Here is a 41,606-nt window from a genome sequence, read left to right as displayed (position 1 = left end):
CTCTTATTGGTATCGACCAAAATCTTCGTCACGTTGTTATACATATCGCGCATAGTATCGATATACATTCTGTCGCGTGTAACTTGTGGCGCCTTGGAGTATTCAACCAAAATCTGTTTAAAGCGCGCTGCATCGCCCTCAGCGGTAGCAACGACACGCGCCTTATAACCTTCGGCCTCCTGGATTAAACGTGCTGCAGTACCTTTTGCTCGAGGAATAATATCGTTAGCATAGGCCTGCCCTTCGCTCTTTAAGCGCTCTTGGTCCTGGCCTGCTTTTACTGCATCATCAAATGCAGCTTGCACTTGTTCTGGCGGCTGCACGTTTTGTACGGTGACGCTAGTAACGTAGATGCCAGCCTTATAACTATCCAAAATTTTCTGAATGGAATTCGCAAGATCAATGCCGATTTTTTCACGACCTTCATAAAGGACTGTATCCATCTTGCTGCGAGCCACAATCTCCCGCACTGCTGTTTCGGCTGCCTGAATCACAGCAGCATCTGGATCACGGTTATTGAATAAATAATCGGTAGGATCTTTTAAGCGATATTGGACGGCGAAACGAACATCAATAATGTTTTCATCTTCGGTCAACATCGAAGAGTCTTTTTGGTTGGTCGCTTTAATTAAGACAGGTCGCCCCACCTCTACAGAGCGAACTCCCGAGAGGTTGACCGTTTCTTCCGACTGAATCGGCCATGGCATGCGCCAGTTAATACCTGGCTTAGCGGTGTAGTCGTACTTACCAAAAGTGAGCACCACACCTGCCTGACCTTCTTGAATGATGAAAAAACCACTGCAAATCCAAATAAATACAAAAATCCCAAGCGCAACTAACGGGCCACTCTTTGAGCTAAAGGGATTAGTGAAATTCAAATTGGGTCCAGTTGGCCCACCTCCATTACCGCGTTGAGATGGCGGAGGAATATCAGTGCCACTAGGTTTATTGGCGGTAGAGCCAAAATTGGATCCGGGCTTTTTCTTGCCGCCGAAAATACCTGCTATACGATCATTGAAATCACGCCACAACTCATCCAAATCAGGCGGACCATCTGGCTGCTTGTTGGGTTGCTTGCTGGGTTCTTGTTGCGATGGATTATTAGATGGATTTTGTTCAGGATCAACTTTTGGAGTCTGATCGTTTCCCTGCCCATCCTTGGCATCTTTTGAACCATTGTTGTGGCTATTACCCCAACCTGGGTCATTCACCGAAAACAGCTCTAAAAATTTACGCATCGTTTGCAAGGTAACTACGGTTAGAAAGCGGGTTAAATTCGGATGACTCTGGTCGCTCTGGTAAGGGCGCCAAAAACTCGTCCGGAGCCAATTGGGTTTTGGCTCGATTTTGTTCGTTTCTCATTTTATCAGTCATTTGAGAGCATTCGGCTAGGGTCTGCCTGAGCAAATCAAGGCCTAAGCCAGTCTGGGCAGAAAGGAAAATTTGACTCGGAAAACCTAGGCTATCCCGCTCCAAAACAGCCCCTTTTGTAAAGGTTTGAGGCATCAAATCGATCTTATTCATCACCTCAATACGGGGTATATCGTCAGCCCCTATCTCCTCCAATACCGCCTCCACTTCAGCCTTTTGTTCCCGAGCAACAGGACTGCAGGCATCGATAACATGCAAGATCAGATCCGCATGAATGGTTTCGTCTAAGGTTGCCCTAAAGGCCTCGACCAACTGGTGAGGAAGCTCGCGAATAAATCCTACTGTGTCAGACACCACAATGGAGCCGACTCCATCTAAATGCACTTTTCTTGAGGTGGTATCTAAAGTGGCAAACAACTGATCGGCCGCATAAGTTCCTGCCTTGGTCAGTGCATTAAATAAAGTGGATTTTCCCGCATTCGTATATCCAACTAAAGATACAGAAAAAACATCTTTACGATTGCGCGCCCTTCTTTGCGTCCTTTGCTGTCGCTGCAATTTTTCTAACTCATTTTCAAGACGCTTTGCCTTGGTCGCCAACATCCGGCGATCCAACTCCATCTGCGTCTCGCCAGGACCACCACGTACACCAATACCACCACGTTGACGCTCTAAGTGACTCCAGGCGCGCACCAAGCGAGACATACGGTAACGTACTTGTGCTAACTCAACCTGAGTCTTACCAATATGACTTTGAGCTCTTTGGCTAAAGATATCCAAGATCAAACCCGTGCGGTCCATCACGTGGCGCCCTATATGGCGCTCTAGATTGCGCTGTTGGGTGGGCGATAAAGGGTGATTAAAAATCGCTAATTCAGCATCATGCTCTTCCATCACCCGCTTGAGTTCATTTGCTTTGCCTGAACCAATGAATAAAGCGGGATCTGTTCTTCCCTTACGGGCTATCACGCTGGCGGCAGGTATGGATCCAGCACTGTCAGCCAAAAGACTGAGCTCAGCCATACTATCTGCGAAATCTTCGCGCCCTGTATCTACACCAACTAAGACAGCGCGCGCCGCATCGATACCCGTTTTATACAGAGCTACCTTCTTCTATTCGGAAATCAATTGCGCGCGCCGGCACAATTGTAGAAATCGCATGTTTGTAGACCATCTGTGTCACGGTATTGCGCAACAAAACAACGTATTGATCAAATGATTCAATATTGCCTTGCAACTTAATTCCATTGACAAGATAAATGGAAACAGGAATATGCTCTTTGCGCAGCGCATTGAGAAATGGATCCTGTAGTAATTGAATTTTGTTGTTAGCGCTCATACTGCTCCTTCATTTTTTTACTTATTTATTGTTGTACTTATTTACTTTTTGGAGTCTTGCTTTTCACTAAATATAGCTTAAAAAAACCGTGTTTACAGCGTTCTATATTGGGATTTCCTCGATAAAATCAAGTCCTTACAAAACCCTGCAGCTAAAGCTTAGCGCAATCTAGCGCTTTTTGCCCTTTTTCCCTTTATCTGCATCCACATAGGGGTTTTTGGCTGTATTCATTTGAATACGCAACGGTGTGCCACGCAACTTGAAAACATCTCTAAAACGGCCTTCTAGGTAGCGCTTATAGCTATCCGTTACGCCACTTAAAGAGGTGCCATGGATCACAACGATAGGAGGATTCATGCCCCCTTGGTGGGCATAACGCAATTTCGGACGGCCCATGCCGACGCGTTTTGGCTGCTGATGCTCTACTGCTTCTTGCAAAATACGCGTCAAACGTGGCGTCGGCAGTTTCGCCATTGCAGCAGCATAGGCTGCATCAACATCCTTAAATAATTCTTTTAAGCCAGTACCTTTTTTTGCAGAGATAGGGTGAACGTTGGCAAAATCTAAAAAACGGAGTTTTTGCGCAATCTCTAAACGAGCTCGCTCTTTGACATAGGCATCAATACCATCCCACTTATTCACAGCAACAACAAGGGCACGTCCCGCTTCCACAATAAACCCTGCGATGTGCGCATCTTGCTCAGAAATATCTTGCTGCGCATCGAGCATCAGAATGACCACATTGCAATCGGCAATGGCTTGCAAAGTTTTGACGACTGAGAATTTCTCAATTGCTTCGAATACTTTTCCACGTCGGCGAAGACCCGCAGTATCGACCAAGATGTACGGCTTGCCATTGCGCTCAAAAGGTACCTCGATAGCATCACGTGTAGTGCCCGGCATATCAAACGCAATCACGCGCTCTTCACCAATTAATTTATTAATTAAAGTGGACTTACCTACGTTTGGTCGCCCTACTACCGCAATTTTCATTGGGCGATTTGGATCGTTAGCCAACTCCTCTTCATCTGGCTCTGCAATACCCAACGAATCTAAAGCATCGTCAATCAGTCCGCGTACACCATCACCATGCGCTGACGAGATCGGAAATGGCTCCCCTAAACCGAGCTCATGAAAATCCGCGGTCACTACACCCGCTTGCATCCCCTCAGTTTTGTTGACCGCCAAAATGACTGGCCTGCCAGATTTGCGCAAGAAATCCGCGATCACTCGATCCTGAGGTGCCAGACCAAGACGACCATCTACTAAAAAGATCACAATGTCTGATTCAGCGACAGCTTGTTTTGTTTGCTTAGCCATTTCGGCAACGATGCCGGTTTTGGCAACAGGTTCAAAACCACCGGTATCGACACAAATAAACGCGCGCTCTCCAATACGGCCTTTGCCGTAGTGCCGGTCCCGCGTTAAACCAGAGAAATCGGCCACCAAAGCATCACGAGAACGTGTGAGGCGGTTAAATAAGGTGGACTTCCCTACGTTAGGGCGTCCGACGATAGTGATGACTGGATTCATTTTGGCCTATAAGCGGCGACTTTTCCACCTTGAGATTGAATCAAGATGAGACCATCGGTAGCAATCGGAGCAGCAGAGATGCGACTACTGTCATGACGAATACGGGCAACTAATTCACCATTCGCTTGCGAGAATGCGTGTACATAGCCTTCTGCATCACCCATCAGCAATACTCTTCCAATGGCAAGAGGTTCACCCACATCACGAAAGAGCAGTTGCGTATTTTCCCAGACCTGACTGCCATCCTTTGTTGCAAATGCTGTGACATATGAGCGTTCATTGGCAGAGAAAACCAAATCTTTACTTTGAGAAGTGCCGGTATAACTTGAGTAATCCTTGAACCACAAAAGGTTACCCGTGCGAGCCTGTCCGCAACCAATGCGACCTTGGTATGAAACGGCACACAAAATATCACCTTCCATACTAGGTTTAGCAGTCACATCATTTAGACGTTCAATCTCAGAAAACCCTTTTGGGAAGGACACGGGTGTTTCCCAAATTAATCCACCATTGGCAATGGCAATCATGCCAAAACGACCACCCGCAAAACCTGTCACGATGACTTCATTATTAATGGGTAACATGCCATAACCTACTCGCAAAGACAGAGCAGATTGCTGACGTTGGTAAGTCCATTTGCGCGCTCCAGTTTGAGCATCCAAACCTATAAAGCGATTATCTAAAGCACGAATGACTACTACTCCAGCAGCAACCACTGGTTCACTTAAGACTTCACTACCAACACTGACATTCCAAATGGGTTTCCCGGTATCGTCAAACGCATACACCATACCTTTGGTGCTCACAGCAACCGTTGTTCGACCATCAGATCCGGGGCCAATGGCCAAACGCTCTGGCACTGACACTTCCCACAAGGTCTTGCCAGACATGAGATCAATTTTTACTAGGTTGCCACGATGGGATGCGGCATAAACTGCGTCACCAGCAACTACAGGATGAAAATTAAAGGATTCTGATGCGCCAACATTGACAGTCCAAACAGGTTGCAAATCAAATTGATTGGCTACTGGAGTCAATTCAGCAGGTTTGCGTACACGCGAGCTCCCTGAGCAGGCAACCAAGGCAATAGTCGCAACTCCTAAGATGAATACATGAGAAAGTCGGCGCATTACGCAACTCACTGAATCAATCACTGGGTGGTACCTCCTACAGCATCTAACTTCACTTTCAAGAGACGGCGCGCCTCATCTGGCAACTCTTTTACTTGTGATAATTTTTTCCAGGCATTTTGGTAGCTCACACGCGCTTGTTCGATGTTCTTTTGCGCCAAGTACCAATCACCACGACGCTCAAGCCAGAGGGCCTCGTAACCCGTAATGGGTTTTTCTTTCAATATCTGATCGGCCTCAGCAAAATCTTTCTCCGCTCCTTGCTCTATTAATTGAGAGATGAGGCGGACCTTTGCCAAACCAAGATAACCATCATTAGAAGCATTCTTTGCGGCCCAACGCAAGTAATCTAATGCTTTAGCACTATTACCTGCATCCGATGCTATACGAGCAGCAATTAAACTTGACATCGGCGCATACGCAGTACGAGCAAAGTTTTTTTGCAAATCATCGGCAGCGCGAAGCGTTTGGTCTCTATCACCCTTAGCAATGGCACTCACCATCGTTTCATACAGTTTGGCAGCTTCTTGCGCCTGATTATTGAGCCACCATTGATAACCACTGTAGGCGGCATATGCAAACAAAGCAGCAGTCACAACACCAGTAATGAGGTTGCGGTATTTTTGCCAAAACGCTTTGAGTTGGTCTAATTGTTCTTGTTCTTCTAAATCTAAAGGCATTTCAATCCAAGCTTTTTATCTATTCAATATATGCTGGTTATCTACAATACCCAGCGCAACACTTCTGTATTCTATTCGGTGGCGCCCACCATCGCATCAATTACCGCTTCCACCACCCCATCTACTGGTATGGACTTTTGCTCACCAGTATCCCTGAGATCTTTCAAGCCAGCCTCATTTTTAGCCAATTCATCGGGGCCAATAATCACAGCAAAGGCTGCACCACTGGCATCGGCCTTCTTCATTTGTGACTTAAAGCTCGCAGATTGACCATCTGGAGGGCAAAAAAGGATGGTGTCTAAGCCGGCGCTACGTAGACGCTCAGCAATAATCGTCGCGGCCGTCAGAGTTTCGCCGCCCTGATGTAAAACAAATACATCACAAAGTGCTTGAGCCTGCGGTAAGGATCCAGAAACCTTCATGAGCTCTAGCACGCGCTCCATACCCATAGCCCAACCACAAGCTGGCGCAGCTTTACCGCCCATCCGCTCAATCAATGGATCGTAACGACCACCGCCTGCAATCGTGCCTTGCGCACCAAGTTCATCGGTTACCCATTCAAATACCGTCAAGTTGTAGTAATCCAAACCTCGTACTAATCGCGGATTGATTTTGCAAGGAATATTGTTTGCTTTTAATAAATTCATTACTGCATTGAAATGCCCTAAGGATTCTTCGCCAAGAAAATCTAATAACTTAGGTGCCCCTTCAATCAATGCTTGCATCTGTGGATTCTTAGAATCCAAAATGCGCAATGGATTGGTCAGTAAGCGACGCTGCGAATCTTCATCCAACTGCGCTTGATGATTCTCAAAGTAAGCCACCAAGGCAGCACGATGCTCTGCGCGCTCATGCGCTTGTCCTAAGGAATTGATTTCCAGTCGCACGCCTTTTAAACCTAACTCATCCCATAAACGCTGACCCATCAAAATGATTTCGGCGTCAATATCAGGCCCTGCAAACCCAAGGGCCTCAATACCAAATTGGTGAAATTGGCGATAGCGGCCTCGCTGAGGACGCTCATGACGAAACATAGGGCCGGTGTACCAAAGACGCTTAGGACCTTCGTAGAGCAAATTATTTTCTATGACGGAGCGCACCAATGCTGCAGTTCCTTCAGGGCGCAAAGTGAGCTGCTCACCGTTTAAGCGATCCTCAAAAGAATACATTTCTTTTTCGACAATATCGGTAACCTCACCTATGCCCCGCTGAAAGACTGCTGTTGCCTCCACAATAGGCGTTCTCAAAAATTCATAGCCATAAGCACGTGTTAAATCGCGCAGAACATGCTCAAGATGGGCCCACTGATAAGCATCTGCTGGCAGCAAATCATTCATACCTCGGATGCCATTGATCTTTTGGACTTTGTTTTGAGATTTTTGCTCTTTGCTTTGTTCGGTCATGATGAATTGGTTGTTTTACTTATAAGGTTCGGCTAGATCTTGGGCGCGTAATGTTGTTGCACGTACTCATCCACAATGACCTGAAACTCCTGCGCAATATTGTCGCCACGCAAGGTCTTCACTTTAACGCCATCTACAAACACAGGGGCTGCAGGAGTCTCGCCAGTTCCTGGCAACGAAATACCGATATTGGCATGCTTACTTTCGCCTGGACCATTAACAATGCACCCCATTACTGCCACATTCATATTCTCAACCCCAGGGTGCGTTTTCTTCCAAATGGGCATCTGTTGACGCAAATATGACTGAATATTGGCAGCCAGCTCTTGAAAAGTCGTGCTCGTAGTTCTGCCACAACCAGGACATGCAATCACCATAGGCGTGAAGTTACGTAATCCCATGGTCTGCAATATTTCTTGCGCCACAATCACTTCATTTTCGCGCGGCGCACCTGGATCTGGCGTTAATGAGACGCGGATCGTATCTCCAATACCTTCTTGGAGCAAGATACCCATCGCCGCAGTAGAGGAAACAATCCCTTTACTACCCATTCCAGCTTCTGTTAACCCTAAGTGCAAGGGAAAATCTGCGCGACGCGATAGGTCACGATATACCGCGATCAAATCTTGCACATTACTGACCTTGCATGAGAGCACAATCTGATTTGGATTCATGCCAAGCTCAATCGCTTTTTCAGCGGATTGCAATGCTGACTGAATCAAAGCCTCAATCATGACTTCTTGTGCTGTTTTTGGAATTGGTAATGCCGCGTTGCTATCCATGATGGATGCCAAAAGATCTTGATCGAGACTGCCCCAATTCACACCAATCCGAATAGGCTTGTCATATTTACAGGCAGCTTCAATCATCTGCGCAAATTGTGGATCGCGCTTGGCGCCCTTTCCCACATTACCTGGATTGATGCGGTACTTAGAGAGCGCTTTTGCACACTCTGGATAATCATTTAATAAGGTGTGGCCGTTGTAATGAAAGTCGCCGATCAATGGCACCAACACATCCATCTTGTCTAATTGCTCGCGAATATAAGGAACCGCAGCAGCTGCCTCAGGTGTATTGACAGTAATGCGCACCATTTCTGAACCAGCACGAGCAAGCTCTTTTACTTGTATAGCGGTGCCCACAGCATCAGCAGTATCCGTGTTTGTCATAGATTGGACACGCACCGGAGCATCGCCACCCACAGTAATGATGTTCGATTGCCAAACAACTCGTGCTTGCCGAGTTGCTCGCTTAGGAGCTGGGCCTAATGGTAACGGTGGTAAAGATGAATGAGAGTTCATGAGACAAATAGTTAATTTAACTTTTTCAGCCACTCTACTGGCTGCTCGGCAGTTGTGGTTTCAATTTCCGCTTTATGAACAGCGCGCTCACGCACCCTTGTGCGATCAACCACATCACCTGCTAACTGACCGCAGGCCGCAGCAATATCATCACCGCGTGTTTTGCGCACTGTCGCAACCATGCCTGCATCTAGCAAAATGCTGGCAAAAGCATTGACTCTTTGAGGGGGTGAACGCTTCAGACCAGATTCTGGGAAGGGATTAAACGGAATCAAATTGATTTTGCATTTGATATTTTTAAGAAGACGTACTAATTCTTTCGCTTGAATATCCGAATCATTAACGCCATCAAGCATGCAGTATTCAAAGGTCAAAAAGTCTCTTGGCGCAAAAGGAAGATAGCGCTCACAAGCGTCGAGCAATTCACGCAAGGGGTATTTTTGATTTAACGGCACCAATTGATCGCGCAAGGCATCGTTTGGCGCATGCAAAGATACTGCAAGCGCCACTGGGCAGTCTTGCGCTAAGCGATCCATCATGGGGACTACACCTGATGTTGATACTGTGACACGACGACGGGACAAACCATACGCCCTGTCATCAAGCATGAGGCGCAACGCCGAAACGACATTGTCATAGTTAAGCAATGGCTCACCCATGCCCATCATCACTACGTTAGAAATCACTCGACCTGTATGCTCCCAGCCAGGCGTTGGATATTTTTCAATACGGCGCACCGCTTCAGGGTCATTGCGCAAAAGATGCTCAGCAAACCACAACTGGCCAATGATTTCACCGGAGGTGAGGTTGCGCGAGAAACCTTGATGCCCTGTGGAACAAAAACGGCAATTGACAGCGCATCCTGCTTGAGAAGAAATACACAAGGTGCCACGATCATCCTCTGGAATGTAGACCGATTCCACGGCATTGCCTGCCCCCACGTCCAATAGCCACTTGCGTGTGCCGTCTTGAGCGTGCTCATCTTTAATCACAGGGAGGGTGAGCACTTGGGCTTTATCGAGCAATGTCGCTCGAAAGCTCTTGGCTAAATCACTCATGTCGTTGATATTGGATACACCGCGTTGGTGTATCCACTGCATGAGTTGTTTTGCCCTAAAGGGCTTTTCATTTAACCCCGCGACATACGCCGCCATCTGGTCAGCGTCAAAATCTAAGAGATTTACGCGCGGGGATGTCAATGCGCCTACTTACAAATCAATAGGTTTAATTAACGATTGAAAACATTCATGCCTGGGAAGAAGAAAGCAACTTCCACAGCAGCTGTTTCAGGAGCATCAGACCCATGCACAGCATTTGCGTCAATGCTGTCAGCAAAATCAGCACGAATCGTACCTTTTTCTGCTTTCTTAGGATCAGTTGCACCCATCAAATCGCGGTTTTTTGCAATAGCGCCTTCGCCTTGCAAAACTTGAATCATGACTGGACCAGAAATCATGAAGCTCACCAAATCTTTAAAGAAAGGGCGTTCTTTATGAACAGCGTAGAACTGCTCTGCTTCAGATTGTGAAAGATGCGCCATTTTGGACGCGACAATCTTCAAACCAGCAGATTCAAAACGGTCATAGATTTTGCCGATGACGTTTTTAGCGACAGCATCAGGTTTGATAATAGAGAGGGTGCGTTCAATTGCCATTCAAGACTCCAAAAGTGATTTCAAAGGTATTGGTTGAGCCAGGCAAAACCAACCCCCGCTCAACGACCCCCGAATTATACATTGCCTGACCGTATTTACCCCTATATCTGTAGGGCTAAGCCCTTGAATTTACAAGGCATAGACCCCGGTTTTGTAGGACTTTGGGTGGGGCACTTGAAATTCACACGATTTGTCTATACTTAAAAGCATCAGCCCTATATGGGCTCATAACAATACTGAAAAAGGAGTCAATATGAGTGATCTGAACTCTTACGGCTTTGGCCAAACCGGCTCAATTAGTACCATCCAAGTACGCAACCGCGTGCTGCGTAACACCTATGCACTGCTAGCACTCTCCATGGTGCCTACAGTAATCGGTGCTTGGTTAGGCGTTGCAATGGGCCTGAACCTCTTTGCAGAGAGTCCATTCATGGGCTTTATTGTCTTTATGGCAGTAGCCTTTGGTTTCTTCTGGGCCATCGAAAAAAATAAAGAGACTGGCGTTGGCGTTCTTCTGCTACTCGGTTTTACTTTCTTCATGGGCATTATGTTGTCCCGTTTAGTAGGTTTTACACTCAATAGCTACAGTAACGGCGCTGCTCTGATCATGCTGTCCTTCGGCGGTACGGCTGCTATCTTTGCCACCATGGCTACGATTGCAACAGTGAGCAAGAGTGATTTTGCTGGAATGGGCAAATGGTTGATGGTGGGCGTCTTGCTTCTCATCGTTGCCTCTCTCGCAAACATCTGGCTCCAATTGCCAGCCTTGATGTTGACTGTGATGGTTCTAGCAATTGCCATCTTCTCAGCCTTCATTTTGGTTGATGTGCAAAGAGTTGTTCACGGCGGTGAGACCAACTACATCATGGCTACATTGGCAATTTACTTAGATGTCTATAACGTCTTCACCAATTTGCTCGCCCTCTTGGGTATCTTTGGTGGTAACCGTGACTAACTGAGTCAAAGACCTTGCGCAAATATTTGTGCGATGTCCTCTTCAGGCGCCTGCGGGCGCCTTTTTCTTTGCTGCCGTTTTCACTACGTGATTAAACCGCAACGAACATGCTAACTGCATAAGACAGTGCAATCAGAATCAACACGATTGCAAAACTATCTGAGGCTTTCATGATGTACTCCTGTTAGTGAATTGGGTTGTAGTGGGTAAGTCATTTACCCCTACGATTCCAATCTACTATTGAGCACCAGCTTCTAAGAGGGCACCTGCACCGTATTTAAGCCATCTGCACCCATCAATGCACCAGATTGGCGCAAAATCAACGCACAAAGACAGCCATAGACTCTACATGCGAGGTGTGAGGAAACATGTTCACGATGCCAGCTCCCTCAAGGGTGTAGCCCGCTTGATGACATAGGATGTCAGCGTCTCTGGCTAAGGTTTTGGGATTGCACGAGACATACACAATGCGCTCAGGCAACAAATCGCTCTTTTGTAAATCCAGCTGCGCTAATGCTTTGCAGATCTCCATTGCCCCTTCACGAGGTGGATCCATTAACCAACGCTGTGCCCTTCCCCAGGATGCAATCGTTTCAGGAGTGACCTCAAATAGATTGCTTTGCATAAAACTCACCTTGTTAGAGAGTCCATTGTGCTTCGCATTAGCTTTGGCTCTTTCAGTCAGGGTGGCTAATCCTTCGATCCCCAATACTTGGGCAGCCTTACGCGCTAAAGGTAAAGTGAAATTGCCAATACCGCAAAATAAATCTAGCACACGGTCTGTTGGGCGAACTTCTAATAAGCGTACCGCCCTACTAACCAAAGAACGATTCATCAAATGGTTGACCTGCGTGAAATCAGCAGGTTTGAATGGCATCTCAATTTCAAATTCTGGCAAACGGTAGCAAAGCTTGCCAGTCTCTGGATAAAAAGGCGCAACACTCTCAATCCCTTTTGGTTGTAGCCATATCCACACTCGATGTTGATCCGCAAATGCACGCATCACATTCTCGTCAGCCGCCGTTAGTGGTTGCAAGTTACGAAACACTAGCGCAGTCACCGGTGTATTTTTCTGTGGATCATCTGAGCCAGGCTCCTCCGGCTCGCCCACGGCTATTTCAATTTGCGGCATGCGATCAACAATGGATAAACCCATCACCAACTTACGCAGCTCTGGTAACAGATCGGAGACATGTTTAGGCAATATCTCGCAGGCCAACATATCAGCAACATACCCGCTCTTGCCCTCATGAAAACCAATGAGGACGGTGCCTTTTTTAATGGAACGATTTACTGCACTCAGGCGCGCTCGATGTCGATACTCCCAAGTGGGCCCACCCATGGGTCGTAAAATTTCCTGAGGCTGTACTTTAGCGATGTGCTGTAAATCATCCTCTAAGACGCGCTGCTTCATTGCTACTTGCGCCCGAATATCGAGATGCTGCATAGAGCATCCACCACAAACTCCAAAAGCTGCGCATTTTGGCTCCGCTCTAAAGACTGCTGGTTTTAGAATCTCGCGCACCTTGGCTTTGCTAAAGCGGGCCTTATCACTCGTGATGGTGTAAGTCACTTGTTCTGTTGGCAAAGCCCCTTTGATAAAAATCACTTTGCCGCTTTGACCTTCAGATATCTCCTCTTCACTCGGAGCTAAGCGGGCAATCCCTTGGGCATCTAGATCCAGCGCTTGCACTTCTATAGGCTCAGTCACTTCAATGTTGACTGGCTTATCCCCTCTACGCATCCTCAGAAAAACCTTGCAGATATTCTTGCCATTGACTGCCGTTCGGCTCTTTTGCTTCTTTGGCCAAATAGGCTTTCACGAAACGGATTTCTTCTTGATATTCCTCCAAGGAAAATCCACCACGTAGTAACTGAAAACGGCAATACATGAGGTAGGTATTTACCACATCGGTTTCACAATAGCGCCGGATATCATTAATCTTGCCATCGAGATAAGCGGGCCATACTTGACTGCCATCCATACCCATCTTGCCAGGAAAGCCACACAATTTGGCCAATCCATCTAAGGGAGCATTTGCCCTGCCGTTGTATTTTGCCAATAGATCCATCAAATCGAGGTGGCGCATATGGTAACGGCCAATGTAGTTATTCCATTTAAAGTCACGACTGTCGGCTTCTTTACTCTCACCCATCTCCCAGTAACGCGGCGCCTGAATATGATTGGCAAGAGCGCGATAGTGAAGCACAGGAAGATCAAAACCGCTACCATTCCAAGAGACTAGTTGTGGCGTGTACTTCTCAATCAAATCAAAAAACGCCTGAATGAGCACTTTCTCATCATCCTCTGGCGTTCCTAAGGTTCCTACTTTAATTTGTGGCAAACCTTCTTTTGTTGTTCTGCGAATCACACAGGAAATCGCACAGATTTTTTGCAGATAGAGTGGTAAAAATTCGCTGCCCGTTTTCTCAGCGCGCTCTGCCATCGCCTTAGCGGCCACTTCAGCATCCGACATGGAGCTTGGATAATCTTCTAAGCGACGCAGACCCGCCACATCGGGAATGGTTTCAATATCAAAAACAAGAACGGTGGCCATGCCCATACCCTATGGTGGGTTTTACTGCAGATACGGCGTTGGATTTACTGGCTTGCCATTCACGCGCAGCTCAAAATGCAGTTTTGGTGAATTGGTGTCGGTATCACCCATCTCAGCAATTCTTTGACCCTTGCGCACGCTGTCACCCTCTTTTACCAAGAGTTTGCTGTTATGTGCATATGCTGTCAGATAGGTATTGTCATGCTTGATGATGACGAGATTGCCATAACCACGCAGACTATTGCCGGCATAAACAACTTTGCCGTCGGCTGCTGCTAAAACCGGTTCACCAACCTTGCCAGCAATATCTATACCTTTGTTGGTTTCGTTAAATTCGGTAGTTACTTTTCCTTTTGCCGGCCAAGACAAGCGAATGCCAGGCTCTGCTACTAACTCAGGTTTAGCAGTCTCTACAGGCGCTGGTGTATCTGCTTTGTCTACTAGGGAAGATTTCTTTTCTACTGGCTTGGCCGCCTTAGCGCTTGCAGGAGGTCTTACCAAAACCAAATCACCTATTTCAATCACATTGGGATTAAAGCTAGGGTTTTCTGCTTTATTCCATTGCGCCACATCACGTGGTGCCTGACCATGATCTAAGGCAATACGCGCCAAGGTATCGCCTTTTTTAACGCGATAGTATCCCGGTGGCGCTGGCTCATAAACAGTAGACCCACCTGAACGATCGGTCACGCTGGCTGGTTTTGTCCGCGGAGAAGAACATCCAGCGATACACACCATGAGTATGGTTACGACTGCAATCAGTGCACTTTTAGATAAATGGTTCATGAATAGGAATGGGGAGCGAATGTTCATACTACCCCTGATTGTAAGGGGACAAAAAAGACCTCGTCCAGGACGGTTCTTTGGTAGCGTTGAGAGCTCATTCTTTCAACCATGACCAATTGCTGCTCTTTCTCGTTCTTGGCAACAGGCGCCACCAAGCGACCCCCTATAGCCAACTGATCAAGTAAAGCATCCGGAATACCCAATCCAGCTGCCGCGAGAATAATGCCATCAAACGGAGCTGCTTGAGGCAACCCTAGGATGCCATCACCATAGATGAGACGTAAATTATTAATCCGAAATGGGCGCAACTTTGCTCTTGCCATATCGTGTAGGGGACGAATACGCTCGATTGAGTAAACCTCATCTGCTAACAAACTCAACACAGCTGCTTGATATCCACAACCCGTGCCAATCTCCAACACCTTCCCTAAAGAGTGTTTCGGTTTGTGCAATAACTCGATCATGCGCGCCACCACTGATGGCTTTGAAATGGTTTGCTCATGCCCAATCGGTAGTGCTGTATCTTCATACGCTTGTGCATGCAGCCCTGCATCCATAAATGCATGACGCGGTACAGTGGCAATGGCTTCTAACGTTTTGCCATGCTTCACACCACTAGCATGCACCTTGCCTGCTAGCGCCTGACGATAGGCAGCAAAACGCTCAGTGGGTGCCTTCAACCGCGATCCCACCCATTGGCACGCATTGCAGCCAAGCGTGCGTGATGACTTAAATCGAGTTGCATGGGCGTAATCGAGATACATCCCTCATCAATCGCATGAAAATCGGTACCCTCAGAGTTGTCTTTGACATTACCTGCCGCGCCAATCCAATAAATCTTGTCGCCACGCGGGCTGTCTTGCACCACGACTGGTTGTGAATGATGGCGATTACCCAAACGAGTAACACGCCAGCGATATAAGTCAGCATAAGGACGATTTGGAATATTCACATTGAGCAAAGTCGCTATGCCATCAGTATGATTTTTGCTCAAACTTGAGACCAGCATCTGCGCCACGATGTCATGCGCCGCCTTCGCCGCATCTTCAACACGATTCCAGCCGCGATCGATTTGGGAAAAAGCAATACCAGGAACCCCAAACATCACACCCTCAATAGCTGCAGCTACGGTACCGGAATACAAAACATCCTCACCCATATTCTCGCCTTGATTAATACCCGAAATCACCAAGTCAGGTTTTTCATCTAAAAATCCCGTCATAGCTACGTGTACACAATCGGTTGGCGTTCCGTTAATAAAGAAAAATCCATCCCGCTCCCCATCGGCAACTCGATGGATCGAGAGTGGTCTTGAAAGAGTAAGTGAGTTTGAAGCACCACTATGATTCTGCTCTGGCGCAATCACAGTGACACGCCCCAAGGGACGCACTGCATTGACCAATGCCAAAATACCAGGCGCCAAATAACCATCATCGTTTGATACCAAAATGTGCGGTTGACGATTACTCATGAATTCATTTTTCCTGGATATTGATCTACTTAGTTAAATATGACTAGGTTTAGCTTGGTTTAATTCACGGCCTCTAAACCAACCATAAATCACGGGCAATACTAAAAGTGTTAGCACGGTAGTAGTCACCATTCCGCCCACGATCACCAAAGCCAATGGGCGTTGTGCCTCAGAACCGATCGAATGGGACAAGGCAGCAGGCAACAATCCCAAGCCAGAAAGCGCAGCGGTCATCAATACAGGACGTACACGTAAAGAGGCGCCCTCAACCATGATGTCCTTCATTTGACCATGCTCAGTTGCAGCGGTTTTATTAATAAAGGATATGAGAATCACACCATCTTGAATGGCAATACCAAAGAGCGATAAGAAGCCAAAGAATGCGGAGATACTTAATGTCTCCCCCGCCAAATGCAATGCAATGACTCCACCAATCGCTGCAAATGGCACATTGATCATGACAATAAATGCGTCTCTAAAATTACCAAATGCGCTGACCAATAGCAAAAAGATGCCCATTAATGCTAAGGGCACGATGACCATGAGTTTCTTTTGCGCCTGCTTCATTTGATTGAACTGACCGTCCCAACTAATGGAATAGTTAGGCGGCAATGTAATGTTTTTCTCAACCAAGAATTGTGCATCTTCCACCGCACTACCTAAGTCGCGATTACGCACGCTAAATTTGATCGCAATATAGCGTTTACCGGCTTCGCGATAAATAAAGAATGGGCCATCAGTTAGCTGTACGTCAGCCACCATAGCAAGTGGCACTTTTTTGCCATCGGGCGAATCTACTAATAGACTTTGTATGTCAGCCACATCATTACGACTTCCTTCGTTTAGGCGGACTGCTATACCAAAGGTTTTTTCGTCTTCCAGTAAGTTGGTAACAGCCGCGCCACCAATCGCATTTGCTACAACCGTTTGGATATCGTTCACATTAATGTTGTAGCGGGATGCGCGCTCGCGATCAATCTGGATATTGAGAGTAGGTTGACCGAGTTCTTTCAAAATTCCCTCATCCGCAACGCCGCGTACTTTTTGTAATTGCGCAATGACTTCGTGCGCCTTTTGATCTAACACTTCTAAATCCGTACCGTAAATCTTGACGGAATTCTCACCTTTCACGCCAGAGAGAGCCTCGTTAACGTTATCTTGAATATATTGCGAGAAGCTATAGGTGACACCTGGAATCTTATTGAGTTCTGCTTCAAGATGTGCAATCAAGTCCTTCTTGGACGATCCTCGCGGCATATTCTCTGGACTCTTTAAATAGAGGCCATACTCTTGGTTAAACACTCCGGTTGAATCGGTTCCATCATCTGGGCGACCAATTTGCGCAGCAACTTTTTCAATCTCAGGCTGCTTCATAAAAGTTTCACGCAATTGATTGGCGATCTTGACTGAATAATCCAAATCCACCGTATTGGGCAGTGTGACCCGCAACCAAATATTGTTCTCTTCCAATGTAGGTAAGAATGCAGTACCTAAGCGAGTCATGCTGAGTAAAGTCAAACCCAAGACAAAGACAGCGACTGAAAATACAGTTAACGGACGATCCATCCATCTTCTCAGTAATGGCTTATAACTTTCCAAAATCTTGGTAATAAATGACGGTGGTTTGTGATGCAGATGCTCGCCAAAGACCAAAGAGATCATGGCGGGCAAGAATGTCAAACTAAGCACCATGGCAGCAATCAACGCAAAGCCCATCGTAAAAGCCATCGGCTTAAAGATAATCCCCTCTACACCGCCCATAAAGAACAATGGAGAATAGGCAACAATGATGATGCCCGTGGAATAGACCATCGCGCGTTGCACCTCACTCGTTGCCAAGATGATGCTCTGATTTAAGCGCTTACCACCCTCTTCTAAGTGACGCATGACGTTCTCCGTCAATATCACTGCTGAATCCACAATGACGCCAAAGTCAATGGCGCCCAATGAAATTAAATTGGCTGGCACACTCCATAAATGCATCTGAATAAATGAGACGCATAAAGCCAAGGGGATCACGGCGGCAACTACTGCTGCCGCGCGAATGTTGCCCAAGAAGAAAAACAGCACTGCCAATACCAAAGAGATACCAAAGAACAGAGTGTGCTTTACGGTGCCAATCGTAATATCGAGCAGCACCTGACGATCATAGAAGGGCTTGACCTCGATGCCAGGGGGCAAAACATGTTTGTTAATATTTTCGACGGTATTACGTACGCGCGCCAATACCTCGGTAGCATTCTCGCCGCGACGTAAATACACAATACCTTCAACAGAGTCAGGGTTGTCATTAAATTGGAACATGCCCAGACGTGGAGCGTTACCAATGCGGACTGTCGCCACATCTCCGATCCGAATGGGCACGCCATTATTGTTAGCAATAACCACTTGTTTAATGTCTTCAATATTTTTTAGAAGACCTACTCCACGGACCACAAACTGTTGTTCACCGCTAGGCAATAATCCACCACCGGTATTGCTATTCGCATTAGTGAGCGCCAGAATTAACTCATTAATGGAGACGCCTTTCGCTTGCAAGCTCTCTGGACTCACAATCACTTGATATTGGCGCACTTTGCCGCCAAAAGAAGATACGTCTGCTACACCAGGAGTTTGCTTAAGCTCTTTGTATATCTCATAGTTCTGTAGCGTTTTCAGCAATTCAGAAGAGGCGTAATCTGAGCGCACTTCATACCGCATGATCTCGCCAGTGGCGTCAGAATCAGGACTAATACTCGATGTCACCCCTGGCGGAAAACTCACGTTTTGTAAGTTGGCAATAAATATCTGACGCGCTTTAAAAGGATCTGCCGACTCATTGAACTTGAGCGTGACCACTGATAATCCAAAAAGCGATACAGAACGGAACGCCTGTAAGCCCGGAATACCTGCAAGAGCATTCTCCACAGGAATGGTGACTTGTTGCTCCACCTCGGTAGTACTTCTGCCTGGCCATTGCGAAATGGCTTGAATCGTCAAAGGAGCCACCCCAGGATAAGGCTGAATGGGCAACTTGCTTAAGCTGAGCATACCCAAACCCAAAAGCACAATGGAAGCAAAAATCACGAGCACGCGCTTCTCAACTACCCCCCGAATGAAGGAGTTAAAGGCGCTCACTTAGTCCTCCTGCTTGGCAAAGCGATCATTGAGCAACACTGCTCCCTCTGCCAAAATGGTTGAACCAGGCTCAACACCCTCAGTAATGGCAAACATTTTGCTATTGAGGTCGTACCCTTTGACTGGCAAGCGTCGATAGACATCCTCACCAATTTTGATAATGACATAGCGCATTTCACGAATGCGCACCACTGCAGTTTGCGGAACGACAATGGCATCAGCCATACCGGTTGTCAATTTTGCCGATGCGAACATGTCTGGACGCAATAAGTCATCCGTATTTTCAATATCCGCACGAATCAACAATGCACGGGTTTGAGGATCAATCGTCGGGGCGACATAATTGGCATAAGCAACAAACTCTTTGTCTGGATACGCTTCAACATGGAGCACCATTTTTTGTCCCAGCTTGACATACCGGAAGTCCTGCTCAAAAACATTGCCCAAGAACCAAAGCTGCTTAGGATCGGCTAAGGTCGCTATGACATCACCTGAATTTAAAGCAGCTCCTGGCTCAACATTACGTTTAACCACAACACCTTTGAGTGGAGAACGCATGATCAAATTATTGGTCGTTTTACCCGTGGTCTCAATATTCTTAATGTCACCATCACTAGCGCCCAAATTTCTCATACGATGAGCAGCTGCTTCTTGTGTGATCTTGGCATCTCCCAATAAATCACGCATAGTGGTACTCACTTCTAGAGCTTTCACCATCTTGGATGACAACAAATATTCTTGCTGAGCAGAAATATATTCGGGGCTGTAGAGCTCTACCACGGGTGATCCCACATTCACCTCGGCGCCATCGAAAGCGTAAATACGCTCTACCCTGCCTGGCGCACGGGCTGACAACACTTTAGAACGCTCAGCATTAAACGCCAAGCGGCCAGGAAGCTTGATTTCAACTGGGACCTGCACTTTTTCTGCATTCTGGAATACATAAATCTCAGGATTGAGTTTCACGCCCTGAAGCTTGAGCTCCAATATGCCACTTTTAGCAACTTTGAGTGCTTTATCTGATGCCTCGATTTTGACGACGCGATTGACATTGGTAATGCGACCGACCACGATGCCAAATGACAAAATCGCAAATGCATAGGCAACCAAGCGGATACGATGGCGATTTTGTGGGCTAAGGTTCCAATACAAACCTCCTACACTTACAAGAACAATTTGCAAGCGGTGGCCGCCAAAATGCATCACTTTATGAATCACTGGCGATGCCTTAGCAGCAAAGGCTTTTAACAGAGTAAGAATTCGATCCTTCAAAACCGCTCCTTAAAAAGGTTCTTTACCAGCAGTCACGAGTAATGCGGCTTGTGCCTGCAATAAATTACTCTCAGCTTGTGCAAGTTGTAACTCAAGATTGCGCAATTGATTTTGCGCAATCAATAAATCATTAAAGCCCTGCCCTTTATTGGAATACTGAATCAATCCAATCCGATAAGCAGCATCCGCTTGGGGCACCTGACGGTCTCTCAAAAACTGCGCCTGATTTCTGGCTTGCTCATAAACAGCGTAAGCGCTATTGACTGCAAAAGCAATTTGTTGGCGCGTTGAAATCGTGCCTGCTTCTGCTGCAGCTTGCGCGCGGCGGGCCTGCTCTACGCCATATTTTTCTTTGGTAAAGAAATACAGCGGAATAATGATGTCAAACTCAAATTGATAAAACAAAGCGCCATTGTTGGCAGAAAAAGGTCCGCGTGGCGTATAGGATGAGCCAATTACCTGAAAGTCAGGCAAATAACCTTTCATCGCTAAATCCACCCCTTTACGCGCCGCTTCGAGATTCAATGCTGAGCTTTTGAGAGATGGGTGATTGGATTCCGCATAGTCTTCCAATTCTATGAGGCTAGGAATTCCCTTCATCGCCTGACTTGAATTGCCGCGTAGTACTAATTGCTCACGGGAATGTCGTCCAATTAAAGTATTAATGTTATTTAGCGAAACTCGAAGCTGACGTTCAACATTAAATTGGTCTGCCTGTGCGGCGCTTTGAGACACTTGTGCATTGAGATATTCAACATAAGCTGCGGTGTTATTTGCATAACGCGCTTTTGCGACATTTTTAATCATCTCTAGGCGCATCACGGATTCTTTGAGCACGGTCAGCTGCTTTTGCGCTGCTAGCGCGCTGTAATACAAGCTTGACAATTGGGCGCCTAATTGCAAATACGTAGATTCAGCTTGAGCAAGCAACCCTTCTGCATTGGTATTCGCTATTTCCGAGGCGAGACTTTTCTTTCCAGGAAATTTAAAGGGTTGTGCGAAAGAAATCGCATTATTACTACTGATGCCTTGTGGGTATTGCGCTGTGGGGGCATTTGCACCACCCAAGGCAAATGGCGAGTTCACCGGCATACCAGACCAAACTAAACCAACCTGCGGATTATCGGGTGCAGCAATTTGAGGAACTGTCGCTTTGGCAGACAGATAGGATTCACGCAAAGAGGCTAGCTGTGGATTATTGAGTTTGAGCTCATTCCACAATTGCCGCAGATCCATCTCTACAGACCCAGATGCAGCAGCCTTGACATAATGCTTAGGTGTATCTGCTTTTGTGACGGGCGCAAATAATTCAGATGCCTTGCTTGACGGGTTTTGCGCAACTTCCTGCGCGCTTAATTGCGCGCCAATTGAAGGCGGAGCGCTTAATGAAACATCATTTGTTTGAACAACAACACTCGCTGAAGGCGTAGTGTTTTGAGCTGGCTGCGCAATCACAGAAAAAGCAAAAGAAGCAAAGACAAAAAGGAAGATCCCTTTTAAGAAATTGGTTTTGCTAATTTTGCTTGTGCCGGAGATAAACAAAAGCGGCCGCCTCTAATCCAATAATGCTGTTTTTATAGCCCCAAATAGCATTTTTTATGTAATTAACGCCTTTTACAGGGGGTTTTCACGATTATAGGGGAGAAAAGGCAAATGTCTAATAAATAGCATTCCCTATCTCATTGATTCTAAAGACAATAATCAATTTGATTTAGCTTGCGCCCTTAAAACTCAGCATGAATTCGGAATGAGGCGATATTCACAGGTCCCCGAGCAGAGTTATAAGCTGGATTATTGATGTGCTGGAAGTTCACACCTAGCAGTACATTCTTTACCAAGAGCGCGTTGTAGTAGATCTCACCAATTCGCTCAGGACGATAGCTAATGGTCTGGCCTGGGCCCCTGTATGGAACAGAGGTATCGCCAATAAAGTAAGAAATGCCACCAGCCTGCAAATAATTTTTGCGATAGTTAGAAAGTCCATTTTGCATCACTGATATTCCAATACTGTCTCGGGGACGCGACCAACCTGTTCCGTTCATTCCCATACCAATAGAGATAGAGTTATCTGCTTCAGTAAACGACATCGTTTCAGTATGACCATCAGAGGTAAAGGCTCGGCCATAAATTCCTAAATCATTGGTTAATGCTTGTTCACCATGAATACCAATACCAGTTTTGTACTGATAGTTATTGCGTACATTGTTAATCGCTTGAGTGCCCTGCGCATTATTTGCAATCACATAATTGGTTGCATCAGCAAAGCGCGCTAACACCATTTTGTTGCGATTGGCTAAAACACTAACCTTTCCAGGCATATCTCCAATATTGTGTTGGCGCTCAATTTCTACTTGATCACCGTACGAGTTAAAGATTTGCCAATTAATGTCGCGTCCATTTGGGGTCTTTGGGGCAAGCATGCGTGATGCTCTCAATACCCAATTGCCCAAGTACCATTCGCCCGCTAAGCCCGTGCTGTATCCCCTTGAATCCGCAGCGTAATCATATGCCAGATAAGTCATATTGCCCCAGTTCATAAACTGAATGCGTGGGTCTTTAGCATATCGACTGTCATCAAAGATATCGAGCGTTGAAAATTGACCGGCCGTAATCACCACACGATTGCTACTCACCGTTTGTGAAATTTGATTGGCCTCATCTTCTAACAATACTGAACTGCCTTCTTGATTGATCGTCTGGCGCAAAAAAGCCCTTGCCGAATAAAAATTAGGAGTTGCACCTGAGACCTTGGTTGCTTCACCATTCGTAAAGCCGCCTAAACCCCCCAAGTCAGAGAAAGCTACACCAGACACGACTTCTGGATTGAAATAGATATCCGTATTTGGCGCAATGCGTGCACCCATGAACAATGTTCCGGACCATGTATAACTCATGGATTTGAGGGCACTCAAACTGTTTGGGCCGGAATAGGCAGCAGAAAAATTGTTATAGCGCTGATTAATGTAAGTAGTCTGTCCATGAAGATTGACTGGAATACCCCAAAGCTGACCCTCTGTAGGAAAACTTTCTATTGGAGTAGCAAATGTAGCAACCTGGTCGGAACCAGACCCTGCTTTCTGCGCATAAGCAGTAGCATTTAAAAAACTTAGCAGGAGAATGAGCAATAGTTTGCGAGTCATTCATGAATACCGATTAGTACGCCCCGCCATTCATTGACAGATTTAAGGCGTCAGATTGAAAGAAATCTTTAGCAACTCACAACCTGGGATTGAAGCCCAGCAGTGGTGCAGTCCAAATTATCCCCAAAAAAAAGGAATTTACCTAATGTTTATGACGTTGAAGTGACAAATTTGAATCAAAGAGGATAAAGGGGCCTGCTAGAGAGCATAAAAGAGCCGCTTAACCAAATAAATCACTATGACTACCCAAGCGAGCTAGTCGTAATGTTTGAGCGTCAGGCTTTTTGTAAATCAATAAGACATCGGGTTTTATATGACATTCGCGATACCCAATCCAATCCCCAATCAAATCATGATCCCTTAGATGAGTCGGCAATGTCTTATCAAATACCAATAAGTCAATCACCGCCAATAAGCGACGGTTAATATTATTTTTATGTCTTGGATTTGAATTGATGCGCTTGAAGTCTTTTTTAAATGCTGAAGATCTTTCAATCTCCCGCATGCAAATCTTCCATCAGTGCTTTGCTTGTTTTAAAACGCTTACCTTTTCCAGCCTCAAGCTCTGCTATCGCCTTTTTAGTTCTAGCATTAGGAACCTTCACATCAAAAGGTAATTGCTTTTCATTGGCTATGCGCAACATCAGCATGCGAATGGCGTCTGAAATAGACAAACCCATAGCCTCCAACGCATCTGATGCCTTGTTTTTTGTTGCCATATCTATTCTGGCTCTTACGTAGGTATCTGCAATCGTCATGCACTTTCCCTCATATTGGAAATATTGAAAAGCACTTTTTGTAGTCTTATTGTGACTACATTTTATCATAGAATGGGCAATAAAAAAGGGGCTTTTATACCCCTTATGGCGACTTAGCTTGTAATAAATGGTTGATTTAGCGTCGATCCATCAAGGCTCTAGCTAAGGTACCGGCATCGACATACTCAAGCTCACCGCCAACAGGAATTCCCCGCGCAATGCGAGTGACCTTAATGCCTTTGGCTTTGAGTACTTCGCCGATGTAATGTGCAGTCGCTTCACCTTCGCTAGTGAAGTTGGTGGCTAACACAACCTCCCGAATCGGCACACCTGTATCAGGATTTTCAATACGTGTCAGCAAGCGATCGAAATGGATTTCATTAGGGCCCATACCATCGAGTGGTGAGATGCGACCCATGAGAACAAAATAATTGCCTTTAAAGCTCAAGGTTTGTTCAATCATCACTTGATCAGCAGGTGTCTCCACAATACAAAGTAATGAAGGATCACGACGCTCATCGGCGCAGGTACTACAGATCTGCGTCTCAGAAAAAGTATTGCAGCGTGCACAGTGGCCCACGGTCTCCACTGCTTCGCCAAGTGACTGGGCGAGTACCGCTGCACCATTGCGGTCATGTTGCAATAAATAGAAAGCCATGCGCTGTGCAGACTTAGGACCTACGCCAGGCAAAACACGCAAGGCTTCGATTAATCGACCAAGCGCATCTTGAGGTGCTTCATGACGTGCCATGAATGATGACTAACGATGATTCTGAATTAGAAAGGTAACTTAAAGCCAGGAGGCATAGGCATACCTGCGGTGGCGCCCGACATTAACTGCGCACTTGCAGCCTCAACTTGCTTAAACGCTTCTGTATAAGCAGTCACAATCAGGTCTTCCAACATCTCGCGATCATCCATTGCGCCTGGGTCAATTTGCACGCGCTTGAGCTCATACTTTCCAGAGATCGTGACCTTTACTAAGCCACCTGCAGCTTGGCCTGTTACTTCTAGTGCGGTTAACTGCTCTTGCGCAGCTTTCATCTTCTCTTGCATCTGCTGAGCCTGCTTCATGAGGCCAGCCAGTCCACCTTTCATCATCGCTTAATTTCCTTAGTGCTTATGAATATTGAATAACAGAGTCAGCATCACAATGGTTTTACTGAACCACCAACCACTTTGGCGCCAAACTCCTTTTCTAATTGCTGAATAAATGGGTCAGCAGCAATCAATTGCTCGGCATTTAACCGTTTCTCTTGATGAATCTGCGCATCAACCTTGGCCACCGTCTTACCTTCTACCTCGCCCTTTTCTACTACGAGCTTCACGGGTTTGCCAAAATGGTTGGTTAAGGCTTCAGCTAAACGGGCAACGGATGACTCAGATGCTAATTGCGGCATGGGGGTCACGATGGTTGCTTTCACGCCTGTCGCAGAATCATTCCAATCTTGTAGCTCTGTTTGATGCGCTAACTGTTGTACCAAACCCCGCACAGGTAATTGGCGCATTAAGCCATGCCAGTCAGGACGATCAATGGGTCCAGCAGTTCCAGTATTGGTGGGTGCTGGTGCAGCAGCGGAAGTCGTTTTCGCTGCCGGTGTTGCCGATGGAGCAGTTGAGGGGCCTGCTGATCGATTGGCTGGGCGCGCGGAATTGACTGGCGGAGCAGATGGAGTTGGCGCAGAACTGCCACCGCTTCCAGGACGAAACGCTAACATCCGCAGAAGCGTCATGGCAAAACCGGTTTGCTCATCAGGCGCTAGCGATAAATCTGGGCGACTAGTAATCGTAATTTGATAAAAGAGTTGCGCCTCTTCCTTAGATAGTTGACTTGCAAGGCGACGAATCTCCCCTGCTTCTGGCCAATCATCTAAAACGGATTCAGGAACAACCTGTGCGGCTGCAATCTTTTGTAACAAACTGGATAAATCTTGCAGCGCTAATGAGAACGACATACTACGCTCTCCCATTTCATTAGCCACAGCTAATAGGCTCGCGCCATCTTTGGCGATCAAGCAATCTAGAATGCGCACTAAATAGGCATCATCTAATGTACCCAACATGCCACGTACAGATTCTTCGGTCACTTTTCCGGCGGCATAGGCAATCGCTTGGTCAGTGAGAGAAAGTGCGTCACGCATAGAGCCTTGGGCTGCTTTTGCTAAGACACGCAATGCATTAACTTCATAATCCACTTTTTCTGCGGCCAGGACCTTCTCCAAGTGCTCAACGATAAGAGGCACAGGCATTTGCTTGAGATTGAACTGCAAGCAACGGGACAAAATGGTGACCGGAATCTTTTGTGGATCAGTGGTCGCAAGAATAAATTTCACGTGCTCTGGAGGCTCTTCCAGAGTTTTGAGCATGGCATTAAATGCATGATTGGTGAGCATATGTACTTCGTCAATCATGTATACCTTATAGCGACCATTGCTGGGAGCGTATGCCGCTTTTTCTAACAATGCAGCAATATCATCCACACCGCGATTACTTGCTGCGTCCATCTCAATGTAGTCAACAAAGCGACCTGCATCAATTTCCATGCACGCTGGACATTTTCCACAAGGCTCTGAAGTCATCTTGCCTGAACCATCCGGCCCAGTGCAATTAAGTGCTTTGGCCATAATGCGAGAAATCGTCGTCTTACCCACTCCGCGAGTACCAGTAAATAACCAGGCATGATGTAAGCGACCTTGGTCTAAAGCATGGGTTAAGGCCTTAACCACATGGTCTTGTCCAATTAACTCAGAGAATGTTTTAGGGCGCCACGAGCGGGCTAATGCTAAAGCGGTCATAACTTCCATTCTAACAAGCTAAAATGGAATTGGACGGGCCTCCCCGCATGGTGGGTTGGATAACCTGGTCAGGTCGGGAACGAAGCAGCCAAACCCAATTTCTGCCAGTGCCGGGGGTCGGGCTCGTCCACCCCACATCAAAATTTCAGAAAATCTTCAGAATTCTGAAAATTCCCCAAATCATCCAAATGATTGCCAGAACTAAGATAGTTCGAGCATCTAGCTGAATCCTGAATAGTTGTAAATGCTTATGGGAACACTCAATAGAAACTCGCAAGGCCGATCTCCCTATATAGACAGCAGAAAGATTCAGCGTATAAATTTGCGTGTTAAATAAGTAGAGTCTGAAGATGAATTAAATGTAGGAAAAAATTTTCTTCCCTACATTTTTAATTTAGACTAAAGCTACTCAATCCACTGTAATCTTTGCCTTCTCAACTACTTTGCCCCAGCGGTTTTGTTCAGATTTAATGAAGGCGCCAAATTGATCAGGCGTATCTCCAACCAATACCGCGCCATCTTCCAACATCCTCTTCGAGTCTTCTTTTGATTTGAGGGATTTCGCAATTTCTTTTTGTAAGCGATCAATAATCGGTTGCGGAGTTCCTGCCGGAACCATAATTCCATACCACTGAGAGGTTTCAAAACCTTTGTAGCCTGACTCAGATAATGTTGGGACATTCGGCAGTGCCTTGGAGCGCTCTGCTGAGCCTACTGCCAATGGCCTTAGTGTGCCACCTTTGATTTGTCCCATGAGTGAAGGCAAACCATTAAATGTTGCTTGAATTTGACCGCCAATTAGATCTGTGAGCATGGGACCAGATCCTTTGTATGGCACATGCACTAAATCAATACCCGCTTCAGAAGAAAAATATTCCATTGCCAAGTGCCCTGCACTGCCATTACCTGCAGAGCCATAATTAATTTTTCCTGGATTCTTTTTAGCGTCAGCGATTAAATCTCCCAAAGTTTTGTAATTACTTTTTTCACTAACAGCAATCACATTGGGGACTTTTGCTACAAGCGTGACCGGAGCAAAATCTTTATTAGGATCGTATGGCAATTTTTTGCCAAATAACGCTGGGTTTACAGCTAACGTGCCAACGTGTCCAAGAATCAATGTATAACCATCTGGGTTGGCGCGTTTTACTTCTTCCATGGCGATATTACCTGCGCCGCCTGGTTTGTTATCCACATAAACTGATTGACCTAAGCTTGTGCTCAAACTATTGGCTACTGAACGTGCCACGATTTCTGATGTGCCACCGGTTGCAAACGGCACCACCAAGCGAATCGATTTTTCTGGGTAAGCAGAGTATGCCAATGAAGGACAAACAAATGCGATTGCAATTGTGAGTTTTTTTAATGTATTCATCATATTTTTTGTCACCTATTGTTGTAATGCTTTTTTATGTCTTTGCCGAGCAACCTCTTGGAGTCTCTGGCAATCAGGGTTTAGGGTCCCATCTTCATTGAGTATATTGAATTCTCGACAAGGACTCGGGCGATTTTCGTAGATAGAGCAGCGCCATCCTTCTTCTTGTGTGTGTTTGAGCGCAATGCAGGGGGTCCCACCCTTCTCAGTGCCTTTCATGCAGGCAAGGTAATCCGTTAATTTCGCAGTGAGTTCTGGTGGCACCACTCCAACACCGTTCCCCGCAATCTCTCCGTGATAAAAACTCACCCGAAAGTGCTGACAGCACTGCCCGCAGTCAAAGCAAGGATTATTCATGGCTGATACTGAAGCTGATGCCTTGTAATCCTATATAGAAGATCAATGTGGCTTATGAGCTACTGCTACGATCTTTTCTGTATAAGCAATTGCCAGTGCCGACAATACAAAAGTAATATGAATGAGTGTTTGCCACATCAGCGTTTTCTCATCATATGAGGCGGCATTAATAAATGTCTTTAGCAAATGAATTGAAGAAATACCAATAATGGCTGTTGCTAGCTTGACCTTCAATACGCCAGCGTTGACATGAGATAGCCATTCAGGTTGATCAGGATGATTCTCTAGCTCTAAGCGTGATACGAAAGTTTCCCATCCGCCTACGATCACCATGACCAGCAAATTAGAGATCATGACCACATCAATCAAACCCAAGACGATTAACATTAAGGCGGTCTCTGTCATGGTCTTATTGGCCATCATCTGAATCAGATGAACGAGTTCTACCCAGAACTGCCAAACATAGACACCCTGGGCCACTATCAGGCCAATATATAAAGGCGCCTGTAACCAGCGGGACATAAAGATCCAGCGCGGCAAAGGACGCAATTTTTTATCTAAATAGGTTTGCTTGTCTTGATTCATAGGCCAATATTAACCAGTTTTGGTTGCAATAAAAGACCTAGCAAGCTGAAGGGTAATTCTGCGGGGTATTGATCATCAGCCCTGACTAGGGAATAAAGAATCCGTGATTTCTTCATTCCCCATCTTGGCCTTACTGCAAACTTTTACAGCAATTACTGATAATCCCGATGAAATATGTCTCGTGAGGCACTTTCATGACGCTGAGTATTTTTCAATACTGCGCAATAGGACAGAACCATAATGACTGCTAATGAAATGCCATTGAAGTTGTTCATCAAGTTGCTAATGGTGTTCATGTGTTTTCTCCTTAATTTGCTACGATGGATTCAGGTTAGTGGGTCAAAAGCTCACAAAATGAGCTTGTAAAAAATAGTGGGGTTTTATCTTCTTTTTTCATCTCGCCTACCTTGCTATCGGCAATTCATCCCACTGAGTGGTGTAGTTAGGTGATCTATTGTTTGAGCGCATTTGCCATACTTGCTTAGTGTGATGAGTGCCGGCCGCTGCCGAACGAATTACCGCATTACCAAAGCGCGTGTTGATCGCATCCACCGCTTTCATGAGGCTTGCGGACTTCCCCTTGCTTTGCACGTCCTCAAAGAGCGATTGCTGCATAGTTGGCTTATCACTAATTAAATTGAGAATGACGCCGGCTTTCTTGTAACGAAAATGTGGCTGATAAATGCGCTGCAGTCCTGCGAGCGCTGCATTAGTGAGTGTGAGCGTATTGTCTGTAGCCTCTGCCAGCGGAATGGTGATGCTTTGATGATGCTGTGGCTCGTTTTGCTTAAATGGGTTTGTTTGAATAAATACCGTAAGCGCACCCGTTACGCCATCTTGGCTTCGTAATTTCTCTGCCGCTCGCGCTGCATGCGTAGCGACTGACTGGGCCAGCTCTGTCTGACTGGTCACTAACTTACCAAAACTACGAGAAGCAATGATTTGCTGTTTAGCAGGGGTTACCTCTTCCAACTTCAAACATGAAACGCCGCGCAACTCGTAGCACAAACGCTCCATGACCACGCCAAATTGCTGGCGCATTGCTTGCGGTGAAGTCTGCAAAAGATCAAATACGCTTTGGATCTTTTGTACTTTGAGTTTTTTAGCAATTTGCCTGCCAATACCCCATACCTCACCAACTTCAGTCTCACTCATCCATTGATAAAGCGCTTCTCTACTCATCGCATTCACATCACATACCCCAGAAAATTGGGGATGCTTTTTTGCGAGATGATTAGCAAACTTTGCTAAAGTTTTGCTCGCACCAATACCAACGCATACCGGCAGGCCTGTAGTCTCTTTTACTGCCTGCTTCACCTGCCTTCCAAAATCCACCGTGTCACGGTATTGCTTTAAGACAGTTTCAATTTGTAAAAAGCTTTCATCGATGCTGTAGATCTCTAAATTGGGTGTAAAGCCACGCAATACCTGGACTACCCGGTTACTCATATCTCCATAGAGGGTGTAGTTTGAGGAGTAAGCAGTAATGCCATGTTGCTTAGCAAGATCCTGAATCTGAAACCAGGGCGTGCCCATCTTGACACCGAGCGCTTTCACTTCTGCGCTCCGCGCTACCGCACAACCATCGTTATTCGATAGCACCACCATGGGCACTTGTTCTAACTTCGGCTGAAATACTCGCTCACAAGAGACGTAAAAATTATTGACGTCGACCAAAGCAAATAAAGAAGGTGAAGATGGCGCGCTCATAATTTTTCACCTTTGCTATACCTAGTACTTGCGCTGCTGTACTTACGCACTACCCCAACTACCACGCCCCAAATTTGTAATTCATGGCCTTCACTAAAGGTGATGGGTTGATAGTGGGGATTTTCTGGTTGCAACTCAATGCGGCCACGCAATTGATAGAGTCGCTTGATGGTGTACTCACCATCAACGACCGCGACGACAATATCTTTATGTTTGGGCTTGAGCGCCTTATCAACCACCACTTTGTCGCCATCACAAATACCTGCGCCCAACATAGAATCCCCTTTTACGGTGAACATAAAAGTCGCTGGCTTGTTTTGTACGAGATAGTGGTTTAAGTCCAAACCCTCTTCCGCGTAATCGGCCGCTGGACTCGGAAATCCAGCAGAGATGCGGTGACTCAAGAGCTTGAGCTCATAGGCAGCAAAATGGCCTGCCAAGGCTTGTGGTGCCTGACTCAGTGTCGTTTTAGAAGAAATAGTTACTTGCGTCATAGTGATTAATATACTGTATGTTTATACAGTATATATAAAAACCTCAAAAATGCGCTTATTTTTGTTGTTTTTGAGCTTATTGCTCAAAATTTAGGCAACAAAAAACCACCCGCAGGTGGTTTCAATAGACCCTCTAGATAAGGGAATTAGGCTCTAGCAAAAAGCAAATGCAAGTAATGCGGGGTCATCCAAAAACGCATTCGACAAATACACACTCACGCGAAATAGCCATGGGTGAATTGTCTCAGTGATTTCAGAAAAATATTGCATGGGGCTAGTTTAACTGCGAATATTTTCTAGCCCCACTTTTTTCTTCATTACACATCACTCATAAAGTCACCACCGCCATCATCCCAAGAGCTCGCACCACCATCATCCCAAGAGCTCGCATCATTGATACCAAAGTTGGGATCTAACGAAGTTGGGCCGCCCACTTGAGTGAGATTGGGATTTGCATTGGTGTGCCCGCTATCATGGCCGCCCATCAAACTATTTGCCAAAGCTTGACCAGCAACCATACCGGCACCTAAAGCAGCACCCGTTGCTAAGCTACCCATCAGGCCGCTACCCATACCACCTGCTGCTGGAGCACCAGGATATCCAGGAGGAGTACCAGCAGGGCCGCCAGGTGTACCGGGATAGCCTGCACGAGGTGCGTTATAGACTTCAACTGCATCGGCTTTGCGACGTCGCATCACAATGATGATGCCCACCACCAAGATTGCAATCAAACCCCAAAAGAGTGGATTACTAAATATCGAACTTGGATTAGCTACTGGGCCTACTGCTCCACTAGATAATTGCATCTGCAGTTTTTGCACAGATTCAGCTTGAGCAAATGGCAACCCTGGCGCAAGATTTTGCGCTTTCAGAAAATGGTTGCGGGCAGCTTCTAACTTCCCTTCTTTGACATACAGCTCTGCCGCTACATAATGCGCCTTGGCGCTATTAGGATGATTTTGTAATACTTCTTTCATCATGGCATCTGCTTTTGCTAGCTGCCCAGATTGCACTGCTTGGTATACCTCTGGCAATGTTGCTTCGGCAAAAACAGCATTGCTAGTAAACAATACTGCTGCTGCGCATATGCCAGCTAATACATTCATTACGTTACGCATTTTCATCATGACTCCTTGTGAAATATTTCACGACGATTTTTATTATCGCTAGTTTAGGTATTTTTGCTATTCCCCAGCTATATGGGGGCTTTTAGGGGGAATTCAAGGTGGCTGTAATTAGCCAATTTGATGAATCTTGCCCCTTGACGAGATTAAATAGGCCTTATTGGGCTTATCTTTGCGAATGCGACTGAGCTCAGCTTGGTAATTTTGTAGTTGCTCACGGTATTTTTCATACTGCTCACTTCCCACCTCGGGAATAGTTAACTTGTAATCAAGGATAGCAATATGGTCCTCTAGCTCGACTAAGCGGTCTATGCGATAACTCTTGCCTGCTGAACTAGCAATATCCAACTCATTCCATGCGGCGATCCACTGACCGGAGGTGAGATAGGGTTTGAGCTCTGCTGACCCCAATACGGTTTGCACGCGCTCGAGCACTTGTGCAGCATGCGATTGATCTACGCCGAGCCAATTCATCACCTCTTGTTCAGTCGGCATTTGCGCTGCTTGTGGTTTAGTAGAGTCGGCAGTCACAAACTCGAGCAACTTATGAAAGTGCACACCCTCATCCAAGATTTCAGGATCGGGCTCTTGTATTTGCTCACTTTCGCCAGAAAAGACCTCAACGGTGATGCCGCTTTCTATGTCATGTAGTAATTGAGCCTGACTCTCTTGCGCAGGTCTCCACGCCAAAACAAAATCATCAACTGCACTTTCTGACGCATTGGTTACTCGTTGAGAAATGTCTTTTGGCTTACTCACCGAATCTTGACTCAGCTGATATATAGGTATTTCAGCGGTACTGGCCTTACCGTACCAAGATGTTTTATCGAAACCATCGGGATTATTCTTCGTAGGCTTCTGAGCATCACCGCTAATCCAAAGACCCTGGCGAGCACGCGTCATCGCCACGTAGAGCAAGTTCCAATTTTCATTCTCCCCAATTCGTCTTTCCTCATCATTGATTTCAATACGTGGACTAGTTAATGTTTTAGAGGTGAAAAGGGAGAGATGGGAAGGACTCTCTCTTTCGGGGGACCAATCAATCAAGACGCCGCTATAGTCCACATTTGTATCGGTATTGTTTGCATCCAGGATGATAACGAAGGGAGATTCCAAGCCTTTTGCCCCATGAATCGTCATCAAGCGTACGCGCTTATGACGATCCTCTTCTGACATTTCGTTTTCATCATCAATATCAACCAGGTTGTCATCACTTGCAACATCAACATCACCCTCATCAGGCGTTTCATCGTCATCGCCACGACGCTTGGCATTAATTTCCTGAATGAAGCGACTTAAACTCGGGTATTGACCGCCATCTTGATTGAGTGCTACCTCCAAGAAAGCATCTAAGTTTGCCAATACTTGTGGACGATCAATTTCCTGACAAACGATAGCGTACTTAATACGCACGTCTCCTTCTTGATAAATACGGTCTAATAAATCATGCACTGGTAAGCGCTCGCCAAGAAGATGCCAGTGATGAAGATAGCGTGCAGCCACCTGCAATTTAGAATCCTGACTATCTTGTAAGGCATCCCACCAAGAACGATATTGACCAGAGGTCATAGCAACCGCAAGCTGCTGCATTTGCTTTTCAGAAAATCCAAAAATCGGGCTACGCAAAACTTGCGCTAATGGCAAATCATGGCGAGGTGTGACGAGAACCGTCAACAAGGCGATAAGATCATCAATCTCAAGAGTATTTAGCAGACCGCCCAAACGTGAACTCTCATACGCTAGATCCGCTTCACGCAGAGCTCTCTCATACTGCGTCAGATATTTACGACGTTTAACCAGCAATAAAAAATCGCTTGCCCGAGGAGTACGCCAAACTTCTTTTCCATCCTCTTTATCCGCCACTTTGCGAGTAGCCATCACTTCCTTAATTAGCCGAGCAACATATTCACCCTCTTTCTGTCGCTGAACTACGGCAACAGTCTCGCTAGTGTCAGTAATCGCTTCATCAAAAGCGCTGCCCTTTCTTGCCTCATCCGCTTTTTCTGCATACTGCATCAAAGGCAGTAAGTAAACCTCCCCTTCATTTGCATATACACCTGCAGGCATATTGCTCTTAGGGCTTGCCCACAGCGTTTCTTGCTTAGTAAATGGATACTCAGGGGGAACTTGCTCTCCAGTGAAGATTTTATTCACCGCTTTATTGATTTGCGGAGCATTACGCCGGGTTGTGTTTTGCTCAATGTAAGCAGCGCCTAGGTTCTGATGCAAAAATGCGCTTGCGCTGACAAACAATCTTGGATCGGCTCGACGAAACCGATAAATGGATTGCTTTGGATCGCCAACAATAAATACCTTGGGCTTTTCATCTCCCTCGCTATATCCAGCTAACCATGCTCGCAAGATTTGCCATTGCAATGGATTAGTATCTTGAAATTCATCAACTAATATTTGCTTGTATTTGGCATCTAATCTTGCCTGCAAGTAGGCAGCATTGGCCGAGTCATTCATCAACACACTCACGCCAATCTCCAAATCGTCAAAATCTCGCACGCGCATATTTTCTTTTACGGCATTAGCATGCGCCATCATGGATTGATTAAGCGCAAACCATGCTTCATTCATTTCATATACATCTTGCTCGGCCTGCCAAAAGAGGTAATTTTCAAAGGCATGCCCCCAGGCCTGTTTGATGGCAATAAACTCCTCAATTCGATGCGCCTCGCCAAGCTTCTCGAGATATTTTTTCGCCTCTCCCAAAGCCTTATTATTATTGCTACGAAATTTAGGGTCATCTTTAGTTAAGAAAGTAGTTTGGAAAACGCCAGCCACCTCCATAACATCGCCGCCATACTTCTTGCAGGCAATTGCAGGTCGCAGATATTCCAATAAATCACTATCTTGAGTGCTACTGTTTACAAAGCATCTCTCCAAAAATTCCAAATCTGCTAATGCATTTGGCGCATTCCATAGTGCTAACAGTGGATTGGCCAAATGCAGTTTGTGTAGCATTTCCTTAAGGCGTTCGATGGGTTTGATTTGAGCTCGCTCGCACTCTTTTGCAAAAAAAGTCCAGGCGCCTCGTTGCTTGAAGAGGCTGCCTCTTCCCATCAATATTTTTTGCGTTTCATGTGAACCGAGCTTCTTTAGTAAAACGTCGTAATGCGCCTTATGCTCGGGCGTGAGATCACCCCACCAATCATCCAAGCATTCTTCCTGTAAACGCTTCGCATCCTCACGCAACATCAACCCAGGTTGAACACCCAAAGATACCGGTGCCGCGCCCAATAATTTGCCAAACCAACCATGAAAAGTATCGATCACAATGGGCTGAGGACTCGCCAGTACCTGCTCAAACAATATACGAGCTTTAGGCAACGCTTGTTTTGCTTGCTCTGGATCCATGCCTCGCATGACGAGCTCTTTCGTAAGAGCATCATCTTCCGCTTTTGAGAATTGCTCTAACACTTCATACAAACGATCACGCATCTCTTGGGCAGCTTTGCGTGTAAAGGTAAGTGCAAGAATTTCTTGTGGCTTTACGTCCGCTAACAAAAGACGCACCATACGCGCAACTAACAACCAGGTCTTTCCACTTCCGGCACAGGCGGAAACAATGACCGATCGCTGAGGATCGCACGCGAGCTTTTCTGAATAGGGTTGCTTTTCTGGAAGCATGCTGTTTAGCTCGCTCATCTGATAGCTCACCAGATACCCTTTCTGCATATACCGCGGGCCTCACAGTATTGGCAAACGCCCTCAGGCGCAAAAGCCGGCATGGGTTTTTGAGCCCAAAGCTGCTCAACATCATCAGTAATTTGTTCTGTGAACTGATTAAGCAAAGCAGGGACATCCCCCACCTCTTGAGAGCGCACTGCATTTTGCTCACCCTTTGATAGATCAGCTTTTAAAGCAACCCATTCAGCCTGACGCACCTGATGACCCGCCAATTTATGATTTTCCTGATCTTCATTGGCAGCCCGAGCATAGATTAATAGCTGCGGATCATCCAATAAATGATCGGAACGCACCTTCACACGTTCAAAGCGTTGGTTTTTGTAATCGATTACTGAAGCAATTCTGGCATTATCTGTTTGGACATCAAAGCGATCCGCAAAACCCTCAATGCGAATGGTTTTGCGATGACCCTGATTGTCTTGAAATGGCAATTCAAACCCCACTTTGACTTCACCGTCAAAGTACTCCCATCCAGCAAGCTCTCGTTGTAATTGCCAATCAATAAAACTTGGGATTTGTTTTTGCCAATCCCTTAACGTGCCCATTACCCTGGCATCGCCCTCGATTAACGGAGAAAACTCTTGCTCCGAATAGATGTAGAGATTCTTCTCCATCCAGACACGTCGTTGATTTTGATCGGCCTTAATTGCAGGATTTGTATGCTCATATGTTTTGAGTGCCTGGTAAAAGCGCTTAAGTAGTTTATGCAAGGTCTGCCCAGCCAAGGAGGCGTCAAAACCTTCATCAAACTCCTTATTTTTACGAATTCCCAACAGACTGCGAACGTAATAGCGATAAGGACAATCTCGCAAAGCTTTATAGGCGCTCGGACTCATGGACAATGGCATCGGCAATGCTTCTTCAAATTTCGCCACCGCCATACTCATTGGCTTGGCGGCGAAGAAACGTTGATGCGTTTGCGCAGGAATAGCCTCCCAGCCAATCTGATTTTGTAGGCGCTGGATCCAAGCAGATGGTCGCAACGGCTCGCCATTATTGCTCTTACTTTGCCAAAGTAGATCGACACTAGCGCAAGAAATCAATAGTTGCGAAAGATCTCTAGCTTGCTGAATGAACTGCATTGCAATCGTTGAACTTTTTAAAAGTTGACTGAGCGCATCAGAGAAAAATAATGGTTGCTCTGAATATGCAGGTAACTGCTGCTCATCACAACCCACTACTACGACTGCATCAAAATCACGCATACGAGTAGAGCTTAAGGGCAAGATACTTAGGGTCGCTTTTGCTTCTTTACCAATCTCTTGGTAACTAGCATCTTCAATGACAGTTTTTAATAGACTAAGCCATTCACTCAGCCGTATTGGCACATCTTGATACTGGGTTTTGCTTAAATCAAACGTCTTTAGAACTTCTAATAATTGCTTACCCGCCGAGTCTTGCTCAAGACCTCGCTCCATTCCTGTAGTCTGAAGGTTTTTTTGCAGCAAAGCATAAGCTTTTGTGCAATCCACTTTGAGAATCAACCACTCATGATGACGCTCTCTCACAAACTGCAACAACTCTAATAATGCAGCGCTTGGCGCTCCTCCCATCGTTTTAGCGGCGCAATCTTGAGCGCCTTCAATGGCGATATGAAAAGTTTTCCAACCAGACTCTGCTTTACTGGCTACTAATATATCTTCAAGCTCTGCAAGAAGGCCTATACATCCTGATGCATCACGATGAAGAATTTTCCCCAAATCTAAAAACGGATTTTGCAAAAATTCTAGTAAAACCTTTGCGCTTGGACCATCTTTTGGCGCTCTGATGAGTTCTAAAAAACTATTTAGTGCGGCAGCTGCTCTTGTTGTAGAAAGCTTCCACCCAGTCTCGTCTCGAATATTGAGCGATGGGCCTAAACGTGCAAGCAGTGCTCGCGCCCTTCTGGCTACCAAACGATCTTGTGCCACAAGTGCAATCTTGGTTTTGCCATCGATTAAATGCTGTTCAACACTTTTGGCCGTTGCCCATGCCAGCTCTTCGAAGCGCTTGGCAGAAATTAAATGCCATTGATGACTGCGTGCTCGCTTAGCATTTGCCACCGCCATGGATTGCGCGTCATCCGTACCGATCGCTTCTGGCCACAATCCCACTTCACGCCAATCCATTTTGACCTCTATAGCTGGTGCATATTGCACATACTCGCCAAGGAATTGATGAATGATTTCTTGATCTATCGGCGTAGGATCGGCAGTCTCAACCCAGATCAATGGCCTCTTGGGCACATTCTCCTTGGCGATCGCTTCAAGATGAGCTGCCATAGCAAACTGATTACGAAACGCAGGATCACTCACGCTGGCAATGTATCGCCAAAAAGTGAGTAGCACTTTAGTCTCTTGATCCACTACTTTGCGTGACATACCCGAATAGACTTGGGTGATGATGGAGTCAAGCAGTTGTTGAGCTTTTACTTGAGACAGTTCAGCAAATCTAATCCAAAGGGATTGATCTTGCTTCATCAATTCACGAAGCTTTGTTTGCAACTGTGGGCTAATAGTTTTAGATAAGGTATCGCATGCTTGCACAATTGCTTGTGCTAAACCCCATGCACCACTTTCAGTCTCCGCCTTGAACCATGATTGCAAATCCACATGATTACGCAATGTCGAATAAACACTTAACCATCTTTCCAAATCACTTTGCTTCTTTGGAAACTTCCATGCGCCAGGGGCGGCTTCCAACCAATCTGCAAAACTCATGACTTGCGGCAAAAAAGCTAGGTGATCGGGTAAGTTTGTTGGGCGAGTTTTTTCTAAGGCAGCTCTTAGCCCAATTAAGGGTCCCGCAGTACTGAGCACCACGAGTGGGCGCACTTGGGTTTGCAGTGCACCATCCCAAATCCCTTTTGCTAACTGCTCCAGCGCGCTGGCATCAGGGCTAATTGCCCATGACAGCACTTGCTTTTGATCAGAAATAGTCGGAAATGGGTGCAACATTGAGCCGTGTTTTGGGTTTAGGTTTTGGGTCGAATTTTCAATTTTGAGCAGATTCTTGCGCTTATTGCTAATATAAGCGTTGTAACGCTATAACAATATCAGTCACCAATAAGCCTAAATAAGGAATTTTCATGAGTGCCGGCATTAAATATGTAACTGACGCCTCTTTTGAACAAGACGTCCTCAAGTCCGATAAACCTGTTCTGCTCGACTTCTGGGCCGAATGGTGTGGTCCTTGCAAAATGATCGGCCCTATCCTGGAAGAACTCTCCGGTGAATATGGCGATAAGTTGCAAATTGCCAAAATGAATGTGGATGAGAACCAAGGTGTCCCTGCCCAATTCAATATTCGCGGCATTCCTACCTTAATCCTCTTTAAAAATGGCACAGTTGCTGCTCAAAAAGTAGGCGCATTGGCCAAATCTCAGTTGACCGCATTTATTGATAGTCATCTGTAAATCATCATTGACCACAGGTTCACCAGTTGAGCCTGTGGTTTTTTCTGTTTTTACGCTTGTCAGACCCTGTTTTTAGTGTAGTATTGCGTTTATAAGCAGTTCAGCGTCGCTTCTAGTTTTACCGAGCGCGCCCTTCCTAGAAATTTATCCCCCTTCTTTTAGCAAACTCAAAAATTCTGTTTTCTTATCTGCGTGATCTTGATCAGCGCGGTCTTTACTCAAAACACAATTTACTCATTCATTTTTATTCACACCCGAGAAACACATGCAATTAACTGAACTCAAAGGCCTACACGTATCCGCACTGCTTGAAATGGCAGCTGGCTTGGAGATTGAAAACACGCAACGTATGCGCAAACAAGAATTGATGTTTGCCATTCTGAAAAAACGCGCCAAGGCCGGTGAAACGGTTTATGGTGACGGCACCTTAGAAGTATTGCCAGATGGTTTTGGTTTCTTACGTTCCCCAGAAACTTCCTACATGGCATCACCGGATGACATTTATATCTCCCCTGCGCAAATTCGTCGCTTTAATTTGCATACTGGCGATAGCGTTGAAGGTGAAGTGCGCACCCCCAAAGACGGTGAGCGTTACTTTGCCTTAGTGAAGGTCGACAAGATCAATGGCTTAGCCCCAGAAGCTCTGAAGAACCGCATCATGTTCGAGAACTTGACGCCGCTGCATCCTAACCGGGTCATTGGCTTAGAGCGCGACATCAAAGCAGAAGAAAATTTAACGGGCCGCATTATCGATATGATTTCCCCGATTGGTTATGGCCAACGTGGTTTGATTGTGGCATCACCTAAATCTGGTAAGACAGTGATGATGCAGCATATCGCACATGCCATTTCTGCAAACAATCCCGATGCCATTTTGATTGTGTTGCTAGTAGATGAGCGTCCTGAAGAGGTGACTGAGATGCAGCGCTCTGTGCGCGGTGAAGTCGTTGCCTCAACCTTTGACGAGCCTGCAGTGCGTCACGTGCAAGTTGCTGAAATGGTGATTGAAAAAGCAAAACGTCTTGTGGAGATGGGCAAAGATGTCATCATCTTGCTAGACTCCATCACACGTCTAGCCCGCGCATACAACACGGTTGTACCTTCATCCGGAAAAGTACTCTCTGGTGGTGTGGACGCTAATGCATTGCAACGTCCTAAGCGTTTCTTTGGTGCTGCTCGTAACATTGAAGAAGGTGGCTCATTAACGATCATCGCTACTGCCCTGATTGAAACTGGCAGCCGTATGGATGACCTCATCTATGAAGAGTTCAAGGGCACCGGCAATATGGAAGTACACCTTGAGCGTCGCTTGGCAGAACGTCGTGTCTATCCATCGATCAACTTGAACAAGTCCGGTACTCGCCGCGAGGAATTGCTGGTGAAACCAGAAAACCTCCAGAAGATCTGGGTATTGCGTAAATTACTGGCTGATATGGACGATATCGAGGCGATGAACTTCATCGTAGATAAGCTCAAATCCACCAAAAATAACGGGGAATTCTTCGACCTGATGCGTCGCGGAGGCTAATTTAGGGGGTTTGAGGCCTTTTTTGGGCTTTTTTACCCCTCAAAACAGCGCTTTGTTATTGATTTCATGGCATAATTTCG

General features: G+C 46.1%; 35 protein-coding genes, 1 other RNA gene and 1 pseudogene. 4 read left to right on the top strand and 33 right to left on the bottom strand.

The annotated features are described in order from the left end of the window. The 10 genes from hflK to ndk form a co-directional block, all read right to left on the bottom strand. The coding region (gene hflK, locus KIH43_RS04920) for an FtsH protease activity modulator HflK (RefSeq protein WP_297718338.1) at nt 1-1,238 on the bottom strand (1,238 nt) is incomplete at its 3' end. Beyond that, nucleotides 1,231-2,472 (bottom strand): GTPase HflX, encoded by a 1,242-nt coding sequence (gene hflX, locus KIH43_RS04915; RefSeq protein WP_297718342.1) that lies wholly within the window; start codon nt 2,470-2,472, stop codon nt 1,231-1,233. The genes hflX and hflK, both read right to left, overlap by 8 nt. Next, nucleotides 2,465-2,710 (bottom strand): RNA chaperone Hfq, encoded by a 246-nt coding sequence (gene hfq, locus KIH43_RS04910; RefSeq protein WP_296968879.1) that lies wholly within the window; start codon nt 2,708-2,710, stop codon nt 2,465-2,467. The genes hflX and hfq overlap by 8 nt, the downstream gene beginning before the upstream one ends. 168 nt (nt 2,711-2,878) lie before the next feature. Then, a complete protein-coding gene (gene der, locus KIH43_RS04905; protein ID WP_296968881.1) occupies nt 2,879-4,243 on the bottom strand; it encodes a ribosome biogenesis GTPase Der in 1,365 nt (454 codons plus the stop codon). After that, nucleotides 4,240-5,397, bottom strand: a complete 1,158-nt coding sequence (bamB, locus tag KIH43_RS04900) for an outer membrane protein assembly factor BamB (RefSeq protein ID WP_297718334.1) — start codon at nt 5,395-5,397, stop codon at nt 4,240-4,242. The genes der and bamB overlap by 4 nt, the downstream gene beginning before the upstream one ends. Continuing rightward, on the bottom strand, nt 5,394-6,053 hold the full coding sequence (locus KIH43_RS04895; protein WP_297718332.1) for a tetratricopeptide repeat protein: 660 nt from the start codon (nt 6,051-6,053) through the stop codon (nt 5,394-5,396). Before KIH43_RS04895 ends, bamB begins: the two co-directional genes overlap by 4 nt. A gap of 71 nt (nt 6,054-6,124) precedes the next feature. After that, nucleotides 6,125-7,456: a histidine--tRNA ligase gene (gene hisS, locus KIH43_RS04890; RefSeq protein ID WP_296968887.1), complete on the bottom strand. Its 1,332-nt coding sequence runs from the start codon at nt 7,454-7,456 to the stop codon at nt 6,125-6,127. 32 nt (nt 7,457-7,488) lie between these two features. Further along, nucleotides 7,489-8,757 (bottom strand): flavodoxin-dependent (E)-4-hydroxy-3-methylbut-2-enyl-diphosphate synthase, encoded by a 1,269-nt coding sequence (gene ispG / locus KIH43_RS04885; RefSeq protein ID WP_296968889.1) that lies wholly within the window; start codon nt 8,755-8,757, stop codon nt 7,489-7,491. An 11-nt stretch (nt 8,758-8,768) separates the two neighbouring features. Continuing rightward, nucleotides 8,769-9,956, bottom strand: a complete 1,188-nt coding sequence (rlmN, locus tag KIH43_RS04880; protein WP_297718330.1) for a 23S rRNA (adenine(2503)-C(2))-methyltransferase RlmN — start codon at nt 9,954-9,956, stop codon at nt 8,769-8,771. 29 nt (nt 9,957-9,985) lie between these two features. After that, on the bottom strand, nt 9,986-10,411 hold the full coding sequence (gene ndk / locus KIH43_RS04875; protein ID WP_215315522.1) for a nucleoside-diphosphate kinase: 426 nt from the start codon (nt 10,409-10,411) through the stop codon (nt 9,986-9,988). 253 nt (nt 10,412-10,664) lie between these two features. On the opposite strand from ndk, the gene KIH43_RS04870 reads away from it, so the two are divergent. Further along, nucleotides 10,665-11,366, top strand: coding sequence for a Bax inhibitor-1 family protein (locus KIH43_RS04870; RefSeq protein WP_297718327.1), 702 nt, complete (start codon nt 10,665-10,667; stop codon nt 11,364-11,366). Between the two features lie 319 nt (nt 11,367-11,685). On the opposite strand, the gene rlmD is transcribed toward KIH43_RS04870, so the two are convergent. The 14 genes and pseudogenes from rlmD to dnaX all read right to left on the bottom strand — a co-directional run bounded on the left by rlmD (nt 11,686) and on the right by dnaX (nt 27,263). Further along, nucleotides 11,686-13,110, bottom strand: coding sequence for a 23S rRNA (uracil(1939)-C(5))-methyltransferase RlmD (gene rlmD, locus KIH43_RS04865; protein WP_297718324.1), 1,425 nt, complete (start codon nt 13,108-13,110; stop codon nt 11,686-11,688). Then, nucleotides 13,103-13,924: a 3'-5' exonuclease gene (locus KIH43_RS04860; RefSeq protein ID WP_296968901.1), complete on the bottom strand. Its 822-nt coding sequence runs from the start codon at nt 13,922-13,924 to the stop codon at nt 13,103-13,105. The genes rlmD and KIH43_RS04860 overlap by 8 nt, the downstream gene beginning before the upstream one ends. Nucleotides 13,925-13,945: 21 nt before the next feature. Then, a complete protein-coding gene (locus KIH43_RS04855) occupies nt 13,946-14,737 on the bottom strand; it encodes a peptidoglycan DD-metalloendopeptidase family protein (protein ID WP_296968904.1) in 792 nt (263 codons plus the stop codon). Next, a pseudogene (locus KIH43_RS04850) lies at nt 14,734-15,357 on the bottom strand (protein-L-isoaspartate(D-aspartate) O-methyltransferase); the annotation flags it as partial. The pseudogene KIH43_RS04850 and the gene KIH43_RS04855, both read right to left, overlap by 4 nt. A gap of 29 nt (nt 15,358-15,386) precedes the next feature. Beyond that, entirely contained in the window at nt 15,387-16,181 is a 795-nt protein-coding gene (surE, locus tag KIH43_RS04845) for a 5'/3'-nucleotidase SurE (protein ID WP_297718320.1), read from the bottom strand. Nucleotides 16,182-16,214: 33 nt separating this feature from the next. Beyond that, nucleotides 16,215-19,298, bottom strand: a complete 3,084-nt coding sequence (locus KIH43_RS04840) for a CusA/CzcA family heavy metal efflux RND transporter (protein WP_297718316.1) — start codon at nt 19,296-19,298, stop codon at nt 16,215-16,217. After that, nucleotides 19,299-20,570: an efflux RND transporter periplasmic adaptor subunit gene (locus tag KIH43_RS04835; RefSeq protein WP_297718313.1), complete on the bottom strand. Its 1,272-nt coding sequence runs from the start codon at nt 20,568-20,570 to the stop codon at nt 19,299-19,301. It abuts the gene before it with no gap. Nucleotides 20,571-20,579: 9 nt separating this feature from the next. Then, entirely contained in the window at nt 20,580-22,112 is a 1,533-nt protein-coding gene (locus KIH43_RS04830) for a TolC family protein (RefSeq protein ID WP_297718309.1), read from the bottom strand. A gap of 182 nt (nt 22,113-22,294) precedes the next feature. Next, nucleotides 22,295-23,710 (bottom strand): carbohydrate porin, encoded by a 1,416-nt coding sequence (locus KIH43_RS04825; RefSeq protein WP_297718306.1) that lies wholly within the window; start codon nt 23,708-23,710, stop codon nt 22,295-22,297. Nucleotides 23,711-23,930: 220 nt separating this feature from the next. Continuing rightward, nucleotides 23,931-24,215: a type II toxin-antitoxin system YafQ family toxin gene (locus KIH43_RS04820; RefSeq protein ID WP_297718303.1), complete on the bottom strand. Its 285-nt coding sequence runs from the start codon at nt 24,213-24,215 to the stop codon at nt 23,931-23,933. Further along, nucleotides 24,202-24,468 (bottom strand): type II toxin-antitoxin system RelB/DinJ family antitoxin, encoded by a 267-nt coding sequence (locus KIH43_RS04815; protein WP_297718300.1) that lies wholly within the window; start codon nt 24,466-24,468, stop codon nt 24,202-24,204. The genes KIH43_RS04820 and KIH43_RS04815 overlap by 14 nt, the downstream gene beginning before the upstream one ends. Before the next feature lie 136 nt (nt 24,469-24,604). Continuing rightward, the gene (gene recR, locus KIH43_RS04810) at nt 24,605-25,219 is read right to left on the bottom strand and encodes a recombination mediator RecR (protein ID WP_296970496.1); all 615 of its coding nucleotides are present in this window, start codon (nt 25,217-25,219) and stop codon (nt 24,605-24,607) included. A 26-nt stretch (nt 25,220-25,245) separates the two neighbouring features. After that, a complete protein-coding gene (locus KIH43_RS04805; RefSeq protein WP_296970494.1) occupies nt 25,246-25,569 on the bottom strand; it encodes a YbaB/EbfC family nucleoid-associated protein in 324 nt (107 codons plus the stop codon). Between the two features lie 47 nt (nt 25,570-25,616). Further along, the gene (gene dnaX / locus KIH43_RS04800; RefSeq protein WP_297718296.1) at nt 25,617-27,263 is read right to left on the bottom strand and encodes a DNA polymerase III subunit gamma/tau; all 1,647 of its coding nucleotides are present in this window, start codon (nt 27,261-27,263) and stop codon (nt 25,617-25,619) included. Between the two features lie 32 nt (nt 27,264-27,295). Here dnaX and ffs point away from each other — a divergent pair. Next, an RNA gene (ffs, locus tag KIH43_RS04795) (signal recognition particle sRNA small type) lies at nt 27,296-27,394 on the top strand. Nucleotides 27,395-27,672: 278 nt separating this feature from the next. Here ffs and KIH43_RS04790 read toward each other — a convergent pair. From KIH43_RS04790 to KIH43_RS04750, 9 genes are all read right to left on the bottom strand, one after another. Beyond that, nucleotides 27,673-28,641, bottom strand: a complete 969-nt coding sequence (locus KIH43_RS04790; protein ID WP_297718293.1) for a tripartite tricarboxylate transporter substrate binding protein — start codon at nt 28,639-28,641, stop codon at nt 27,673-27,675. Between the two features lie 12 nt (nt 28,642-28,653). Continuing rightward, nucleotides 28,654-28,995, bottom strand: coding sequence for a YkgJ family cysteine cluster protein (locus tag KIH43_RS04785; RefSeq protein WP_297718291.1), 342 nt, complete (start codon nt 28,993-28,995; stop codon nt 28,654-28,656). 42 nt (nt 28,996-29,037) lie between these two features. Further along, the gene (locus KIH43_RS04780; RefSeq protein ID WP_296970479.1) at nt 29,038-29,580 is read right to left on the bottom strand and encodes a TIGR00645 family protein; all 543 of its coding nucleotides are present in this window, start codon (nt 29,578-29,580) and stop codon (nt 29,038-29,040) included. Nucleotides 29,581-29,732: 152 nt separating this feature from the next. Continuing rightward, nucleotides 29,733-29,876 (bottom strand): hypothetical protein, encoded by a 144-nt coding sequence (locus KIH43_RS04775; RefSeq protein ID WP_296970477.1) that lies wholly within the window; start codon nt 29,874-29,876, stop codon nt 29,733-29,735. 106 nt (nt 29,877-29,982) lie between these two features. Continuing rightward, nucleotides 29,983-31,290, bottom strand: a complete 1,308-nt coding sequence (locus KIH43_RS04770; protein ID WP_297718288.1) for a Y-family DNA polymerase — start codon at nt 31,288-31,290, stop codon at nt 29,983-29,985. Next, nucleotides 31,287-31,784 (bottom strand): translesion error-prone DNA polymerase V autoproteolytic subunit, encoded by a 498-nt coding sequence (gene umuD / locus KIH43_RS04765; protein ID WP_296970472.1) that lies wholly within the window; start codon nt 31,782-31,784, stop codon nt 31,287-31,289. Before umuD ends, KIH43_RS04770 begins: the two co-directional genes overlap by 4 nt. A 317-nt stretch (nt 31,785-32,101) precedes the next feature. Further along, nucleotides 32,102-32,902 (bottom strand): tetratricopeptide repeat protein, encoded by an 801-nt coding sequence (locus KIH43_RS04760; RefSeq protein WP_296970471.1) that lies wholly within the window; start codon nt 32,900-32,902, stop codon nt 32,102-32,104. 117 nt (nt 32,903-33,019) lie between these two features. Next, nucleotides 33,020-36,562: a UvrD-helicase domain-containing protein gene (locus tag KIH43_RS04755; RefSeq protein WP_297718285.1), complete on the bottom strand. Its 3,543-nt coding sequence runs from the start codon at nt 36,560-36,562 to the stop codon at nt 33,020-33,022. A gap of 8 nt (nt 36,563-36,570) precedes the next feature. After that, complete coding sequence (locus KIH43_RS04750) at nt 36,571-39,540, bottom strand: PD-(D/E)XK nuclease family protein (RefSeq protein ID WP_297718282.1); 2,970 nt, start codon at nt 39,538-39,540, stop codon at nt 36,571-36,573. Nucleotides 39,541-39,671: 131 nt separating this feature from the next. Between KIH43_RS04750 and trxA the strand changes: the two genes are divergently transcribed. Both trxA and rho read left to right on the top strand, forming a co-directional pair. Next, a complete protein-coding gene (gene trxA / locus KIH43_RS04745; protein ID WP_068948270.1) occupies nt 39,672-39,998 on the top strand; it encodes a thioredoxin TrxA in 327 nt (108 codons plus the stop codon). Nucleotides 39,999-40,263: 265 nt separating this feature from the next. Next, nucleotides 40,264-41,526, top strand: a complete 1,263-nt coding sequence (gene rho / locus KIH43_RS04740; RefSeq protein WP_296967818.1) for a transcription termination factor Rho — start codon at nt 40,264-40,266, stop codon at nt 41,524-41,526. Nucleotides 41,527-41,606: the final 80 nt, after the last annotated feature.

The organism is Polynucleobacter sp. (genome assembly GCF_018500155.2).
GTDB lineage: Bacteria > Pseudomonadota > Gammaproteobacteria > Burkholderiales > Burkholderiaceae > Polynucleobacter.
This window is presented reverse-complemented; position numbering and strand designations above follow the sequence as displayed.

Coding starts and splice junctions, on each gene's coding strand:
- KIH43_RS04750 (WP_297718282.1), bottom strand. CDS start 39,540: ATGTTGCACCCATTTCCGACTATTTCTGATCAAAAGCAAGTGCTGTCA.
- umuD (WP_296970472.1), bottom strand. CDS start 31,784: ATGACGCAAGTAACTATTTCTTCTAAAACGACACTGAGTCAGGCACCA.
- hfq (WP_296968879.1), bottom strand. CDS start 2,710: ATGAGCGCTAACAACAAAATTCAATTACTACAGGATCCATTTCTCAAT.
- KIH43_RS04790 (WP_297718293.1), bottom strand. CDS start 28,641: ATGATGAATACATTAAAAAAACTCACAATTGCAATCGCATTTGTTTGT.
- rho (WP_296967818.1), top strand. CDS start 40,264: ATGCAATTAACTGAACTCAAAGGCCTACACGTATCCGCACTGCTTGAA.
- hisS (WP_296968887.1), bottom strand. CDS start 7,456: ATGACCGAACAAAGCAAAGAGCAAAAATCTCAAAACAAAGTCCAAAAG.
- KIH43_RS04855 (WP_296968904.1), bottom strand. CDS start 14,737: ATGAACATTCGCTCCCCATTCCTATTCATGAACCATTTATCTAAAAGT.
- KIH43_RS04775 (WP_296970477.1), bottom strand. CDS start 29,876: ATGAACACCATTAGCAACTTGATGAACAACTTCAATGGCATTTCATTA.
- KIH43_RS04815 (WP_297718300.1), bottom strand. CDS start 24,468: ATGACGATTGCAGATACCTACGTAAGAGCCAGAATAGATATGGCAACA.
- rlmD (WP_297718324.1), bottom strand. CDS start 13,110: ATGCGTAGAGGGGATAAGCCAGTCAACATTGAAGTGACTGAGCCTATA.
- dnaX (WP_297718296.1), bottom strand. CDS start 27,263: ATGACCGCTTTAGCATTAGCCCGCTCGTGGCGCCCTAAAACATTCTCT.
- KIH43_RS04860 (WP_296968901.1), bottom strand. CDS start 13,924: ATGGCCACCGTTCTTGTTTTTGATATTGAAACCATTCCCGATGTGGCG.
- ndk (WP_215315522.1), bottom strand. CDS start 10,411: ATGGCAATTGAACGCACCCTCTCTATTATCAAACCTGATGCTGTCGCT.
- recR (WP_296970496.1), bottom strand. CDS start 25,219: ATGGCACGTCATGAAGCACCTCAAGATGCGCTTGGTCGATTAATCGAA.
- KIH43_RS04895 (WP_297718332.1), bottom strand. CDS start 6,053: ATGCCTTTAGATTTAGAAGAACAAGAACAATTAGACCAACTCAAAGCG.
- trxA (WP_068948270.1), top strand. CDS start 39,672: ATGAGTGCCGGCATTAAATATGTAACTGACGCCTCTTTTGAACAAGAC.
- surE (WP_297718320.1), bottom strand. CDS start 16,181: ATGAGTAATCGTCAACCGCACATTTTGGTATCAAACGATGATGGTTAT.
- KIH43_RS04820 (WP_297718303.1), bottom strand. CDS start 24,215: ATGCGGGAGATTGAAAGATCTTCAGCATTTAAAAAAGACTTCAAGCGC.
- KIH43_RS04805 (WP_296970494.1), bottom strand. CDS start 25,569: ATGATGAAAGGTGGACTGGCTGGCCTCATGAAGCAGGCTCAGCAGATG.
- KIH43_RS04780 (WP_296970479.1), bottom strand. CDS start 29,580: ATGAATCAAGACAAGCAAACCTATTTAGATAAAAAATTGCGTCCTTTG.
- KIH43_RS04785 (WP_297718291.1), bottom strand. CDS start 28,995: ATGAATAATCCTTGCTTTGACTGCGGGCAGTGCTGTCAGCACTTTCGG.
- KIH43_RS04870 (WP_297718327.1), top strand. CDS start 10,665: ATGAGTGATCTGAACTCTTACGGCTTTGGCCAAACCGGCTCAATTAGT.
- ispG (WP_296968889.1), bottom strand. CDS start 8,757: ATGAACTCTCATTCATCTTTACCACCGTTACCATTAGGCCCAGCTCCT.
- KIH43_RS04825 (WP_297718306.1), bottom strand. CDS start 23,710: ATGACTCGCAAACTATTGCTCATTCTCCTGCTAAGTTTTTTAAATGCT.
- KIH43_RS04755 (WP_297718285.1), bottom strand. CDS start 36,562: ATGAGCGAGCTAAACAGCATGCTTCCAGAAAAGCAACCCTATTCAGAA.
- KIH43_RS04760 (WP_296970471.1), bottom strand. CDS start 32,902: ATGCGTAACGTAATGAATGTATTAGCTGGCATATGCGCAGCAGCAGTA.
- der (WP_296968881.1), bottom strand. CDS start 4,243: ATGAATCCAGTCATCACTATCGTCGGACGCCCTAACGTAGGGAAGTCC.
- KIH43_RS04770 (WP_297718288.1), bottom strand. CDS start 31,290: ATGAGCGCGCCATCTTCACCTTCTTTATTTGCTTTGGTCGACGTCAAT.